Origin of the sequence: Thalassomonas sp. RHCl1 (genome assembly GCF_947387555.1) — a bacterium.
GTDB lineage: Bacteria > Pseudomonadota > Gammaproteobacteria > Enterobacterales > Alteromonadaceae > Thalassomonas.
The window spans coordinates 573,060-629,900 of sequence record NZ_CANDNZ010000001.1; the positions used below are offsets into that span (position 1 = coordinate 573,060).

A 56,841-nucleotide genomic window follows, 5' to 3' on the forward strand; every position below is an offset into this window, starting at 1 on the left:
GGCTTAGTTCATTTAAGTTGGCGATTTTTTGCGCCAAGGCTTTTGGTAAACGCTGCTGTGGCTGCTTAAAGAGTTCGAGCAACTGGCTGTCTAAGTCAAGCAGGGTGACATGTTCGGGGGACCACTTCAGAATATCGCGCAGGGCCAAACCGTCACCACCGCCGATGATCAGGATATTCTCCTGGCGGGCAGAAGCGGCCAATACCGGGGTCACCAGGTAACCGTGGTAAATAAATTCATCTGACGAGGAAAACTGTAAACGGCCGTTGAGGTAAAAATTGATGATATCTCCCTGCTCCAGCCCCATATGGCGTTGGGTAAAAGTCAGCTGCTGGTAGCGGGTTTTTTCACTGTACACCACCTGATCAAGATAAAGCAGGTTATTCATCTGGTTAAGCCAACTGTTTCCGTGCTGGTAAATCACCGCGAGCATCACCGCTAACGCCAGGTGTAAAGCCACCAGGGTTTTACGCCAGTTGAGTTTTTGCCAGTAGCGCAAGATAAAAAAGCTGCCGGCCAGCAGGTTTAACGCGGCGGTTAACGCGGCCGCCTCGCTGATATCTATCGACAGTAAAAAGATGACCCAAATGGCGGCGCCTATGCCGGCACCGATATAATCGGCACCATAGATGGTACCGAGGTTATTTTTCAGGTGTTTCTGGTGGATTTCTTCCCGGATGCGGGCGATTAACGGGATTTCCATGCCGATAAAAAAGCCGAGTAAGACGCCGAAAAAATAGGGGCTGTTAAAGGCGATAAAACTTAAGTCTTTAAAAAAGCCGCCTCGGGGCAGAGCATCCGGGGGCAGGGCAAAGGTATCGCTAAGCAGTTGCGGCAGTATCTGGGTGGCGCCGATAAAAGCGCTGATGATAATAATGGCGGAGCTGCCAAGCAGGGCGATAGTGATCTCAAGCCAGACAAAACCTTTAAAGGCGCAGGCAATTTTACGGGCGGCAAAAGCTCCCAGACCCATAGAAACTATCATCAGGCCTATCATGGTATAGATGGCGCTTTCCATGATGCCCAGCACCCGGCCGGCATAATGGGATAACAGGTACTCGTAGATTAAACCACATCCGGCGAGTACCGCCATGGTGAGGATCAGCAGCACATCATCAAGATAATGGCTGCCGGTTTTGCTGTGGTTTGCTTGTGCTGAACTCAGGCTGTTTACTTCATTCATGCCCGCAGTTAAGCCATCAGGGCGGTCAGGATCAGGGCAATGGAGATACTGATCGCCATTTCTATGCTGGCGACACCGATATTATGCTGCTGGTCGACTTCTTCCACCAGATTGATACCCCAGAGAATAATGCGTTTCGCTAACGAGGTTAAGATTGCCACCAATACCGTCATCACCAAGCCGAAAATTAACCAGCCCAATAAGTTAACCACTAAGGTTTCCGGGCTGTAGCTGAAGAAATAGCTGGCTGCGGTGACCGCCAATGCCGTACTGATCATTTGCCCGGCATAACGTATGGCAATGGCTAACTGCCCCTGGCTTAACGCTTCCTGCAGGCTGTCGTCCTGGTTGTTTTTGGCATATTGGCGTTCTTTTAACCGGGTGACGATCACCAGGATGGCTTGTGAGACAACAAAACCGCTGGTAATGGCGATAAAGGTGCTAAGGTCGAGTCCGTCTACCCATAATAATACCGCGCGGATAATAATGGCGGTGGCAATAGCGCCGGCGGCATCGACCACGCCGATACTGAGGTTTCTCTCTTTGATCAGGGCATTTTTATCCAGCTGGTTCAGGGCCAGCTTGTCGTGGAAGATGCGGCCGATTTTGATCAGGATTAAACCAAAAACGCCGTATGCCAGCATACCCACGGCTTCAACCAAATAGCTGGTGGCGGTTTCCCCGGTTATGGCGCCGGTTAAGACTATACCTAAGGCGGCGACACTGCCGGCGACACTGATGCCAAAGGCAAAGTTATCTTCTTTGGCGAGTTCTTCGGTGGTATTTACCTTGGCGGATAAACCGGAAACAAAACGCATGGTACCGAGCAAGATAATGGCAATCAGGAGATCGATGGCCAAATAAGTCAGTAAATCCTGATTTAGCGCGGTGATTTCAATTAATGTATTCATTATTATTCCTATTTTCTAATTGCTATTTACCGCGGGAAAAACCACGAGAAGTTTTACTGCTGCTGTTTCTGAAACTGGCATTTCTCGAACTGGCTGATTTTCTTGCGTAGCTGCTTTTACTGCTGCTTTGGGAGCGAAAGCGGTTGGCACTGCTTTGTGCGGTTTTGCTCTGGCTCGATAAACTGGAAGCGCCGGTGCGGTTTTTACCATAGGCGCTGGTAAATTTTTGCCCGCGCTTGGCAAAAGATTTCTTGGTGCGGGCATCTAACCGGGTTTGTTTTTTCAGCTGGCTCGGGGAGCTGTAGCGGGTGCGGCCGTAATCGTTATAATAACTGTAATTGCGGTGTCTGCCCCAGTCGCCGTAAGAGACGCGGCGGGAGCCGAAGATATCCCCTATCATGGAATACATGCCGTACCAGGCCCAAAAAGACATGCCGTTGCTGCCCGTGGTCCAGCTGCCGTAGTTGGGGTTGCCGATCAATTGTTCGCCGGTGCCGAAATCCTGGGCATTGTTTGCCTGCTGGCTTTGGGCTTTTGACAATGCGTTGATACGGGGCAACATGCCGTCAGACATGTCTGCCAGGACGTTAAGGGGGTCGCTTAACGCATCGGAATAAAGCACGGGATCGGCGGCCTGATAGATATTGAGCAATTCGTCATAGATTGCCTGATTATCGGCAAACATTTCCGGTTGGTTTTTAACCGTGTTCAGGCGGTCGAGAAGGGCCAGATACATAGGTCCCTGCGTGGTGGCATCTTGTTTAAAGACGTTTACCAGCTCAGCCAATTCCGGTTTGCTTCGGGCGATCTTATCGCCGTACTGGCGGATGAGCTCGGCATTTCTCACCTGGCCGTTTTCCAGGGCATCGGCAAGTTGTTGCACCCTGAGTTCAGTGACCGGCAGTTGCCTGGTGACTTGTTCTTTGATGGGGTCACCACAGGCCGTCAGTAACAGGGTCAGGGCGAAAAAAATGAAGCGAAATTTATGCATTCCTGCCATGTTTTCCTCAAAAATGCTATGGTTATCGGTAATTAGTACCATTTACGACATAATATGTCCACTGTTTAATCGCTATCACCCTAATTTACCAATAATTAATGTTAACCGGAGTTCAGGTGACCACGAGAATTTTACCTTCGCTTTCGTCAGATTTACAGCAATTACAGGAAAAATACTGGCAAACTTGTAGTGAGCAACAGCCGCAGCAACTGGATTTGCTGACAGAGAAGCAGCAGGAGGATTTTAAACTTGCTGTTACCTTAAGTGAATTTATTCAAAGAAGTTTTCTGCAGGCTCCTGAGCTGGTGACGACACTTTTTACCAGCGGCAACATTTATGATGAGCAGACGCCGGATTATCCTGCCCTGATTGACGCGCACTTAAGTGATTGTGACAGTGAAGAGAGCTTACATCGTTTGCTAAGACAAATCCGCCTGCAGCAAATGGTGAAAATTGCCTTTGCCGATCTGGTATTGGATCTCCCGCTTGAATTGTCATTGAAACGTTTATCCGCCCTGGCCGATGCCCTGATATTAGGCGCCCTTAACTGGCTAACCGACTTTTGCCAGAACAAATGGGGCACGCCGCAAAACAGCCGGGGACAGGATTTGCCTTTACTGGTTTTTGGTATGGGCAAGCTCGGCGGCGAGGAGCTGAACTTTTCTTCCGATATCGATTTGATTTTTGCTTATCCCGAGTCGGGACAAACTTCAGGTTCGGGGCGCAGTATCGATAATCAGCAGTTTTTTACCCGCCTCGGGCAGAAACTCATTACCGCTTTGCATCAGCAAACCGCCGATGGTTTTGTCTACCGGGTCGATATGCGCCTGAGGCCATTTGGTGAAAGCGGGCCGCTGGTGATGACGTTTGATGCTATGGAGCATTATTACCAGGAACAGGGACGGGACTGGGAGCGCTATGCCATGCTGAAAGCCCGCTTGATCGGCTGCAGCGATTATCATGATGCCTTGACGGAATTGTTGCGGCCTTTTGTTTATCGCAGATATATAGACTTCAGTGTCTTTGACAGCCTGCGGCGCATGAAAATGATGATAGTACAGGAAGTACGGCGCAAGAACCTGGTAAACAATATCAAGCTTGGCGCCGGCGGTATCCGGGAAATTGAATTTATCGTCCAGGTTTTCCAGTTGATCCGCGGCGGCAGGGAAAAGGAGTTGCAGCAGCGTCGCTTGCTGGTGGTTTTACCCGAGCTTGTTAAAGCGGGGGTATTGAAAGCGACCAGCAAAAAAGTACTCGAAGATGCCTATTTGTTTTTACGGCGCCTGGAGAATATTATCCAGGCGTTAGACGATAAGCAGACCCAAACCTTGCCTGACACATCGCTTGACCAGCAAAGGCTATTAACGGTACTTAAGCTCGGTAGCTGGCAGCAATTGCTGGATACTTTGCAGCGTCATATGGAAGCCGTACATCTGGAGTTTAATGATCTGATAGGTAAAGAAACCCCCAATCATCAAACCATAGACGAGCATTGGGTGACCTTGTGGCACAGCCAGTGGGAAGATGATGAAGCTATTGCCTGGATAAACCAGCTGGTGTCCGACTGGCCGGCAGAAAAGGTCTGGCAGACCTTAGCGCATTTTCGCCGGGATGTTTCCCGCCGCTCTTTGGGCAACCGCGGCCGCCAGGTGCTGGATAAGCTGGTGCCGTTATTATTGTGTCACCTGGAACGTCAGCACTGTGAAGATTATACCTTGGCCAGGGTGTTGCAGGTTTTTGAAAAAATCATGACCCGCACCGCCTACCTGGAATTACTCTATGAAAATGAAGGCGCCTTTAAGCACCTGATCCGTTTGTGCACCGCCAGTTTATGGGTGACGGAATATATTGCCAAATACCCGCTGTTGCTCGATGAATTGATCGATCCCGAGTCTTTGCATAACCCGTTGCCGCTATCGGGTTACGCCCTTGAGCTTAGGGAGGTGATGCTGCGTATCCCTGAAGAAGACCTCGAAGCCCAGATGGAAATGTTGCGCCAGTTTAAACAGGCGCAGCAATTACGCATTGCCGCCGCCGATATTGTCGGTATTTTACCTGTGACTAAGGTCAGCGATCACTTAACGGCACTGGCTGAAGCCATAATCGGCGAAGTGATCAACCTCGCCTGGCAGCAGGTATCTGTGCGTTTTGGTGTACCTGAGTCCTGCCTGGTTACCGGTGAAAAAGGTTTTGCGGTGATAGGTTATGGTAAGGCCGGCGGTATTGAACTTGGTTATGGCTCAGATCTGGATCTGGTGTTTATTCACGACAGTCAGGCGGATGAGCAAACCACCGGCGCGCGCCAGGTACCGGCTAATCAGTTTTATATGAAACTCGCCCAGCGCATTATGCATATTTTTAATTCCAGGATGAGCAGCGGCATTTTATATGAATTGGATATGCGCTTGCGTCCGTCGGGCAATTCCGGGGTCTTGGTGGTGCATATCGATACCTTTGAGCATTACCTTAAAAACGATGCCTGGATCTGGGAGCACCAGGCACTGGTGCGCTCCCGTGCCGTATATGGCCATGATGGTATCCGCCGCCAGTTTGACGATATTAAACGTCAGGTATTGGCGGTTACCCGCTCGGATAAGCAGTTATCCGGTGAAGTCATCAGTATGCGCAATAAGATGCGCAATCATCTGGATAAATCTACCGCGGAGAAAATCGATATTAAGCAGGCCCCAGGCGGTCTGGTGGATATTGAATTTTTGGCCCAGTATCTGGTGCTGCTATTTAGCCATGATTATCCGAAAATTGCCGATTATTCGGATAATATCCGGATTTTCGAACAGTTGCATAAGGCGGGGATTTTGGATCAAAGTCAGTCGCAACTGTTAATTAAAACCTATTGCCGGTTGAGGGACTTAGGACACAGGGCGGTGCTGCAAAACGAAGCTCAGCTGATCGGCAGGCAAGAGTTTGATATTTATGCGCCGGATATTATTAAGCTCTGGCAGCGTTTCTTTGTCGAATAAAGAGTACTGGGATAGGTTATCAAAAACCGGTTAATTGTAGCCGGTTTTTGATTTTAGCAAAGTACACTGCTTCTTAATGTAATCGGTTGGCAGGTCGATGAGCACCAGGGTACGGTGACGGTAACAGAAAAAGGTGGAAACGCCGTTTTCAAAGTGTCCTTCCACGCCTTTGCCCAGTTGGTAGGCGGTATCGATAATGTTTTTATTGATGCGGAAGGGGTCTTTTACCAAGAAGTCGCGGTTAAGCCACCAGATCACTTGCAGGCCGTTATCTTCGGCATATTCGGATAATTTCTGAAACACAGTTTGTCCTACCCGAAACGGGCGGGATTCCTTGTCTCCCTGCCAGTTGGCCCTTAGCGGTCGGGTAACCAGGCGTCTGGCCTCAAGCAGTTTGTCGATATCTCCCTTGGGCTCAGGCAAAAAAACCACGTGATTTTTTATTCTCGGTCCTTTTTTGCCTAAGTCTGAATTGATGCTGGCATAAAAGCGGGACAGGCCCTCGGCGGCGGCATTGGTGGATTCTTTATTCACCGCCCGGGCTGTAGGTTTGATTGTGGTGTCCTTTAGCCCGGTGGTTTTTTTGGGTTGAACCGGCAGTTCTATTTCTGCAACTTCGCCGCCTTTATTTGAGGGGGAGAATACAAGCTCTTGATTTTTAAGCAAAAATGTGGCGAGCGAGATTAATATCAAGCCAAAAATAATTTTAGGAAGCCAGAATTTCATTGCTTAATTGATTCCCACAGATAACAAAATTGTTAACGATACTTATACCATACTTAAAGTTTACTATTTATACAATGATGGATCGTCAGTATTTGGCCGGGTTTTAAAGCGGCGATGCAGCCACATATACTGTTCCGGCTTGCGGGAGATGGCTTTTTCCAGCTCCTGATTGACCCGGATCAGATCCTGCTCGTCATTCTGGCTCGGGAAGTTCTCCAGCGGCGGCATAACTTCTATGGTGTAACCGCTGCCGTCGTCATTTCGGGTCGGGATGATCATCATAGACTTGGTATTTTTCTTTCTGGCAAAAATTAACGTGCCTGTGGTGGTGGCGGCATCTTTAACGCCAAAAAAGGGCACAAACAGGCTGCGGTTGCGGCCGTAGTCCTGATCCGGTAAATATACGCATGCTTCGCCATCGCCAAGGGCTTTAAGCAGGCCTTTGACGTCTTTTTTGCCCAACATATATTTGTTGGAGCGTCCGCGGCCGCGAAATTGGAAGTATTCCATTAGCTGGTTATTGTGGGGACGGTAAAAGACCACCATAGGGTTAGTGTAGCCGATGCCGCGGCAGTTGATTTCGGCGCTCAGGTAATGCATGGCAAGCAGTAATACCCCGTTTCCATTTTCCTGGGCTGTTTTGATGTGCTCCAGGCCTTTGACTTTTACTTTGCGTTTTACCCGCCAATCCGGCCACCACCAGCCCATGCCGGTTTCAAGCAGGGCGATGCCGGTATTTTCAAAGTTTTTCTTGAGCATGGTTAATTGTTCGGCTTCAGGCATCTCGGGAAAACATAACTGGATGTTTCTCAGTGCCACTTTTTTTCGGCTTGAGCCGACTTTATAGAGCAGCCTGCCGATCATTTTGCCCAGCCCTAATTGCCATTTATAGGGCAACCAGGAGATGCTGTATAAAATAAAAACCCCTAACCAGGTGAGCCAGTATTTGGGTAACAGGAAGGATAATTTAAAATTTGGCTGTAAAACTTTATTTTTGCTCACTAGATGGTATCAACTCATTGAATTTCATATGCTACACTAGTCGCCATTATATCTGTTAAGAGACTCAGGATGAAAGTAGATATTCCCGCTTTTAATCAGGCCAGCGTTTTAGTCGTTGGCGATATTATGCTTGATCGTTATTGGTACGGCCCGACACAGCGTATTTCTCCGGAAGCGCCTGTACCTGTGGTTAAGATAAATAACAATGATGAAAGACCCGGCGGCGCCGGTAATGTTGCCCTTAACCTTGCCTCACTCGGCGGCAAAGTCACGCTGGCTGGCATTACCGGAGAAGATGAAGCCGCACAGACATTAAAGACCCATTTGCAGGCCATGGATATTCAGTGCAGTTTTAGCCAGCACCAGCAGGTGCCGACCATTACTAAACTCAGGGTATTGAGCCGGAATCAGCAGCTGATCCGCCTTGATTTTGAAGAGTCCCTGGACAAGATAGATAAAAGCAGTTTGCGGGCGGAAGTGGCTAAGCAGCTGCCTCAGCACGATTTATTATTGTTATCCGACTATAACAAGGGCACCTTGTCCGATGTCCAGGCGCTGATCCGCCAGGCGAAGGAGCATAAGGTGCCGGTACTGGTGGATCCTAAAGGGGAAGATTTTTCCCGTTACCGCGGTGCGACTATGCTGACCCCGAATATGTCGGAGTTTGAAGCCGTTGTCGGCCCCTGTGACAGCGAAGCTGAGCTGGTGGCTAAAGGGCAGAAGTTACTGACCGAACTTGATCTTCAGGCCCTGCTGGTGACCCGCAGTGAGCACGGTATGACCTTGCTAAGAAAAGATCAGCAGGAGTTTCATTTACCGACCCAGGCAAAAGAGGTTTTTGACGTTACCGGTGCCGGGGATACGGTTATTGCCACGCTGGCATTGGCGGTTGCCGCCGGCGCTACCTTTACCCAGGCGAGTGCGCTGGCAAATACCGCCGCCGGTATTGTTGTCGGCAAGCTGGGCACATCGACCGTCAGCGAAGCGGAATTATTAACCGAGCTTGATCATGTTCAGGAAAGCGGTTTTGGCGTGCTGAGCGAAGAACAGCTGAAGATTGCCGTGGAGGCGGCCAACGGACGCGGTGAAAAAATAGTGATGACCAATGGCTGTTTCGATATTTTACATGCCGGTCACGTCTCCTACCTGGAAAATGCCCGAAAACTGGGAGACAGGTTAATTGTCGCCGTTAATGATGATGCTTCGGTCACCCGTTTGAAAGGTCCGGGTCGCCCGGTCAATGTTGCCGACAGGAGAATGGCGGTGCTGGCAGGTTTGGCTGCGGTAGACTGGGTGGTGAGCTTTAGCGAAGATACGCCGCAACGCCTTATCGGCAATATATTACCGGACTTGCTGGTTAAAGGCGGTGATTACCAGGTAGAAGATATTGCCGGTGGCCAGGAAGTCATCGCTGCCGGAGGAGAGGTGAAAGTACTGAACTTTGAGGCGGGTATATCTACCACGGAAATTATCAATACCATACGTTTGGAAGATTAACGTTCCCGGGCTTTTGGCAAGGCAAAAGCTTGCTTTGTCATTAACTTTCGAACATAAAAAAACCGACTGGCGTCGGTTTTTTTATGTTCAGGAATTATGGTATGTCACGCTTACATGGATGTGAAAGAGTGACGATACCCAGGTGTCCGGCGATTATTTAGCCGCCATCAAACCTTTGTTGATATCATTGATATCCTGCTCGGTAATGGTGCCGCCGGCGCGTTTGAGGTTTAATACGCTTTGGATATAGTTGTAACGTGTCGTAGACAGGTTACGCTTGGCATCATAAAGGTTACGGGTACTGTTAAGTACGTCAACTATGGTCCGGGTACCCACTTCAAAACCGGCTTCGGTTGCTTCCAAGGCTTTTTGCGCACTGACAAGAGCCTGTTCAAGCGACTTAATCGCAGAAATCGCCGCGATCACTGTGTTATAGGCATTACGGGTATCCTGTACTACGCCGCGATGAACCGAGGCCAGATCCTGGCTGGCAGCAACGTAGCTGTGTTGCGCCCTGCGGACACTGCTGGAAGTTGCACCACCGGAATAAATAGGTACCGACAGGGTAATGCCGACAGAATGACTGTCGATATACGGTCCGCTGATATCATTGACTTCGGATTTGGCATTTGAATAGTTGCCGTTAAAGTCTAACGTTGGCAAGTGACCGGCATTGGCGATACTGATATCTTCTTTGGCAATATCTACCGCGATTTTCTGGGCGATTAAATCCAGGCTTTTTGCTTCTGCGGTTTGCTGCCATGCATTGGCGCTATCCGGCAGCGGACGGCTGGTGCTGAAACGTTCGGTGTTCAATACGCTGATGTTTTTCGGGTAAACATTAGTGATCACCCTAAGGGCTTCTTCAGCGGTATAGATATTGTTTTCGGCGCGAATTTCACTGGTTACCGCGTTATCATATTGTGCCTGGGCTTCGTGTACATCGGTGATCGCGGTTAAACCCACGGAAAACCTTTGCTTGGTTTGCTCTAACTGGCGCTCAATGGCGATTTTTTCCGCGGTGGCAAATTCCAAATCGTCCTTGGCACTGAGCAGGTTAAAATAGGCCTGGGTAACACGGACAATCAAATCTTGCTTGGCTACCTGATAGTTTAAATCGCTGCGGTGTGCAGATTTTTTCGAGCTGTCTAAACGTAACCAGGAATCGTGGTGATAAAGTTCCATGCTCAGTGTGGCGCCGTAGCTGGTGCTTTCACTTTGGCTGTGGGTGGTTTCGTCATCGGACTCTGTTTGCCCGTCGGTAAAGCTGCCGCTGGCAGATAATTTAGGCAATAAGGTGGCGCGGGCCAGTTCGATATCTTCTTTGGCGATGTTATATTGTGCCGCCGCCTTCAATACTACCGGATCATTCTCCAAAGCTTGCTGATAGACAGTTAACAGGTCATCAGCTAATACATTGGTGCTGCTTGCCGCACAAGCTAAGCCAATAAGTAAGGAGGTAATTGTTTTTTTCATGCGCAAGCAATTCCTTTAGTGAAAATTTTTTCTATTATTTTATGGCGCACTATCCTACTAGGCTTTTCAAATTAGCCAAATAAAATAAGTGTTTACCTGTGTATACTAGTGTAACAAAATATTATCGCGAATTCTTTCCCTTTGTGAGCATGAAAATGAAAACAAATATTAGCCCAGAAAAAAGAGAACAGTTTAGCTCAGAAGACGTTATTGAACATGCAAAAGAAACCAAATACCAGGGTTTTTTCAAGATAAATGAATATCATGTCAGTCACAGGTTGTTCAACGGCGGTTTTAGCAAGACTTTAACCCGGGAGGTTTTTGAACGTGGCGATGCCGTTGTTCTACTGCCCTATGATCCCGTCAATGATAGCGTGGTGTTGCTGGAGCAATTTCGGCCAGGGGTTTTGCGCAGCGGCGAATCCCCCTGGTTGCTGGAATTTGTTGCCGGGATGTTTGGTGAAGGAGAAAGTGCCGCAGAGGTTGCCGTTCGTGAAGCAAAAGAAGAAGCTGATCTGGACATTAAAGCGGCCGAGCTGGTTCCTGTACTGAAATACTTCTCCAGTCCCGGCGGTATGAGTGAGTATATCCACCTTTATGCCGCCAGGGTAAACAGCGCCAATGTCGGCGGTGTATATGGCCTGGAGGAGGAAGGGGAAGATATCCGGGTGCATGTTTTTCCCCGGGCTCAGGCGTTGCAGTTGCTGGAAAACGGCAAAATTAGCAACGCTGCGACTATAATTGGGTTACAATGGCTAGCGCTTAACTACCAAAAACTTCAAACTTCGTGGCAAACCTGATGACAAGAGCATTTGAAAGCAGTAACGACAATCACATCAGCGGCCGGGCCAGGTACCAACCTCGCTTGTCGGTGTTGATGAACTTGTGTGAAACCAACTATATGATGTTGTTGAAACTGCTGGCGGATAAAGAGCAGGCGGGAGAGCAAAGGTGCTTTTTTATCTCAGATTTTATCTCTTATTCGGTGACTGTCGATGAGGTGACCCGTTATACCAGTTTGATCACTATTGCCCAGGATGCCCATATTACCGGCTGTGATCTGGCCAAGTTATTGCGCCCGAGTATGTCGATACGTTTATACCATGATGCCCGCATGGCGGAAGTAATTTCCAGCCAGGATGTTTATCAGGTGAAACCCAGGTATGACTACCCCAATGAAAATATGCACCAGCCGGATGAGAAGCAGCAAATTAATTTGTTTTTAAACGAATGGCTGCAACTGTGCCTGCAATTGGGGCAGGTTAATGTACCGCTGTTTACTTAGCTCTTGCTTGTTGTCAGGTGAGTAAACGTTCACCTTCTGTTTCCTGAATTCTTTCAATTGACCCGGAGTTTAAAGACTTGTCCTCTTCTGTCATCACCTTGGCGCAAATCAGTGATTGCCATTTATTTGCCGATAAAAGCGCCCTGCATTGCGGGGTAAATGTTTATGAGAACCTGCAGCGGGTATTGAGTGAACTCAGTAATAATCACCCCCTGGATTACCTGGTTTTTACCGGGGATTTGAGCCAGGATCACAGTGAACTTTCTTACCGGCATTTTGCCGAACTGGTACGTCAGGCAAATTTAAAAATACCGGTTTATTTTTTGCCGGGTAATCATGATGATGAGGAGCTGTTAAACAGGTTTTTAATCCCTCCTTATTTTCATCCGGCCAAGGTAATTGAACATTCAAACTGGCAGGTATGCTTATTAAGCAGCAAAGGGGATACCCCGGCAGGTTACCTTTCCGAGCAAAGCCTGCAGCAGTTCAAGCAAGCGGTTAACCCGGATAAGTCACAGCTGATTTTTATGCATCATCATCCGGTTGCTGTCGGCTATTTCATTGACCGCCATGGTTTAACCAATGCGGAAGAATTCTGGCAGCTAACGGAAAATTTCCCTTCGATGAAAGCCGTTGCCTGCGGCCATGTGCACAGAGGTTTGACACTTTCACCTGAAAACAGCGGTTATCCGCTTGTTGTCCATACTTGTCCGGCGACCTCAATACAGTTTGATCCCGATTGTGAAACCGTGAGCGCCCTGGCACAAGGTCCGGGCTACAGGCTTTTTACCCTGAACGAAGATACAAGTATAAATACCCAAGTGAATTATCTGGAACTCCCTTGAATAAGCAAAATAACATCCTTTATATCCATGGCTTTAACTCTTCTCCGTTATCGGTTAAAGCGGTGCAGACCCGGGATTATCTGGCGGCTAACCACCCTGAGGTTGGCTTTTATTGTCCGCAATTAAAGACCAACAGCCGGGGGGCGATTGACCAGCTGGAAAACCTGATGGCTGAGCATTGTGGGCGGGAAAACAGCCCTGAGCAGGAAAATAGCCTTGAGCTGGAAAAAAGCCCTGAGCAGGAAAACAGCCCCGAGCCAATTAACAGCCGCTGGTTTTTAATCGGCTCCTCGCTGGGAGGTTATTTTGCCCATTACCTGGCAGAAAAATATGCCTTGCCGGCCGTGCTTATTAATCCGGCGGTAAAACCCTATCAGCTGTTAAGGGATTATCCCAGTGAGCAAACCAACCCTTATACCGGTGAGGTTTACCAGATAGGCACAGGGGAAATTGATGCCCTTAAATCCTTGGAATCTAACATAAGTTTAAAAAATAATTACCTGGTTATGTTACAAACCGGCGATGAAGTGTTAAATTACCGGCAGGCGGCAGCAAAATATCAGGATTGCCACCTCCATATCCACCATGGAGGCGACCATAGTTTTGTTGGCTATCAAGATACCTTGCCTGATATTATGCAGTTTTTTCAGTTGCCCCTGGCTGTCAGATAGCGGCAAGATTAGCTGAAACTGTGAAATGAGCCGGCACAAAGCCGTTAGCTGCGTTAATAATCACCTTAACTACGATTAGAAGTTTACATGAGCGAACAATATAATTCCGAATCCATTGAAGTCCTCAGCGGCTTAGATCCTGTACGCCGTCGCCCGGGCATGTATACCGATACCACCCGGCCAAACCATCTGGCCCAGGAGGTTATTGATAACTCTGTCGATGAAGCGTTGGCGGGACATGCGCAAAATATTAGCGTGATCCTGGATAAAGATCAGTCCATTGAAGTGATCGATGACGGCCGGGGCATGCCGACAGATATCCATCCCGAAGAAGGGGTCTCCGGGGTGGAGCTGATTTTCAGTAAGTTGCATGCCGGCGGTAAATTTTCCAATAAGAACTATCAGTTCTCCGGTGGTTTGCACGGGGTGGGGATTTCCGTGGTTAATGCCTTGTCCACCCGGGTGGATGTCACGGTAAAACGCGATAGCAAAGTCTTTGAAATGGCGTTTGAGAACGGGGAAAAGGTACAGGCTCTTACCGAAACCGGCACCGTCGGTCGCCGTAATACCGGCAGCCGGGTAAAATTCTGGCCGGATGCCAACTATTTTGACTCGCCGAAGTTTTCAGCGTTGCGCCTGACGCATCTGTTAAAAGCGAAAGCCGTGTTATGTCCCGGCTTGACGATAAAGTTTCATGATAAAAATGAAGACAAGAAGTACCAGTGGTGTTACGAAGACGGCTTAAAGGACTATTTAAAAGAGTCGGTTAAAAGTTATGTCAGCCTGCCGGAAGAGCCTTTTATCGGTTCTTTTTCTTCCCAGCATGAAGCGGCGGACTGGGCGGTGACCTGGCTACCGGAAGGGGGCGAGTCTATCGGTGAAAGCTATGTTAACCTGATCCCTACTATTCAGGGGGGCACCCATGTTAACGGTTTACGCCAGGGCCTGTTGGAGTCGATGCGTGAGTTTTGTGAATTTCGTAATCTGATCCCCCGCGGCCTTAAACTGACCCCGGACGATATCTGGGATAAATGTAGCTTTATCCTGTCGATTAAAATGCAGGATCCGCAATTTGCCGGGCAAACCAAAGAGCGGTTATCGTCAAGGCAATGTTCGGCCTTTGTTACCGGTGTGGTAAAAGATGCTTTTAGTTTATGGCTGAACGAACACACCGAAATAGCCGAAGCACTGGCAGAGTTTTGTATCTCCAACGCCCAGCGCCGTTTGCGTGCCAGTAAAAAAGTAGTACGTAAGAAAATTACCCAGGGCCCTGCGTTGCCGGGTAAATTAACCGACTGCGGCAGTCAGGACCTTTCCAGGACCGAACTTTTCCTGGTGGAAGGGGACTCGGCCGGTGGTAGCGCCAAACAGGCCCGCGACAGGGAAACCCAGGCGATCATGCCGCTTAGGGGGAAAATATTAAATACCTGGGAAGTAGAGTCCGGACAAATCCTGGCCTCTCAGGAGGTCCATGATATTTCCGTGGCTTTGGGCATAGATCCCGATAGTGAAAACTTAGATGAACTTAGGTACGGAAAAATCTGTATTCTGGCGGATGCCGACTCCGATGGCTTACACATTGCCACCTTGTTATGTGCGCTCTTTACCCAGCATTTCTTACCTTTGGTACGGGCCGGTCATGTTTATGTGGCTATGCCGCCGCTATACCGCATCGATGTCGGCAAAGAAGTATTTTACGCCCTGGATGAAGCGGAAAAAGACGGCGTGCTCGACCGGATAGAAGCGGAGAAAAAACGCGGCAAGGTTAACGTCCAGCGCTTTAAAGGTCTGGGGGAAATGAACCCGTTACAGCTTAGAGAAACCACCATGGATCCCAATACCCGCCGCCTGGTGCAGTTAACGGTAGATGAACATTCGGAAACCATGGAAGTGATGGATATGTTGTTGTCGAAAAAACGTTCCGGCGACCGTAAGGAATGGCTGCAAACCAAAGGGGATATGGCCCAGGTTTAGTATCGACCTGTTTGTTAAGGGGAAACTTCCCTTAGCTATATTGCTTGTCAGAAATTAACGGGTGAGTATTACTTGCTCGCCCGTTACTTTTAATTTGTTAATTTATCCTTCCTTTACAAAAATCCTGTCTTGACCTTTAAATTCGGGTGTCTGCACCGAAAATACCTTCATTGGCTGCTTTGATGTAACCTCAACGGCATGCACTGTACCTTGGGGGATACGGATATAATCACCTTTTTTCACGCGTTTTTTACTGTCACCCAAGCGCATCAGTCCTTCTCCCTCCAGGATATAAACGATTTCGGTATGCTCGGCATGGTAATGGGCGGCGACTTTCTTTTTTACGAAAATCAGGTATTCGGAAGCATGCTTATCGCTGCCAAGCGCCATCAAGTGAACGTTGTCAAAATCAGCCGGGGGAGCTATCTCCTCCAGACTGGCTATATTGCCCTGGTCTTGAGCAGCATTCCCGGCGCAAGCACTAACAGATAACAATAATACAGGGAAAAACAGGGCTTGAAGCTTAGTGGCTTTTTGTATGACGCTTAACATATGGGGTCCATCATTTGATTGTTATTCATTCCTGAAAAATACTCTAAAGACTAAATTAGCGCTTGTAAATAAAATGAACACATATGATAATCCGTATATATGATTTTCCATATGTGTTTGCTTAGACCTATCTGGAAAAAGTGATATCAGGTAATTGCATGCAAAGTTTACAATTTTTTAAAGCCCTGGCGGATGATACCCGGCTACAGCTGATCTTACTCATTTTTGCCGAGCAGGAATTATGTGTCTGTGAGCTGACCCAGGCGCTGGATTTATCCCAGCCGAAAATTTCCCGTCATATCGCCATTTTACGGGAGCAAGGGTTATTAGCAGACCGGCGGGCGGGTAAATGGGTGTTTTATAGCTTGTCAGCCAAATTGGCAAGCTGGCAGCTAACGGCTATCTCAGATTGCTTTGAAAATTCTCAGCACTATTTAGCGCCAAGCCGGCAACGGCTATTGGAGATGGGCAACCGCCCCGACAGACAAGTGCTGTGCTGTCCTTGAGCTGATGTTGGAAAATGGCTAAGGGCAAGAAAGCAATCGCAAATTAACTAACAAAATTATTCATTTAAAAGGTAACGGTAATGACAGTAAAAGTTGGCATTAATGGTTTCGGCCGCATGGGACGGCTGGTATTAAGGGCGGCCTGGTCTTGGCCTGAAATTGAATTTGTCCATATCAATGATCCGGCAGGTGATGCCGCCACTTTGGCGCATTTGCTCAATTTTGATTCCGTGCACGGCAAGTGGCAATACGCCGCTTCGGGCCAGGAAGAGCAGATCTCAATTGATGACAGGCAGCTCACCACCAGCCGCAATACCAGTATTAATGATACCGACTGGTCCGGGTGTGATATTGTTATTGAAGCCTCGGGGAAAATGAAAACCAAGGCCAAGTTGCAGGCTTATCTTGAGCAGGGCGTGAAAAAGGTACTGGTGACGGCGCCGGTAAAAGAAGAAGGGGTGTTAAACCTGGTAATGGGCGTTAATGATGATTTATATGATGCTAATGTCCATGATCTAGTCACTGCTGCTTCCTGTACCACTAACTGCCTGGCTCCGGTGGTGAAAGTCTTGCAGGATAACATCGGTATTAAACACGGCAGCATGACCACGATTCACGATATTACCAATACCCAAACCATACTGGACGCCCCCCACAAAGATCTGCGCCGGGCCCGTGCCTGCGGCCAGAGTTTAATTCCTACCACCACAGGTTCGGCAACGGCCATTACCCATATTTTCCCCGAGCTTAAGGGCAAGTTAAACGGTCATGCCATCCGGGTACCTTTGGCGAATGCCTCTATTACCGATTGTGTGTTTGAGTTAACGCGTGATGTCACCGAAGATGAAATTAATGCCCTGATGGCTGATGCCGCCAAAGGTGAGCTTAAAGGTATTTTAGGTTATGAAGAACGGCCGCTGGTGAGTGTCGATTATAAGACAGATCCGAGATCTGCTATTGTCGATGCCTTATCTACTATGGTGGTGAATAACAGCCAACTGAAAATGTATCTCTGGTACGACAATGAATGGGGTTATGCCAACCGCAGCGCAGAATTAATGCGCAAGCTGGCATTGTCTCTTTAAAAGCCAAGGGCAGCTTTGCTGCCTTTCCTAAGGGGATCTTGGAGATAAATAATAGATGTGGTCAAAAATTTCTAGCTTGCCACCGGCAGTAAAACAGTACCTGGTTATCACGGGCAACTATTGGGGTTTTACCCTGACCGACGGCGCTTTGCGTATGCTGGTGGTGTTGTATTTCCACCAGCTCGGTTATGCGCCGCTGGCCATCGCCATGCTGTTTTTATTTTATGAGTTTTTTGGCGTGGTTACCAACCTGGTCGGCGGCTGGCTCGGGGCGCGGATTGGTTTGAATAAAACCATGAATATCGGCCTGGTGATGCAGGTCTGTGCTTTGCTGATGTTAACCGTGCCGGTGGAGTATTTATCGGTTTTTTGGGTGATGCTGGCGCAGGCGATATCGGGTATCGCCAAAGATCTCAATAAAATGAGTGCGAAAAGCGGCGTTAAAACCTTGATCCCCGAAGATATGTCTGGGAAATTGTTCCGCTGGGTGGCGCTGTTAACCGGCTCTAAAAATGCCTTAAAAGGCCTGGGATTTTTTCTCGGCGGTTTGCTCCTGGCGCTGCTTGGTTTCCGTGGTGCCTTATTGCTGATGGCACTGATGTTATCCCTGGTGGCCATTTTCAGTATCCGGGTATTAACCGGGGAAATCGGTAAAGCCAAGAATAAACCTAAATTTCGGCAGATTTTTTCCAAGAGTGCTGCGCTTAACTATTTATCGGCCGCTAGGTTGTGCCTGTTTGCCGCCCGGGATGTCTGGTTTGTGGTGGCCTTGCCGGTTTACCTGGTGAGCCAGTTAGGCTGGCAGCATGGATATGTCGGCACTTTTATGGCGGTGTGGGTTATCGCCTATGGCCTGGTACAGGTATATACTCCGAAAATTACCGGTAGCAGTAAGGGGAAGCCGGTGGCGGCGAAGCTGGTTTCTTTCTGGGGCCTGGTATTGGCCGCCGTTACCGCGTTGCTGGTGGTCGCCTTATATTTCCAGCAAGTTCCCCAAGATACCGGTGTGGTGCTGGTAACGGGTTTGATTGTTTTCGGCCTGGTTTTTGCCGTCAATTCCTCCCTGCACAGTTACCTAATCCTGGCATTGTCGAATCAGGATGAAGTCTCTATGGATGTCGGCTTTTATTATATGGCCAATGCCCTGGGGCGTTTGCTGGGCACTGTGCTGTCCGGTTATTTATTTCAGGCTTATGGCCTGGTGGTATGTTTAGTTGCCGCAAGCATTTTAGCCTTGCTGGCGGCATTATTTATTCGCAAAGTTAACCCGCATAAAAGTTAAGCCGGGTAAAAGGAAAGCAAACAATGAAAGCGAACCATGAACGCACGATTTGCCATGCCTCAATAGGTACCAATGATCTTAGCCGGGCAAAAGCCTTTTACTGCCCGGTATTAAAAACCTTGGGCATAGAGCTGGTGTCTGAGTATGAGCATGCACTGGCTTTTGGTAAGGGCTATCCCGAGTTCTGGGTACAGATCCCTTTTGATAAAAAGGCGATGACGGTCGGTAACGGTACCCACTTTGGTTTTATGGCCAAGAGTAAATTACAGGTTGATAACTTTTATCAGCAGGCGCTTTTATCCGGCGCTGTATGTAACGGTAAACCCGGGCCAAGACCCGACTATGGCGAACCTTATTATGGCTGTTTTGTTATCGATCCCGAAGGCCATAAAATCGAAGCCAGTTTTTGGGATTTTGAACTGACACGAAAAAGTCAAGATCAGAAATAAGACATTATTTTTTATTATCGGAAAAATTATCATTGTCGGTGGCTGATTTTCATTTTATAGTGAGCTAGTTTTATTAAGAATTTTCGGTGTTTCTAGCTTAAATGGGATGTTGGCATTTGTTCAAACGGTGTAATACATTAACGTTATGTTTCAAATGCTTATATTTATATCTGTTTTTGTTAATATCTTGTGATGTTGCGGCTTTTCAAAGCGCACTCAGCCTGAATTTTTCCCTGGTGGTGGAGCAGGTTGAAACCCTGGAAAAAGACACCCCTGCCCAGGCGCTGGAAAGGTTAAACAGTGTCGAAGATCAGCTCTCCAAACTCAGCCTCAATGAAAGGGTAAAATTCTATACCTTACAGTCGTCCCTGTATGCCAATTTGGCGGAATTTCAGCTGAGCCTGAATGCCGCCACTAAAGGTTTAAAGCTCTCCTCCCAGCTAAGCAGTCCGAGTATTCATATCGCCGAGTTATCCTACAGCAAAGGTTTTGCCACCGAGAGCCTGGGCAACCTGGAACTTGCCCTGCAGGACTATAAAAATGGCCTGGAAGTAGCGCGCTCCCTCGATGATAAAAACATGATCGCCGAAGGCCTGGCAAACCTGGGGGCCATCTATTATTTAACCGAGCGTTATGATCTCTCTATTGTGGTGTTAAACGATGCCCTGATGATAGCCAATAAGCTTGGCAATGAAGAATTGCAGGGGGGGATTAATTCCGAGCTGGGCAACCTGTATTCCACTATTGGCCAGAATGATAAATCCATGCAGTTTTTACAGCGCTCCTACCAGCATTATAAGAACTCATCGCTCACCTTTTCTGCGGTCTGGGTGTTATCCAATATCGCCACCTCCCATTACAATAATGAAGAATATGCCAGCGCCATTCGTATCTATAACAAGGTGATTGCCGAAGCCGGGGATGTTGTCAATGATCCGTTTTTTTATGGTGTTTATATCGGTTTAGCCTTGTCATACATTTATAAAGAAGAGAAAGAGCCGGAGGTAGCCTACCGCTACTTTAAGATGGCAGAGCAGTATGTCGACTATAACGGCAATAAAGATATGCCGGTGACCTACCTGCTCGATAAGGCGATTATATTTAAAAACCTGCAACGTTATGATGAAGCGCTTGAGTCGATTTTTACCGCCGAGAAACTGATGTCGGAACAGGAGCAGCCCAAGGACAACAACTATTATCTGATGATCCGGTTAAAGGCAGATATTTATTATGTGCTCGGGCAATATGAAAAAGCCTATCGTTTTAAATCCGAATCGGTTGATTACCGGGTTGAAAAGCTTAATGCCGCCGATATTGAAGCGGTTGAAGAATTACGTTTGCGTTATGAAAGCAAACAGGCGGATTTGCATAAAAAAATTCTTGAGCAAAAACGCTCCCTGAATAATGCCGAGTTAGCCGAAGCCAATAAACAGGCAAAAGCACAGCAGTTTTATTTGATGATGAGTGGTGTGGTTGCCCTGATTTTTGTCTGGTTGTTATCAACTTTAGTGCGCGGACAGAAAAAGCTGCGCCGGGTGACCCATCTCGATGACCTGACCGGTTTGGTGAACCGTCACCGGTTATTGAAGCAGGGGCAACGTTATTTTTCCCGGGCAAAACAGCAGCATTCGCCCCTGGTTGCCCTGATGATAGACATAGATAATTTTAAAGAAATCAATGATCAGTTAGGTCACCAGATTGGCGATGAAATTTTAAAGAAAATCGCCATGTTGGGGAAAAAGTTACTGAAACGCATCGATATTTTTGGCCGCTTTAGCGCGGAAGAGTTTATTATTTTCTTACCGGAAAGCGATAAAAAACAAGCCATGGATATTGCGGTGGAATTAAAGGAAAAAATTGAACGTTACCAGTGGCAACTCTCTTCTGAGGATAATGTTTCTATCAGCATAGGTTTTGCCAGCTTTGATGAAAAGCAGCATTTGGATCTGGAATCCTTGATCAAGAATGCGGAGAAAATGCTTTACCGGGCAAAAAACCAGGGGGGTAACTGTATATGTGGCTAATCCCTGGAAAATCTCCCCGCTCGTTTTTCTGTCTGGCGGCACTTTTTATCGGCTTTTTTATCCCTGTGCTTGCCCAGGAAAAGATCAAGGGGGCCGAGCAAAGCCGAAAAGTTTCATCGATTGTCAAAGATAAGCAAAATACCAGCGTTAATGCGAAAATTCTCGCCTTGTTCGAACCGGCGCAAACATCTCCGCAAGCGGTAGAGAAACAGCTGGAAAAACTTAATGAAAATAGTGCCTTGTATAACAGCGCCGAAAGCTATCTGCTGTTACTTGTTAAAGCCAGGGTATTGCTTGAAAGCGGCAAAATAGAACAGGCGTTTTCGGCGCTGGAATCGGCAAAAAAACTGACCACAGATCTGCCCGAGCATGTGTTAAACCAGCCGAATTTTTTACAGTATCATTTATTGATGGCGGATATCTATGCCGTTAAAAAACAGTTTGACTTGGCTTTTGCGGAAAAGAAAGAGTACCTCAAGCGTTATGAGGCTTATTCGGATAAGAAAAATGCCGATACTGTCAGCATGCTCAATAAAAAGTATGAAACCGACCGTAAGCTTAAAGAAAATGAATTAATCAATAACCAAAATATTTTAAAGCAGTTTCAGATCCGTGATGCGGAAAATCAGAAAAATGCCCAGCAGAAGAATTTCATTTTGCTTATTGTGACTACCCTGGTCTTTTTTGTTTTATCTTTGCGGCAATTCAAGGTGCGGCGGGTGCTGCAGAAAATGGCACAAACCGACAGTTTAACTAGGCTGCTTAACCGTAAGGCGTTATTTGCCCAGGGGCAGTTGCAGACCTCAAAAGCGGTGGAGGAGCAAAGTGAGTTTAGCGCTATAGTGCTCGATATCGACTTTTTCAAAAGAATCAATGACGATTACAGTCATGATATTGCCGATAAAGTGCTGCAGCAGGTGGCCAAACTGGGCAATGAAACCATGCGTTCAAGAGATGTCTTTGCCCGCATCGGCGGTGAAGAATTTGCCGCTATTTTACCGGAAGCCAACCTCGATGAAGCCAAGGCGATAGCCGAGCGCTTGCGAGAGAAGATTTTTGAATATAACTTCAGCCATTTGGGGATCGAATGCCCGGTCAGTGCCAGCTTCGGCGTTGCCAGTTTGCACCAGGTGATCCCCCAGTTTGAGCTCTTGTTGCATGCTGCCGACAAAGCCATGTCGGTGGCAAAGAAAAAAGGCTGTAACCAGGTGGTAAGCTTTTCTCCGCATCAGCAAATGTAACTGCTGTTTTTTCTTGAAATATCAGTCGATTTGCTGTTCAAACAGCATTTTTATATGATAGTTGCAAGCCTGGATAGCGAAAAAAAATACTTTCAATTGACTTAGCTGTTTTTTCCAGCGCGATATCCGTATAATAGCGCTATTGCTGCCGGCCCGGGAACCTTTGTTCGGCCTTATCTGTAGGCGCAGGCGAGCAAAATAATAATTAAGTAGTAACAGCAATAAGCTGCATTGCCCATTAGGAAAACCATTTCATGTCTGATGCACTCGAATATAGCCTTGAAGGCGTAGAGCAAGTCCCTTTACGGCGTTTTACCGAAGAAGCTTATCTCAATTATTCCATGTATGTCATCATGGACCGGGCCTTGCCCCATATCGGTGACGGTTTAAAGCCGGTACAAAGGCGTATTGTTTATGCCATGTCTGAGCTTGGACTGTCGGCGGTTGCCAAATATAAAAAATCTGCCCGTACCGTCGGGGATGTTTTGGGTAAATTCCACCCCCATGGCGACTCAGCCTGTTATGAAGCCATGGTATTGATGGCGCAGCCGTTTTCCTATCGCTATCCCCTGGTTGACGGTCAGGGTAACTGGGGGGCACCGGATGATCCCAAATCCTTTGCCGCGATGCGTTATACCGAGGCGAGATTATCCCGCTTCAGTGAATTGTTGTTATCCGAATTAGGGCAGGGCACGGTAGACTGGATCCCTAACTTTGACGGCACCATGAAAGAGCCGAAAACCTTACCCGCCCGTCTGCCCCATATTTTACTGAACGGTATTACCGGTATTGCCGTGGGCATGGCCACAGATATTCCTCCCCATAATGTCCGGGAAGTTGCCAATGCCTGTGTGCATTTAATTGAGCAACCTAAAGCTGAAGTGGCGGATTTATTGGAGCATATCCAGGGGCCGGATTATCCTACCGATGCCGAGATCATTACCCCGAAAGCGGAAATTGAAAAAATCTACCAAACCGGCCGCGGCAGCATCAAGATGCGCGCCGTCTATGAGATTGAGCAGGGTGACATAGTGATCACTGCGCTGCCGCACCAGGCTTCCGGCGGTAAGGTGCTGGAGCAGATAGCGGCCCAGATGCAGGCGAAGAAACTGCCTATGGTAGTGGATTTACGTGATGAGTCGGATCATGAAAATCCGACCCGCTTAGTAATCGTTCCGCGCTCGAACCGGGTGGACACAGAGCAGCTGATGCAGCATTTATTTGCCACCACGGACCTGGAGAAAAACTACCGGGCTAACTTGAATATGATCGGCCTGGATAACCGTCCTGCGGTGAAAAATTTGCGGGATATCCTGGCGGAATGGCTGGAGTTTCGCCGTGAAACCATACGCCGCCGCCTGCAATATCGTTTGGACAAGGTACTGGCGCGGTTACATATCCTTGAAGGTTTGCTGATTGCCTACCTTAATATCGATGAAGTGATCGAAATCATACGTAATTATGATGAACCAAAAGCCGAGTTGATTGCCCGTTTTGGCCTGTCTGAGCGCCAAGCCGAATCTATCCTGGAAATTAAATTACGCCAGCTGGCCAAGCTGGAAGAAATCAAGATCCGCGCCGAGCAGGACGAGCTCAATAAAGAGCGGGATTATCTGGAAAAAGTGCTCAATTCCAAGGCGCGCATGAATACCTTAATGAAAAAGGAATTGATGGAAGCGGCGGAAAAATATGGCGATGAACGCCGCTCACAAATTATTGTCCGGGGTGAAGCCAAGGCATTATCGGAAAAAGATCTGGTGCCGAGCGAACCTGTGACCGTAGTGATTTCTGACAAGGGCTGGGCGCGTTGTGCCAAGGGACATGATATAGATCCTAAAGCGTTAAACTATAAAGCCGGTGACGAATATTTATGCTCTGCCAGGGGGCGAAGTAACTCTCCCGTTGTGGTCATAGATTCCTCCGGCCGGGCTTATGCTACCGATGCTCATACCTTGCCTACCGCCAGGAGTCAGGGGGAGCCCTTGACTGGCCGCTTTAACCTGGCCGCCGGGGAAACCTTTACCCAGGCGGTGATGGCAGAAGATGAGCATCAGTTCCTGCTCAGCACCGATGCCGGTTATGGTTTTATCGGTAGCTTTGCCGATATGGTTAGCCGTAATAAAAACGGCAAAGCCTTATTAAGCCTGCCGGCGGGAGCTAAAGTTATGCCGCCAAGGGCGATTACCAAGATTGACAGCCAGTTGTGTTTATCTGTTACCAACGAAGGGCGTATGCTGGTCTTTCCGTTGAAAGACTTGCCTGTGCTCAGCAAAGGTAAAGGGAATAAGATCATTAATATTCCATCGGCCCGGGTCAAATCCCGTGACGAATATGTCACACTTATTCATGTCATCAGTCCTGAGAGCTCCGTTACCCTGCATGCGGGTAAAAGAAAGCTGACCCTTAAACCCGGTGATATCGAACATTATCGCGGTGAACGCGGACGACGTGGTAATAAGTTGCCCCGTGGTTTGCAGCGGGTAGACAGAGTTGAGGTGGAAATGAGCGAACCGCTAGCAGAAGAGCAGGAAAGTCAGGAATAACACCGGCTTTAATTTTTAAATAAAAACCAGCGCATGTCCGCTGGTTTTTTTATATCCATGGAAGGATGGTATGACGCGTTCACACGGATGTGTCAGAGCGACTATATCCATGGAAGGATGGTATGACGCGTTCACACGGATGCGTCAGAGCGGCTATATCCATGGAAGGATGGTATGACGCGTTCACACGGATGTGTAAGAGCGGCTATATCCAGGGAAGGATGGTCAGCTTATATGTTCCTGACATAAGCTAAGTACCTGCATCCATGCAGGCAATGGCGCGCTTTTCATTAGTAAAGACGGATGTGAAAGAGCGGCGAGTTTGCTTATCTCTAACTGCCGCAGGACTTTCTTACGATTAAACTTGTTGGCATTAAGGTGGTGTCGACGGCTTCCCCGTTGATCAGTTTCAACAGCTTTTCTACCAATAATTCTCCGGCAAGCTTAGTATTTTGCCTTGCCGTGGTCAGCGGCGGAAAGGTAAAGCTGGCAATGGGAATGTCATCAAAACCGACTACGGCAACATCATCGGGGATGTTAACCTTCTGCTCCTGTAAGGCCCGCATTGCACCTATGGCGATCAGATCGCTGGCCCCGAAAATAGCATCGAAGGGCAAACCACTTTCGAGCAGTTTGCGGGCGGCGTCATAACCGGACTCTTCTGTGCTGATGGCGTCAAACTGGTACGCCTGGTCAACATTGAGGTTATTATCCGTCAATGCCTTGCAGTGCCCTAAATAGCGGTCTAAAAACTCGGGGGAGTGGCTGGAAGCGCCGCCTAAAAAGGCAAATTGGCGGCGGCCATTTTTTAATACATGTTCGGTGAGCTGGTAGCCGCCGTGAAAATTATCGCAACCGACCGAGACTATAGGCAAGCCTTTGGCTTCGGCGCCCCAGCGGACAAAGCGGGTATTTTGCTCGATTAACTGCTGCAGCTTTTGTTCATAATCGACAAAGTCGCCATAGCCGAGCAAAATAATACCGTCGGCCTTATTGGTATCTTCAAAGTCGGCATGCCAGTCATTATTCATTTGCTGGAAAGAAACCAGTAAATCATAGCCTTTATCGGAGCAGGCGCGGGTAATGCTGCCTAACATCGACAGGAAAAAGGGGTTGATCATGGAATCGTCGCTGGTGGGATCTTCAAACAGCAGCAGGGCAATGGTGGCGCTTTGCTGGGTGCGCAGGTTGCTGGCGTTTTTATCTACCTTGTAATTTAATTCCCTGGCAATGGCCTGGACTTTTAGCCGGGTTTCTTCATTTACTAAAGGACTGTTCCTCAGGGCTCTTGATACCGTGGACTGGGAAACACCGGCCCTGTAGGCAATGTCAAAGGAGGTCGCTTTTGATTTCACTACTTATATCCGTCACTAAAAGTTAATTTTATCCGAGAGCTTAGCTTAATATCCATTTAACTTAAAGCATTAGCGCCCGGGCAGGCATTTTTGCTGTTAATATTGATCAGACTGGTGTTCGTCCTGATTTACGGCCAAACTGAAAGAAGTGATGCCGCCATATTTTTGATATGAAACCTCTGCTGCTGCTATTTTTGCTTAGTTTGTTTATGTCCGGTTTACGCCCGGTCATGGCTGCGCCTGAAGATAAGGGGGCCCTTCCTGTAGTGATCGCCCTTAATAACTGGACCAGTCAGCGGGTATTGTCACGAGTGATTGGCTCCGTTATTGAAAAACAGGGAATCGATATCGGCTATCAGGAGGTTTCAGTTGCGGATCAGTGGGGAGCATTAAGTCAGAATATCATAGATCTGCAGTTGGAAGTTTGGCAGGAAACCATGTCAGAAGAGTTCGCATCTTTTGTTAACCGGGGGCTAATCCTGGATTTGGGGCCGCATCAGGCACAAGGCAGGGAAGAGTGGTGGTATCCGGATTATGTAGAAAAGCTATGTCCAGGGTTGCCGGCCTGGCAGGCATTGCGGGATTGTTTTCCCCTTTTTAGCCATCAGGGCTCACAAGGTAAAGGGGTGCTGTATGCCGGTCCCTGGGACAGATATATAGGTCCGAGGATCCGGGCGCTTAAGCTTAATTTTATCATCAAGAGGTTTGATGATGACCATGCTATATGGCGTATGTTAAGAGGGGCAATGAAGCAGCAGCATCCTATTGTTATATATAACTGGACACCGAATTGGACCGATAGCCGGTTAAGTGGCAAGTTCATTGATTTTCCCCCTTTTCATCGTGACTGCCACACCGAGGAAAGCTGGGGGAGAAACCCCGGTATGCTGATGGATTGTGGTGCCCCGGCGGCTGGCTGGATCAAAAAGGTGACTTCAAGGCGGTTAAAACAGCTTTATCCTTGTCTTTACCGAGCCTTAGCTGAAGTGAGTTTTACCACTGAAATGATATCGGAAGCCTCGGCTCTGGTTGTTGTTGATAATTTGTCTGAACATGAGGCGGCCAGCCGGTGGAAGGTTTTGTATGCCAGGCAATGGCAAACCTGGTTTGATTTGGCTTGTTTTAAAGGGGAAGCAGGGATTGTAAAAACAACAAAGGGCTGATCATCAGCCCTTTGTTTAGACTGGTATTATTGCTTACTCGGCAATTTCAGCATTGTGATAAACTTCCTGGACGTCTTCACAGTCTTCAAGCATATGCAGGAATTTCTCAAACATTTCAACGTCGTCACCGGAAATTTCTGTGTAGGTTTGCGGTACGAAAGTGATTTCTTCTACCTCAAGCTCATACTCAGGCATATCGTTGGCGAAAGCGGTTTTGATCTTGAAAAACTCGGTATGCGGTGCATAAACGGTAATAATGCCGTCTTCCAACTCAACGTCGGTGACGTCGATGTCTGCCATCATCAGGTTTTCCAGAACCGCTTCATCGTCATCCCCTTTAAAAGAGAATACCGCCTGGTGGTTAAACATATGAGAAACCGTGCCCGAGGAACCGATTTTTGAATGGGTCTTGGTGAAACACTGGCGTACATCTTTGATGGTACGATTGCCGTTGTCGGTTAAGCAATCGATGATCACCATGCAGTTACCCGGGCCAAAACCTTCGTAGCGCGCCGGTACATAATCTTCGCCGCCGGTACCTTTGGCTTTTTCAATCGCCTTTTCGATAACGTGGGCAGGTACTTGAGCTTTTTTCGCTTTTTCAATCGTGCTGCGCAGGGCCAGGTTGCCGTCGGGATCGGTACCGCCATTTTTGGCGATCACATAAATTTCTTTTCCGAATTTGGAATAAACTTTGGTTTTTTGGCCTGCCGTTTTGGCCATGGATAATTTACGGTTTTGGTAAGCTCTGCCCATCTGAATTGCTTCTCATGCTAATGATAACCAGGGATCAATTCGCCATTGGGAATTGTTAATCACTTGGTATGGAAAATTTAATTGCTTTGGATTTTAACAGCCTCCGGCGGTTATTTTCCAGTGCCTGGCGGCAGTTTGCGTGATTTTTCTTTGATATGCCTTAAGCCGGGGGAATTTAGCTTTGGATAATCCGGCGATCCCGGTCGAGGGTGAGCAGGTGATCGACCTTGCCGGGCAGAGTGTTCAGGCTGTGCTGGCTCAAACGTTGAAAATGCTGGACAAAGTTGGCTATCTCGGTATCTGTCATGATGTTATTGCTGCCTGATGCGTCGGCAAGCTTTTGCCTGAGCTTTTGTTCCTGCTCCAGGCGCCAGCGGTAAACACAGTCAAATGACGGCGCTTTTAGCATCAGCCATAAGTCCATGTAGCGGTATAGCGGCTGGTAAAACTGTGCCAGCTGGTGATTGACAAATTTTCGCCATATGCCCTGGCGATCCTGCTCTTGTTCAAGGCGGTTTACCGGAAACCAAAGTTCATTTTCCTGCTGCGGCGGGGTTCCCCAGCACCAGCCTTCAAAAAGCACGATATCTGTTTTTGCACTTACTGTTGGCCAAAGCCTGTGGGGGACAGGGTTATCGCTTGCTTTATCAAATTTCGCCAGGGAAAAGCCGGTATCCGCGTTTGCCAGTTTTTTCAGGGTGTCGCTGAGCAGAAGCATATCATGGGTGCCGGGAACACCGCGGCTGGCTAATAACGGGTGTACCGATTTTGCCAGTTGCTGCCTTTGCAGCTGATCCAGGTAAAAGTCATCGAGGGAGCAGCTGATGGTATTTAGCTGGTGTTCGTTAATCAATACCCGGGTCATATAATCGCACAGGGTAGATTTACCACTGCCCTGACAGCCGTTAATACCGACAAAAACCGCTGGCTTGTTACTGGCTTGACGTGTTTGTACGATTGCCTTTACCAAAGGGGTAAAATGCTGCTTTGCCGTGAGCAGGTAATCTGGGGATAGCTGATTCTTTTGGAGAAAATCTGCAAGATATGTCTGCAACTCAAGTTCCTTTTGCCCGTAAAACAATCACTAAAATAAAAGCTTTCAAAGTGAAATGTTAAAGCCACTTTATTGAGTTATAACCCAAATTTTGTGTCGGTGACAATTTATTCTTTAATTAACTGCGAGGAAGAGTGAATTGACAGGGCTTAGCGGCACAGGGCCTGTATCGGCATTGATATTCAGGCCCTCATTGGATAAGTGTTATCATCAAAAGCATAACCTGCCTTTTAAGTTAATGAATTTGTTGTCGTAACCTGGTCCTGGCTAAGTTGATTTCTTTTGTTTCCACGTCCCACTGGCTGATCGCCAGGTGTTTTAGTTGCCGGTAAAAATCTATCATATCCGAGAGCCTGGTTGTTTTCATGCTGTTAAATACGGTGATTGCTTTAAGGAATGTGAGTTTAAATATCATAATGTTCTCCTTGTGCTGCTAAGGATGAATAAAGTACTGCCGTTACTCTGCGCGGCTTTTGTCATAAGCCGTTGCCGTAAAAGTATCCACAGCTGTTTTGCTGCGAGCTATGGTTAAGCTGTTGGTAAGCTGCGCCAGGTTTTGTTCAACCAGGGAATTTCTGTTGATAGCCATCGCCGCATTAAAGTCGGTTAACGCTCCGGAAAAGTCGGCTGAAATATAGCGTACTATGCCTCTGTTGCTTAAGGCGATTGAGTGCAGGTATCTGCCTTTTCTGCTGCGCTTCATGTGTCTGGGCATAGTTGTGATTGCCCTGCTACAAGCTGTTTCTGCTGCTGATAACCGCTGCATTTTTAAATTGGCCACGCATAAGCCCAGCTCATATTCCCAGGCATAGCTGTTATTGGTATCTTGGTGATAATCTTCGGTGATTTCTTCAAGCCCTTTTTGATAGTCACCGGCTAAAATCTTGGCTGAGCCGCTGCTGCCGTCGATGACGGCTATTTTAAATCCGGCAAGTGCGGTGGCCGCCTGTATATTGGCAAATGCCGATGTTGCCAAAAGCACAGTGAGCAGGGCGGTTGCCGTTGTTACTTTAATGAATCTTGATTTGGTAAAAGCTGCTTTGTTATCTGTTGTCTCTGTTTTCATGGTCTCTTCCTTTTGTGAGCAATATCGCTAAGACAAATCTCTTGTGTTATGTCATTTAACTGCTGACATCTTTACTCTAAGACAAAGGACAAACTCTCGACAAACGATAAAAAAACAGCCGTCAGATGAATTAATTTCAGCTATAGCAATCGCCGGCAATTACTGGGGGAAATACGGCTGGTGCTTATGTACTAAAGGCTGTTTTGATCCAGTCGGTAAAGGAGTCCAGGTCGGGGGCCGGAGCCAGGTTATGCTGGCGGATCAGGTAATAGCGGTCTTTGGTAAGCAGCTCGTGTTCGAATAATTTGACCAGCAGTTGTTCATTAAACCAGGCCTGGCTGATAGGCAAAGGTACCAGGGCGATGCCGACTCCCTGCTGGGCGGCGCGGGCAACGCCGAACATACTGTCAAACTGGATGATTTGCTTAGGGTTAAAGTCATCCAGTTGACAGCGTTCGGCCCATTGGTGCCAGGACCAGGGCCTGGAGCTGTGCAGGATCAGGGGAACCGAGGTTAATGCCTGATATCCTGTTTGTGACAGCTGCCGATATAACTTGGTATTGCATGCCGGTACATAAGAGACGGGGAAAAGATCATCGACCTGGCTGCCTTTGGGTTTGCTGGCGGCTAAAACAATCGACAAATCGCTGGCTTTGAGGGGGTCGCTGGATGATTTTACCGTTTCCAATTGTAAATTTATTTGCGGGTGTTGTTTCGCCCAGTCATTTAATTTAGGCACAAAAAGTTCACTGGCAAAAAACTCCGGCAAGCTGATGGTGATAGTGCTGTTTTGTTTGTTGTTGCTGAACTGGGCTATGGTGGTTTCGAGTTCGGCGATCAAAGGTTCAATGGCCTGATAAAACTGTCTGCCGGCGTTGGTTAATTCTATAGCGCGGGTTTGTCGCTGGAACAACTGAATGCCGACTTGTTGTTCTAACTGTTTTATCTGGTGGCTTACCGCAGAAGGGGTTAAAAAAAGCTGGGCGGCGGCATGTTTAAAGCTGAGGCATTTTGCGGCAATACAAAAAGAGCGTAAACCGCGTATAGGTGTTTGAATGGCCATAAGTTTATGATTATTAGTAAGTTAATTAAGCTAACATCAAAAAGCAAATCAAAGGCCATTTCTTATGTTGTTGTTTTTTAAGTTATTAGTTGTTTTTTGTTTTAATCCGGGTGCTCAGGGAGTACATAAAAAATGATTTTTGCACCATGGTGGTGCATTTTGTTTAGTCTGAGGTTAATGCTGTTTCTCTTGGCTTAGAGATAAGGCAACTGAGAATATGATCTGTAGATAAGAGAAGGCATAAAAAAAGGGCATAGAAACTATGCCCGCAATGAAACAACGATTTTTGAAATCGGGGGAAATCAAAATCAAACTCAGCTTATGACAAGGTGCACTTAAGTACAAACGAGTAAAATTCACCACCGGGATTAATTTTTTTCATCTGTTGCAAGGGGCTTTCAGGGCTTTATGCTTGAGTTATCCTGTTTTGATACGATAGGCAATATAGCTTTCTCGCCGTGTATAGCCAAGCTTTTGCGCTAACCTTAATGAGGCTTCATTACCTGCATCCCAATGAGGAATGACCTTGGCGGTTAAGCATGTTTTTACTAAGGTAGCGCCAAGGGAGGTTGCTATACCTTTACCCCGGTGTTTTTCATCTACCATGATATTGATCTCAATGCCTTTATTACATACTAAAGCGGAAGAGGCGACCGCAACAATTTGCTTGTTTATACAAGCAACAAAACCTATTCCCCGGGCGAGAAAATTTTCTGCAGAGGAAAAGTTTTGTAAGTGGTAGCCGAACTGTTCGCTTTTACTGATCGCTCTGGCATAGCTTTCATCTATGGCGAAAATCGTAGTATTAGCCCCGGACTTGGCAATCCATTGATTTAGCTCCTCGATACAAAGGCTTTGATGAGACATCGAATAACGCGTAAGGCTTTCCAGTTCAATGTGCCGGCTGGCCTGTAGTTTATCAAGCCACTGCTGCGGGCCGGGTAGTAATATTGAATTAGTTGATAACACCTTAATTATGCGCCCGGCATCTTGATGGGCGCTATTGCCGCCTAAAAGACAAAAAATGCCATTTTTAATCACGAAAACATCGGGACTAAGGGCATTGTTTGCATATATCTGGCACATGCCTGAATCAAGAATACTGTCAAAGGTAAGGTCGACACGCTTATATAAGCCGTAGATTTTATCAATTAATGTTTTGCTAGCCTGCTTATTTAATAGTTGCATGGGAATACTTTTAAAAAAGGTGGAATAACCGGATATCAGCTATTCCACCTTGTGGGCCTAGGCTACATCGGATTTTTCATCAAGCAGCACCTCAGCGATATCCTCTATGGTCAGCAAGACCAGCTGATGATTTAAGGCATACTCCACCAGGTCTTGTCCTTTCATCATAGTGCCGTCTTTATGCATTAATTCACATAAAACGGCGCTTGGTGATAACCCGGCAAGTTGGCATAAGTCTACGCCTCCTTCGGTATGGCCCCGACGGGAAAGCACACCTCCGGGCTCAGCCTTAAGGGGAAACACATGGCCGGGATGTGCCAAGTCATCCGGGTGGGCACTTGCCGCTATTGCTGTTTTTATGGTTTGCACACGATCCGCCGCACTAACTCCTGTGGTCACCCCTTGCTTTGCTTCGATGGAAACCGTGAAGGCGGTGTTATTTTTGCTGGAGTTATTGGTTACCATCTGAGGTAACTGCAATTGTTTTAACTTTTCTTCGGTTAACGCCAGGCAAACGATGCCTGAGCAGTCGGTGATTAATTGCGCCATGCTATTTGGGTTAATAAGCTCGGCGGCAACAATCAAGTCACCTTCGTTTTCACGATTCGGATCGTCCATAAGCACTACGGCTTTGCCAAGACCAAGGTCTCGACAGGCATTATTGATGCGTTCTCGTGGGGTTAAGCCAAACTGGCTAAGGTTGATATTCATGTTAATCTCCTGATTTTGATGTTCAAAATTCAGGGGAACGAGGAAAGTTAATGGCAGCACAAAAAGCACCACCCGGTAAACCGGATAGTGGATTTGTGTTGTCATTTTTTCTTCTCCCATCCGGACTTTACGGGACTATCGCTGAGATAACGATTTTACCCTGAACCGTCGGCTCCGGATTTACACCGGATCTGCTGGACCTTTACCACATGTTTGCAACTCACGGTAAAGCGCTCGCGGGCTGATAATTTTTACAAATTAATCACCGCCGGTGGGGAATTCCACCCCGCCCTGAAGAATTATGCCATTTAAGGCACCGGGGATTTTATCGGCAATTAAATAGCTGTTAAAGTTATTTAGTAAAATTTTTCTTTTTTCAAGTAATGGCTGTAGGTATCAAGAAAAAATGAAGTCACTGGCAGAAGTTATAAGGTTAAATAAGCAGTTACGTACCATAGGCTTTGATGATGCTCCCTTTAACCGTCAAGCGGGCAGCAAAGTCAATATTTCCGGGATTGTTTGTACCAATACCCGCTTTGAAGGCATGTTATGGGGAGAGGCCAGTAAAGACGGGGTCGATGCTACAGATGTGCTGATTAATATGCTTAAACCCAGCAAGTTTTATCAGCAGGTGCATGCGGTACTGCTCGACGGTATCGCCATTGGTGGTTTTAACCTGATCAACCTGGAAGAATTAAATGAAGCTCTGCAGTTACCTTGTATTGCGGTTATGCGTAAACAGCCGGATGTTACAGCGGTGAAACAAGTACTGAGTCGTTTTGATGATGCCGAGTTTCGTTTAGCGACTTTGGCTGCTGCCGGCGATATTTTTACTTACACCACAACCGCTGCTGATGAAAAGCAACGCACCTTTGTCTATCAGGTAAAGGGCTGCGGGGCTGAAACGGCGGGTTTATTACTGGAAAAAGTCACCGACAACGGTAATGTGCCGGAAACCTTGCGCCTGGCCCATTTAATCGGTGCCGCGGTTAAAACGGGGCAAAGCAGTAATAGTGCTTAAAATCCAGCTTCATTGATATTTTTAACCCGGGTACTGACTTTATAGCGCAAGCTGATTTTTATTCCAGAATATTTTTCTTTGGTTCGATTCTTGCTGTATTATTGTGCAACTGAAAGGGGCTAAAATCTCTCAGTTGAACGTCAATCTTTCATCTTTTTTCATGAAAAAGTGTAGTAGGAAAAATAAATGAAATTAAAATTTTTAAAATTGCCCTTGGCGGGACTGATTTTGTGTGTCAGTGGCTTGTTTAATGTCGCCAATGCCGGCTTGATCACTATCGGCGCCTTAACCAGTAACGATGACGGCTCAACCAATGTTATCACCGATACCTTAAATGACCGTGAGTGGTTAAGATGGGATCTGTTAGCAGATCTTACCCATGCCCAGACATTAGCTGAGATAGCTTCAGGTGCGTATGCCGGTTGGACTATTGCCGGGGCCGATGATGCTAATTTGTTCCTTGATGCCTTATATGGCGGGGCTGATCACGGCTGTAGCGATAATGTTACTATAATCCTCAATTGTGCCGACACCGGTTCGTATACTAGTCCACAATATAAAGCTCTTTTTGGGGATTCCGGCAGCAGCGGAACAGAAACGGCGTGGTTTTATGATGATACCTTAACGGATAACCAGGCCGGAATGTTATATCTACATAACGGTGAGGATAACCGGAAAATCAACACTTATAGCACCATTGCCGTGAGCGATAATTTTTCCAAGTATGGTTTGTGGTCAAGCTCAGGCACCATAGGTTGGCTAATGTATCGTTCAACCGCTCAGGTACCGGAGCCACCGGCCTTGGCTATTTTTGCATTAGCGCTGGCAGGTTTTGGGCTGCGTCGGTTTACCAAGCAATAATTAAAATTACTTTGATTAATTAAAGCACCGTGTTTTCGGTGCTTTTTTGTGTTTTTCTTTGATGAGCTATCAGATGTGCTTTCCCCTGCTCCAGCTTGAGTTTGCAAGCAAACGTTCACCGGCATCTACCGCGCCTGCTTCCATGGTCGTGCCCATAGAGTCATTCCAGCGGTTTAAATAGCCGAATAATGCAATCACCCCTAAAATTTCAACGACTTCACCGTCATCCCAATATTCATGCATTTTTGCGGTGATCTCATCTGTTACCGCATTAGGCACGCTTGAGGCAGCTAAAGCCAGTTCAAAAGCGGCTTTCTCTGCCTCGCTATAGAGGTCGCTTTCCCGAAATGACCAGATGTTTTCCAGGCGCTCTTCGCTGCCACCATAGCGCTCTGCTGCCAGGATAGTATGGGCTTCACAGTAGCGGCAGCCGGTATTGGCACTGGTGATATAACCGATTAAACGTTTTTGCTCGGCAGTAACCCTGCCTTTATTTTCCATTACCGCCATATTCAGGTTAATAAAGGCTTTGGCAATGGCTGGCCGGCGTTGCATGGTTAATACGCTGTTGGGACAAAAGCCTAAGGTTTCATTAAAAAACTTTGCCAGTTCGGCAACGTCTTCATTTGCGTCAGGCGCTAGCGGGGTTACTAAGGGCATATCTGTTCTCCGTTTATCAAATGATGCTAATTTAAACTACTATATGATCTGTATGTTGCATATGCAACAATAATGTTGTTGCAAGTGCAATATAATGAAGGTTTTTATTTAGATGAGGAAAATGATAGAGTTACAGTAATTTTTGCTCAATAAGGTTAAGCCCATCACTAAGTCAGCTCGCAGTCAGGCATTTACTTTGACAGACAAAGTAGAGAATCCGTTAGATTTAATCTCCCACCTGCCGTTTAGACTGGCAGTGGTCAGTAATCTATTGGCATTGGACAGGGATTGGAAAATCAGGAACCTAACCGAACTGGAGCCAAGAGAAATGCGGGTACTGCTCAACATTGGCTCTTATATGCCGATTAAATCAGCTGATATTGCTTACCAGTCAAGATTAGATTCTTATACTGTCAGCCGGGCGGTTAAAAAGTTGTTGGTGTTAAACTTGATCGAATCCCGTCAAGATGAAAGCAAAAAGAATGTGAAAAACTTATACCTGAATGATGAAGGTAAGGCGCTATATCAAAAACTGACACAAGCCATGGATGAAAGGGCTAACTTGTTGGAAGAAGTATTGACGGATAGCGAAAAATCACTATTTTTTAATATGCTTGAACGTATTGAAAACAAAGCGGAAGCTATTTTAGCAACTCAGGCAGCAGAGTTAATTGAAAATGGTTTAGAAGCACCAGCGGATCAGAAAGAGCTTATTCGCTGGCATAAAAAAACCAACAGCCAATAGGCACTTATCTAATATGTGCTCCTCCCCCCGCTAGAGTATAAGGGGGCACCTTCTAACTTAACCAAGTCCTTAACTATGCGGCGTCCGGAACGGCAAGCCTGGTATCTGGCTAACGGGCTGCCTCCAGCTTGTTGGCATCATAATATTGAACCTCTTCACTTATCTCAGATCGGCAGGTTATTCGCCGTGCGCTTAATCATGCTTGTTATCCTGCCCGACGTTTTTTAAAAATTATTTGCTAAAAATGAACCTGCTTGCCTTTTGCTGCGTATTAACCCAATAAACCTGGAACAATTGCCATTATGCTGATTAATGCGCTTATTTTTAACCTGATGTGGTTTGGCTGTATCTATTGGGGTAATAGCTTTGCTTTGCTGGTGCCTGTGTGGGCGGTTTTGCATTTGCATTTTAGCCGTAATAGCAAAAGGGAGGCCTGCTATGTGCTGTTGGTGACCTTGCTCGGTACTGTTACCGATAGTTTACTGATGCATGCCGGGGTCTTTGAGTTTGTGCAAAGTGATTTCATTGTGCCGTTTTGGCTGATCATGATATGGCTGAGTTTTTCCTTAACCTTAAATGCCAGCCTGAAATTCTTGCAAGGTCGTACCGCCCTGCAATTTTTGGCCGGCGCTGTTTTCCCGCCACTGAGTTATTTGGCGGGAAAAACCCTGGCAGCTGTCAGCTTTGGTTACTCTACGCTGTTGACCTTAGTCTTGCTCAGCCTTATCTGGAGCCAGTTAATGATGCTCTTTTTTCGTTTAAGTATCTGGACAGGAGTGAACCAGGCCCATGAAGATAATATTCATTACGCTTAGTCTTTTTGCTTGTTCATTTTCAGTTTTGCCGGCGAGAATTTTGTCTCACGGCAATGGCCCTGATGCTGTGGTTTTAGATAGGAGCCGGTTGCAACTGGTGGGGCAGGCGCAACTTTCGGTATTGTTCTGGGATATTTATCAAAGCCGTTTATATACGTCTTCAGGACGGTTTAGCCGGGATGAACAGCAGCTGTTATTTGAAATCAACTATCAAAGAGATATTTCTCGCAAGGAACTAGTCTCGGCAACCCTGGAGCAATGGCAGCACCTGGATATAGCGGAAAGTGATTATCAGCAATATTTACCCTACCTCAAAGCCCTGTGGCCGGATGTCAGTGCCGGGGATACCTTAACTTTGTTTTCAGATGGCAGCGGCAGTGCTTTTTATTTTAATGGCCGCTATCTGGGCAAGATAAGGGATGAAAAGTTCGCCGGGATGTTTTTGGATATCTGGTTATCCCCGAGAACGAGCCGGCCAGGGATCAGAAAAGCGCTGTTGGGGATATCACCATGAAGCCTTTATTGTTGTTACTCAAGACAAAGTTTTTGCTGGTTTTGCTTTTAGGGCTTTTCAGTTGCTCCAATGATATTAACCACTATCAGGACAGTACACCTGTGCTGGATATTCAAAGCTACTTTACCGGGCCGGTGATCGCCTGGGGTATAGTGCAGGATTATAACCTCAAGGTGACGCGGCGTTTTTGTGTTGAACTTGAAGGAAGCTGGCAGCAGGAGCAAGGCTTGCTAAAAGAAGTGTTTTATTTTAAAGACGGCGAAGTCTCCCGCAGAAACTGGCGTTTAACCCGTCAGGGGGGCGGTAAATACCTGGGGCAGGCTGAGGATGTTATAGGTATTGCCGGCGGGCAGCAACTGGGTTATGCCTTCAGGTGGCAATACCGCCTGGCACTTGATATAGACGGTGAGTCTTATCAGTTTGATCTCGATGACTGGATGTACCGCATTGATGATTACCGGGTGTTTAACAAAACACAAATGAAAAAGTTCGGTATTACCCTGGCGGAAATCACGCTGTTTTTCGATAAAGAGCAGCCCTTACGTCACTGTTGATTTAACCGTTATTGTTATCTCGCTATGGTTCAATCCCGGATTTGGCCGGGGTTGATGGACATGTGTTTGCAGGGGGCTGGCATGAAGCTACCAATTTTTCCATTACCTGTGTTTATGTTGCCCCAGGGCATGACCCGGTTAAAAATCTTTGAACCGCGCTATCTGAAAATGGTAAAAATCGCCTCAAAAGAAAATGGTTTTGCTATTTTACTCGACCCCTGGCATGGCGACAGTATGCCGGTGGCCAGTTGGGTCGAGATCACCAACTTTGGCACCGGTGATGACGGCTTCTTGCTGCTTGATGTCAGATGCAAAGGGCTTGTTGCCATCAGCGCAGCCTACCGGGACCAGGATAACCTGATGTGGGGAAGTATCGCTCCTCTTGAGCATTGGCCCGAGCACCGGCATGACCAACTGACCAGGGTCTTTAGTCGGTTACTGCAAGCCTTTTTCATGCAAAGTGAAGGCTTATCAGGCCTTTATAGCGGCGATTTTATCGATCAGCCGAATTGGGTGCTGGCCCGCTGGCTCGAGTTATTGCCCATTGCCAACCAGCATAAAGTACATTTTCTTAAGGCGTCATCCTATGACAGCGCTTTGCTGCTGCTTTCGATGATCTTGTCGGAAAATAATCTCAGGTTAAGTGATCTAAAGTGACTCCTGCACCGTATTAGGTTAACAAAGGGGTTAGCGGCTATTGAGTTATGCAAGTTATCAGCGGCGCGTTGCAAAAAAATCAGGAAGGTATTAAACCTATAGCTATGCCTGCCGACTTTGATAATAAAACGCTAACCCGGTTCGTTATTGCCATAGCCTTAAAAAGGGACAAGCAAGCTTTCACCAGCTTGTTTAAATTTTTTGCCCCTAAGATAAAGCGTGTAGCCGCCACCCGGTTTAATAATAGCGAGCAGGTCAATGAAGTGCTTCAGGAAACCATGGCCATTGTCTGGCGCAAAGCGCATTTGTTTAATATCGATAAGGGGGCCGTGACCACTTGGGTGTACACCATCATGCGTAATGTCAGTTTTGACATGCTCAGAAAAGTACAGGCCAACAAAGAAGATAATCTCAGTGATGATATCTGGCCTCTGGCAGAGCGCAATATCGGAGAAGGGGAAATTTTTGCCGACCACCTGGCGAAAAAACATATGTTAACCTGTTTGGAGCAATTGCCGCAAAACCAGCAAATGGTGGTAAAAGGCTTCTATTTCCTGGAAATGTCGCAAGAGCAGCTTGCCCGGCAGTTGGACTTGCCGCTTGGCACCATTAAATCAAGGTTACGTTTGGCGCTGTCGAAATTAAAGCTGCAATTAGGAGACGATAATGATCAGGCATCATCCTAAAGAGACCTTACTTAAGGCTTTTGCCGGCGGCGAGCTGGCCGCATCCCTGTCTGCTGCAATTGCCATACATGTTGATATGTGCCCCCTTTGCCAGGAAAAAACGGCTGCTATCACCAGGGAGCAGGCGATGAAAAGCTTTGGCCGAGAGGCATTATCGGCTGATATAAACAGCAGTGGCGTTGATAGCTGTCAGCAGGCCGAGACGGATTATGATGATATGATCCAGGTGATTGTTGCCGATGAGCAAATTGCGCCTGTTCCGCTACGCATACCGAAAAAAATTACTCTTCACGGACAGGAGTTTACCCTGCCACAGGCGATAGCAAACCTGCAGCTGGGCAAGTTTCGCCATTTGGGCAAGCTCTCCCGTGCACGTTTGTTGCTCGGGGAAGGGCCGATACATACCAGTTTGTTGCACTTGCAGCCCGGGGGCTCGGTGCCAGAGCATACCCATAAAGGATATGAATTAACCCTGCTGTTGGCGGGAGAGTTTCACGATGAGCAGGGCAGTTATGTTCCCGGGGATTTTATGATGCTTGATGGCCGCCATACCCATACCCCAGTGTCCGAGCAAGGTTGCTTATGTTATACCGTGGTAAGTGATGCCCTGCACTTCACCCAGGGAATAAACAAATTACTCAATCCTATTGCCGCCTTGATCTATTAGCGCTTTCGCGCCGCTAAACACAGTGAGTAGCATCAGAGCCTGATAAAGCGGGTAAATTTCAATTGCAGATCCCGAACAGGTGATCCAAAACCTGCTTTCATTCGTAAGTATTTACCGGACAAAGGTAAAACGTCAGCAAAATAAATAGTAAAAATATTAATTATCAACTATTTATTTGTTAGCGAAGCAAGATAAGGAAGCTCATTGTGTTAAGCAGCTACAAAGCAGTGTCTGTGGAAATTATTGAAGAGGATAAGTTAATGCCGGTCTGGCTGGATAAGTTTATCACCATCTATCAGTCCCTGTGTGCGGATAACCTGGAAATCCTGGCTGAGCTGTACCATCAGGATATTATTTTCCAGGATCCGGTACATGCCATCAAGGGAATACAGGAGTTATCCGCCTACTTTGACCGCCTCTATCAAAATATTTTTTACTGCCGCTTTCGTATCACCCAAATTGTGCAAGACGGCAATCAGGCGGCCGTTTATTGGCAGATGGAATTTGCCCACAAGCGTTTAAATCAAGGCAGACAAATTCAGGTTGAAGGCCACACCCTGCTGATGGGTAAGGAAGATAAGGTGATTTATCACCGGGATTACCTCGACCTCGGGCAAATGATTTACGAGCATATTCCGTTGTTGGGACGCCTTATTCTTTGGTTGAAAGCGCGGGCAGGGCAATGAAAACCGTACTGATTACCGGGGCGACTTCAGGGATAGGAGAAGCTTTGCTGGCCAAATACCACCAGCAAGGCTTTTATGTCATTGCCTGCGGCCGTAATCGTGAAAGACTTGCCGGTTATCTTAAGCTTTATAAGAACATCCGGGTGTTGGCCTTTGATGTTACCAGAGACACTGAAATACAGGAGGCCGCCAAAGAGGTAGAGCAATTGGACATCCTGATCTTAAATGCCGGGGACTGTGCCTATATCGACCAGGTTAAAACCTTTGATGGCGAGTGCTTTGCCAGTATTATCACCACTAACCTGATTTCCCAGGGGTTTTTATTGCAATATCTGTTGCCCAAGTTAAGTAGCGGCGGTCAGCTTGTTTTTATCAGCTCCAGCGCCACGCTGGTGCCTTTTCCAAGAGCCGAAGCCTATGGCGCTTCAAAAGCCGGGGTGGATTATCTCGCCAACAGTTTGCGTATCGACCTTGTCCCGGAAAATATCGCCGTCACCCTGGTGCATCCCGGTTTTATTAAAACACCGCTTACCGATAAAAATACCTTTGCCATGCCCTTTATACAAAGCAGTGAACAGGCGGCGAGGCAGATATTTACCGCCGTGAGCAAGCGTAAGCAATATTTGCATTTTCCCTGGCGCTTAACCCTGGTATTGAAATTACTGGCGCTGTTGCCGGATAAGCTCTGGCAAAAGCTCATCACAAGGAAGGGGGCGTCATGAAAGATATTGCCATTATCGGCAGCGGTATTTCAGGCTTGACCTGTGCCTACCTGTTATCGAAAAAGCATCAGGTCAGTGTTTTTGAAAAAGCGGCAGTTATCGGCGGACACACGGCAACGGTGGATATTTCCCTGGCCGGCAGGGATTATGCCATAGACACAGGTTTTATTGTTTTTAACAACAAAACCTACCCTAATTTTCTGGCATTACTGGATGAAATCGGGGTGGAAAAACAGGAAACTGAGATGAGCTTTTCGGTGAAAAATCCCGAGTCCGGGCTGGAATATAACGGCCACAACCTCGATACCCTGTTCGCACAACGACGTAACCTTGTCAGGCCGGTTTTCTGGCAGCTGATACGGGAAATTTTACGTTTTAATAAACTTTGCAAAGCGCATTATCAGGCACAAAACTTTAACCAGAAGGATACCCTGGGACTGTTTTTAAAAGCCTATGGTTTTAGCCGCTTTTTTACCGAACATTATATTTTACCTATGGGAGCGGCGATATGGTCAAGTTCGCTGGAAAAGATGGAAGAATTCCCGTTGTTGTTTTTTGTGCGCTTTTTTTACCACCATGGCTTGCTTAACATCAGCGACCGGCCGCAATGGTATGTGATCCCCAAAGGTTCACGCAGTTATCTGGCGCCTTTATGTCGGCCGTTTGCCGATAACATATATGTCAATGCCGGGATCTGCGGCATTACCCGGCAGCATGGGCGGGTACAAGTAAATTTTGCCGACGGCCGCCAGCAGGAGTTTGATGATGTGGTGCTTGCCTGTCACTCAGATCAGGCGATGGCCTTGTTAAGCGATGCCAGCGACGCAGAAAAAGCCGTGCTTGGCGCCATTGCTTATAGCGCCAATCAGGTGGTATTGCACACGGATATTTCCCTGCTGCCTAAAAGGAAAAAAGCCTGGGCCAGCTGGAATTACCAATTAACCGGGGATCTCAGTCAACCGGCCTGTGTTACATATAATATGAATATCCTGCAGGGCATAACGAGTGAGCAAACTTTTTGCGTGACCTTAAATCAAAGCCAGCTGATTGATAAGTCTAAAATTTTAAAAGAGTTTGTTTACCATCATCCCGTTTTTACTTTAGCTGCCCTTAAGGCGCAGCAGCAAAGGTTGTCTATCTGCGGCAAGGGTCAAAGCCATTTCGCCGGCGCCTATTGGTACAATGGCTTCCATGAAGATGGCGTAAGGAGTGCGCTGGATGTGGCCGCACGCTTTGGCTGTTTTCTTAACGGACGGCAAGCGTGATGGCAGACAATAACTTAAACAGTTGCATTTATCGCGGCCAGGTCAGGCATCGCCGCTTTAAACCGGCTAAAAACCAGTTCAGCTATGCTCTCTACATGCTGGCTGTTGATGTCGATGAGCTCAATGGCCGGCTTAAACCACAGGGGCCTTTTGGTTACTCCTGGTTTTATCCGATGCGATTTTGTCAAAAAGATTATTTAAGGGGTGATCCCGGATCGTTAAAAGCACGTATTAAAAATAAAGTCAGGGAGTTAGGGGCAAGCCAGGCAATAGACAGAGTGATGATGCTGGTTCAGCTAAGGTGTTTCGGCATTTATTTTAGCCCGGCAAATTTTTACTTTTGTTATGACCACAAAGGCAAATGCCAATATGTGTTGGTAGAAGTGAGTAATACGCCCTGGAACCAGCGACATTATTATCTAGTGGCTATGGCGGCGCAGGATAGCAAGGTGACGAAAAAGAACTTTCATGTTTCACCTTTTATGGATTTGGCCATGGCATATCACTGGCGAATCAGGCCGCCGGGGAAAAGCAGCTCCGGGCTGGCGATCCATATTGAGAATAAAGTCGAGCAAAGCAGGGAAGCGAGTAACGAAAAGTTATTTGATGTCAGTTTAGCCCTTAAAAAGCAGTCATTGAGCTCGAACAGTTTATTCCGGTTATGGCTGAGTATGCCGGCCATGACCTTTAAGATCCTTGTCGGTATTTATTGGCAGGCACTTAAGTTATTTATCAAACGGGTGCCGTTTATTTCGTATCAGGCATCAAAGGAAACATCATAATGTTTTGGCGTAGGGGTTGATTGTGGAAAATCTTGTAGAAATTGCCATCAAGGGTAAATCCGGCTGGTTCGAGCAGCGCTGCAGAAATTTAGTGTTTAAGGTGCTAAAGCAAATCAATGACGGCTCACTGGAAGTTATCGAAGGCCATAATAAAACACAGTTTGGTCAGTCAGCCGGGCAAATAGCGCCAGGTGACAATGGCCAGGAGCTTAGCGCTAAACTTGTGGTGCATGATCCCAGTACCTACCGTGATTTGGTGCTAAAAGGCAGTATCGGCGCCGGTGAAGCCTATATAGCGGGCAAGTGGTCTTCGCCGGATCTTACCGCCGTGATCCGTATTTTTGCCCGGGCGCAGCAAATGACAGATCAGCTGGAAAGTGGTAAAAACTGGTTTAAAGGTATTCAGCAGGCCTTATTGCACTGGGCCAACCGCAATAGCAAAGCCGGCGCTCAAAAAAACATCGCTGCCCATTATGATCTCGGCAATGAACTCTACAGCCGCTTTTTAGATCCGCAAATGATTTATTCCTCGGCCATATATCCCAAGCCACAGGCAAGTCTGTCCCAGGCCCAGTACCATAAACTTGAAACCATTTGTCAGCGGCTCGAACTTAAAGAAGACGATCATTTATTGGAAATCGGTAGCGGCTGGGGAGGGCTGGCTATATATGCGGCGCTCTATTACGGCTGTAAGGTAACCACCACCACGATTTCCCGGGAGCAATATCAATATGCCCGTAAGCAGATCGACAAGTTAGGCTTAGGCGGGCAAATTACCTTGCTGCAAAAAGACTACCGGGAGTTGAGCGGGCAATATGACAAGCTGGTGTCGATAGAAATGATCGAAGCGGTTGGTTATGACTATCTGGAAAGTTTTTTCCGCCAGTGCAACCTAAGGTTAAAAAGCGGCGGTAAAATGCTGTTGCAGTCGATCACCATAGCGGATCAGCGTTTTGATTATTACCGCAATAATGTCGATTTTATTCAGTGTTATATTTTTCCCGGCGGCTTTTTACCTTCTATTACCGAAATCGCCCGCCGCACCCAAATACACACCGATATGGTCATCGAGAAAATAGATGATATCGGCCTGCATTATGCGAAAACACTGGCTCATTGGCGCGAACAATTTCTCGACTCCTGGCGGGAATTAACCGAGCTTGGTTATGATGAAAGCTTTAAACGCCTGTGGCTGTATTATTTCGGCTATTGCGAAGGGGCCTTTTTAGAGCGTGCCATCAGTACGGTACAGGTGGTTTTTCGAAAATAATTGTTGCTCTTTTCAATAGCGAAAACATACAGTGCTGCCTAAGAGGTAAACTGCAGTCAAAAAAAAACCTTAACATTGCTGTTAAGGTTTTCTCTTCTTAAGAAGATGGTGCCTTGACCCGGAATCGAACCAGGGACACGAGGATTTTCAATCCTCTGCTCTACCGACTGAGCTATCAAGGCGTTGCTCTTTATCAGAGCGAAAAAATGGTGCCGACTGCCGGAGTCGAACTGGCGACCTACTGATTACAAGTCAGTTGCTCTACCAACTGAGCTAAGTCGGCACACAAAACTGTGTGCGATATTTACTTTCTTAAAAGCTAAATATCTTGGCACCGAATCAATAACATCAATGATGTCACTAATTCTTGGAAGAAAAAAAGCTCTAACCTCAGGCTAGAGCTTACTCTTTATCAGAGATAAAAATGGTGCCGACTGCCGGAGTCGAACTGGCGACCTACTGATTACAAGTCAGTTGCTCTACCAACTGAGCTAAGTCGGCACACAAAACTGTGTGCAAATATCAAGTTTTTTATTTAAAAATAAGCTACCTGATATTTTGGCACCGAGTTAACGATTCTTTTTATTACTTGTCCAAGTAAAATCATCACCTCAAAATATGGTGCCCAGACCCGGAATCGAACCAGGGACACGAGGATTTTCAATCCTCTGCTCTACCGACTGAGCTATCTGGGCATTGTCTTTTTGGCTTTGCCTTGAAGACGGGCGCTATTAAACTGTTTTTCCTTTTTTCCGTCAACTGTTTTTTTTCAAAAAATGTTTGTTCGCTGTTTTTTTCAGCGCTTCGCTGCTTTTAAAGGCAGAAACACGGACACAAGGAGATCAGGCGCTATATATGGTATAGAGGCCAATCACAATAAAACTGGCTCCTGCGATATAGGCGAGTATTTTTTCATTGATATAACCGGATAAAAAAGTCCCTGCCAAGACGCCAAAGGCACTTGCCACCACTAAAGCGCAGGAGGCGGAGGCAAATACCATCCATTTGCTGACATCTTTATCGGTGGCAAACAGCATAGTCGCCAGCTGGGTTTTATCCCCCAATTCGGCAATAAACACCGAGGCGAAAATGGTCAGGAAGACTTTCCAGTCGAATGCAAGTACGTATGCCATTTATTTTACAGCCTATTTTTCGGGTGGGGTATAGCCTTCAATTTCCGGCTCTTTACCTTCAAATAAATATTCAACCATGGCTTTTTCTAAAAAGGCGCGATCATCCGGGTTCATCATGTTCATTTTCTTTTCATTGATCAGCATGGTTTGCTTTTTCTGCCAGTTTCCCCAGGCTTCTTTACCTATGTTGTCAAAAATACGTTTGCCGATCTCACCCGGGTAAAGTTGAAAGTCCAGGCCCTGATCTTCTTTTTGGAGGTTTTGGCAAAAAACTGTGCGGCTCATAATAATGTCTCTTCTGTTTGTACTAAATGTCGTTTTGTTATTGTGCTGCTTTTTGAGCGCAGCCTTTTAAGGCTCCAGCAGGGTAATTAACTTTTGCGTTGAGGCGGCAAAACCAACCGACGCCTGAGCGTGTAGATCATACCATTGTTGCTGGCTATTTTCGTTGATTTCTTGTGTCAAAAGCTGATGGCAATCCACCACCAGCGGCTGAATATCTAAATGAAAATGGCTGAAGGTATGGCGAAACGGGGTTAATTCCTGGCTGGTTGTAATTTCCAGGTTTAACGATTGCATTAATTGCGGCAACTCATCCTTATGGGAAATCTCAAGAAAACACCAGAGTCCGCCCCAGATCCCCGCCGGGGGGCGTTTTTCCATTAACACCCTGTGCTCTATCCTGGGGATCACCATAATGGTGGACTTTTCCGGGATTTTTTTCTTGGGTTTCTTTTGTGGGTAGTTGGCCTGCTCATTGCCGGCATAGGCCAGACAGCCGGATACCAGCGGGCAATTTTCACAATCTGGTTTGGAGCGGGTGCAAATAAGCGAGCCGATATCCATCATCGCCTGGTTAAATTGCGCTACCCCCTCTTTTGGCGTTAGCGCTTCGCTGATTGGCCAGAGTTTTTTCTCATAACTTGCCTGGCCATTGTAGCCGTCTAAGGTATAACAGCGGGCTAAAACCCGTTTTACATTGCCGTCTAATATCGCATGGTGCTTGTTCAGCGCCAGTGAGAGAATGGCGCCGGCGGTGGAAAGGCCGATGCCGGGCAGGGCGACGACTTCTTCTATGGTTTCGGGAAACTTTCCCTGGTATTGCTCGGCAATTATTTTGGCGGCTTTATGCAGGTTACGGGCGCGGGCGTAATAGCCCAGGCCGGTCCAGTGGTGTAATACCGTATCTTCATCGGCCTGGGCCAATGCTGTGATGGTCGGAAAACTCTCCATAAACCTCTGGTAGTAAGGGATAACCGTGGTTACCTGGGTTTGCTGCAGCATAACCTCAGATATCCATACGCGGTACGGGGTTTTATTTTGTTGCCAGGGCAGGTGTTTTCTGCCCCGGCGCTGGTACCAGTCAAGTACTTGCCGGCTAAATAACTGGGCCGATTTGGCCGATAGGGTAATTTCATTTGTCATAACGGGGGCAGTGTAACCAAATTAAAACCCGCTCACAATCTTAGTCGCCGCTATTGCCTGATTTTCCTTGGCAAAGTGGTATTTTCCCTCTATGCTCTCGTTTTGAAAAAATGAATACCCTTTGGAGAAACAGCATGAAGGTCAATGCAAAGAACCGTAACCGCCGCCTGCGTAAAAAGTTACATGTCGATGAATTTCAGGAATTAGGTTTTGATGTTGCCTGGAAATTAAAAGAAGGCACGGATGGCGAAGCCATCGACAGTTTTATTGATAAATTCTTTGCCGAGGTTATCGAGCCTAATGGTTTAGGTTATGGCGGTGAGGGAGACTTGATCTGGCATGGGCTAATTTGCACGCAAAAATTAGGCAAGTGTACCGAAGAACACAGAGTAGCTGTTGAAAACTGGTTAAATAACAATGGTGTTGAATCAGTTTCCGTCAGTGAGCTTTATGATGTTTGGTGGGCCGAGTAACCCTATAGCATTTTTTATGTCCGGATCATTTGAGTTTCGCCCAAGAAACCCGGATAATACCGCCCCCAAAATTTATCATTCATGAAGCGTTATGACGGAAAAAGCACAACAACCTGAAAGCAAAAACAGGCATAAAACAGTAGAACAGGCCGAGCAGGAAGGTAAGTATATTCGTAAGGTTCGCAGCTTTGTTAAGCGCGAAGGCCGGTTAACAAATGCTCAGGGCAGGGCATTGGAATTACACTGGGACACTATGGGACTTAATCATAGCGATGGCATGATAGATCCCAAGGCTTTGTTTGCGAATGATAACCCTGTTGTGCTGGAAATCGGTTTCGGCATGGGTAAGTCTTTGGTGGAAATGGCCAAAAATGCCCCTGAATTAAATTTTATCGGTATAGAAGTGCATCGCCCTGGGGTTGGCGCTTGTATTGCGCTGGCACAGGAGCAAGAAGTAACCAACCTGAAAGTTTATGAGCACGATGCCATTGAAATCCTTGCCGATTGTATTCCCAATAATGTGTTAACCACAGTACAGTTGTTTTTCCCGGATCCCTGGCATAAGAAAAAACACCATAAGCGCCGTATCGTTCAGCCTGAATTTGTTGAAACCATACGCCAGAAGTTAAAAATTGGTGGTGTTTTCCATATGGCGACCGATTGGGAAAATTATGCCGAGTGTATGCTTGAAGACATGAGCAGCGCCCCGGGTTATGAGAACCTTTCTGAAACGAAAGATTATGTGCCCCGTCCGGATTCAAGGCCTTTAACCAAGTTTGAGAACCGCGGTCAGCGCTTAGGACATGGTGTCTGGGACCTTCAGTTTAAAAAAATTGATTAATAGCTTTTCAGGCAGACAAAAAAACGCATGCTTTGGCATGCGTTTTTTGATCCGCCATTTTTTGGAATAATCGTGAGTTCTGGTGCAGAACGGCCGGAGAGAGCGTAAAGGTTATGTACTGTGATATGAGTTATTTGTTGCTAGAGTCTTGCATCTCTTGGTAGCGTTTGAGGGGGCTTGGGCAGGTGTTTTCTGCTCCTGGCCGTATTATTCCTTTATTGGGGCGTTTTTCCCGTAAATAACACATGGGCTTCTACATGAAACAAATGTTGGCTGTTACGCCAGTTGCCGGTTTGTTTTAACCAGTTTTCATCAATAATTTCACGGTTAAGGGCCGCCTGTAAAATTCTGCTTTTATACTGGCACCAGTAATAGATAGTTGCCTGCTGGTGGGCTTCATTATTGGGAAAAAGCTCGCTTCTGGTTTCATTTAATTCATTTATGATGTGCCGGACCACCTTAGGCTTGATTTCCTGTTCTAAGGTTTGCTTAAACCGGGTGAATTTTTTCGCTCTCAACAGTTGATATATAAGCCAGGCCAATGCCCCAAGGGCAATAACTGCCAATATTAGGATAACTTCCACAGTAAAACTTCCAAATTGATATGCTTTGCTATACCCATGCATAATAACAGCAGGCGGCTGATTGCGCTAACACAGAGTAAATGAGAAAGAGCATTAACTTGTCCAATAAAGGTTAATTGTGCAATGTCTGGCTGCATTTTGCACTTGCTTGGGTATATAATGCCCTCAGCAATTTTAGGAAAGTAATTATGACCATAGTATATAAAACAAGAACACAGCTGGTGGTTGAAACCCTCAGAGAAAAAATACTCAGTGGTGAAATTAAAGCCGGGCAGCCATTACGTCAGGCGGCCTTAGCTGAGGAATTAAATGTTAGCCGTATTCCTGTGCGCGAAGCATTATTGCAATTGGAAGGGGAAGGCTTAGTTGTTTTTGAGCCCCATAAGGGCGCCACGGCTACCGAGCTTAATGTCGAGCAGGTAGATGAGCTGTTTGAGCTCAGGGCAATGTTAGAGTCTGATTTACTGGCGGCTTCTATTCCTAATTTAACTGAAGAAACACTGGAGCAGGCCGGGGTCTTATTGCAACAGCTGGGACAGGCGTTGGGTAAGGAAAATGCGGTTAATACCTGGAGCGAGCTGAATTCCAATTATCATAATTGCTTGTATTCCGGTGCTAAACGCCCGCAAACTCAAGATCTGGTTAATACCTTAAATAAAAATGCCGACCGCTATATCCGCATGCACTTGTTATGGGCCGGTGGTATTTCAAAGGCAGAATCAGAACACAATGAGCTTTATATGCTTTGTAAAGAAAAACAAACGGAAAAAGCCATTGCCGTACTGAAACAGCATATTTTAGGCTCCCGTGACGAAATCAAAGAGTTTTTATTAAGTAGAGAGACTGCAAACTCTTAAGTATCAATATCTTATGTGATTTTTGCTGTTGTTGTATTATTAAGCTGTTATTGACTTTACTCATGACAGCCTATAGTATTCCCGCCCTCTAAAAACCCGAAAACAAGCCTTTAATACCTCTATTTACTTTACTAGCCTATTCTTAAGGTTATTAAAAAATAGAGGCGAGGCTGTCTGTTATCCTGTTGCCAGGTTTAATCGCTGCTCAGCCGGATAATCAGTCGTTTTTCACCTATAGTACCTTGTACTTTTAAATTACATGAGATAGTGATGTTTGAATTACATGCAAGTAAAGTATCTAACCTGAAGAACGATGTTCTCTCGGGCCTTACCGTTGCCCTTGCTTTGGTTCCCGAAGCGGTAGCCTTTGCCTTTGTTGCCGGTGTTGAGCCCCTGGTGGGTTTATATGCCGCCTTTATGGTGGGTCTGATCACCGCCGCTATCGGTGGTCGCCCGGGAATGATCTCCGGTGCTACCGGTGCCATGGCGGTTGTGATGGTGAGCCTGGTTGCGATACACGGGGTTGAATATCTGTTTGCCACTGTGGTGCTGACCGGGGTAATTCAAATATTGGCGGGGGTCTTTAAACTCGGTAAGTTTATTCGCCTGGTACCGCATCCGGTGATGCTCGGCTTTGTTAATGGCCTGGCAATTGTTATTTTCCTGGCTCAGCTGGGACAGTTTAAAGTCACCAATGATGCCGGTGAGCTGGTATGGATGCAAGGCAACCAGTTATTTACCATGGCCGGTTTGATTGTCTTGACCATGGCAATTATTCACTTTTTGCCGAAATTAACCAAGGCTGTGCCTTCCTCGCTGGTGGCCATTGTTGTGGTAACGGTATTGGTACAAAGTTTAGGTTTAGATGCTCGCACTGTCGTTGATTTTGTCCGTGATATGACTAATGATCCGGCAGCTTCAATAGCCGGCGGCTTCCCTGAGTTTGCTATTCCCCAGGTGCCGTTTAATCTGGAAACTTTTAAAATTATCTTACCTTTTGCTTTGGTACTTGCCGCTATCGGTTTGATTGAATCGTTATTAACCCTGACCCTGATTGATGAATTAACCGGAACCCGCGGACGTGGTAACAAAGAATGTATTGCCCAGGGTGTTGCCAATACCACTACCGGATTTTTTGGCGGTATGGGCGGTTGTGCCATGATCGGCCAGTCGATGATCAATGTTAATTCCGGTGGTCGTGGCCGGGCATCCGGTATCACAGCGGCATTGGCTTTACTTTGCTTTATTTTGTTTGCTTCCGGCTTGATTGAACAAATACCGCTGGCAGCCCTTGTTGGTGTTATGTTTATTGTCGTGATCGGTACCTTTGAATGGTCAAGCTTCCGTATCCTTAACAAGGTGCCAAAAGCCGATGCTTTCGTGATCATCCTGGTATCAGGTGTTACCGTGGCTACCGACTTGGCCATAGCCGTTGTGGTCGGGGTTATCGTTTCCGCGCTGGTATTTGCCTGGGAGCATGCCAAACATATTGTTGTTAACCGCACGGTTGATGACAAAGGTTCAACGGTATACGAGGTTAACGGTCCGTTATTTTTCGGCTCTATCAGCAACTTTTTAGAGCAGTTTGAAATGGATCAGGACAGCGATGATGTGATTGTCGAATTTAAAAATGCCCGTGTTGCCGATCATTCTGCGATTGAAGCCATAGATACTTTGGCGGAAAGATATTTGTCACGGAATAAAACTATGCATTTAAGACACTTAAGCCCTGAGTGTCGCCAGCTGCTGAAAAAAGCAGGCAACCTGGTGGAAGTGAATGTTATTGAAGATCCTGATTATCACATTGCCACTGATAAGTTAGCTTAATAGCCAAAGCTTTATTCCGGGGGAATAAATCCCCGGATGGGCTGAGGTTAAGCATCTTTAAATAAAACGTCGATAAGGTATACTTTTCTTATCGGCGTTTTTTTATTCTTGAACAGCACTATAAATATGCAACTCGAGTTTTTTGATGTTCCCAGCCCCTGTATCGGCGTTTGTCAGACAGATGATAAAGGTTATTGTCTGGGCTGTATGCGCACCCGTGAAGAGCGTCTGAGCTGGTTAAATTTAAGTTGCGGTGACCGGCAAAAGGTGATCAAAAGGTGCCGGCAAAGAAAAAGGCGCCGGGATAATGCCAATAAACCTAAAGTGCCTGCTGAAGAAGTGGTTATCGTACAGCATTCCTTACTCGATCCCCCGGATAACGCTGGTTTTGAGAGTTCAGGCCTTAATTGCAATAAGCCTGAGCAAGAGATGGATAACAGCGAAAATAAAGCTGATGAGAAAAGCGGGGAAAAGCAAACGGCTCAGGACAATCAACTGGCAATTGAAAATGATATGGACTTTAGTGATTTCGAGTTGTAATTTATCGGCTCTGTGTCCTTCAACCATCCTTTACTAAGTTACCTCTTTATTCAAGCTTATCTGCCTGAACAGGCTTTTCCTGAGGCATAAAAAAAACCAGCTAGGTCAAATCGACGTAGCTGGCGGAAAAAGAGATGAATAGCGAGCGAGTTTTACTGGCGAATGCCTTCAACGTGAAGGTCTAATAAAACATCACCGAAGTCCATTTTAAAGCCAAAATCTTTCATGGCGATTTTAGTTGTACCGCTGAAACCTGCGCGGTAGCCGCCCCAAGGATCATCACCGGCGCCGATTTTTTCAGCATCGATCACGATTGATTTAGTCACACCGTGCATGGTGAAGTCACCGGTAATAGCCAGTTTGCCATTGCCTTTATCGACAATTTTGGTGCTTTCAAATTTTGCCGTTTTGAACTTGCTGACATCTAAGAAGTCACCTGAGCGCAGGTGCTTGTCACGCTCTGCGTGGTTTGAATCGATGCTGTTAGGATCGATGTTGATAGAAATTTTTGATGCTTCGATATTTTTTTCATCGTATGAAAACTTGCCGTCGAAAACATTGAAACGGCCGGTTAACCAGCTGTAGCCTAAGTGTTTTACTTTGAAGTTGATTGCCGCATGTGCGCCTTTATCGTCAACAACATAATCAGCAGCGTTGGCTGAAGTTACCAGGCTGGCAGCTAAAATAGCAGCCGAGATTAAACGTTTTTTCATTGAATATTCTCCAAAAAGTAAAATTATTTAAACATGCGCGTTAACGTCGCATCTTTGTCAATTACATGATGTTTAATTGCTGCAAGTGCATGTAATACAGCTGTTGATATTAAGATGTAAGCCACATATTCATGGACAAGACCTGAAATATCTTCCTGATTACTAAACAATTCTCCTAAAGCAGGCACATCAATCCAGTTAAATACGCTAATGGCTCTGCCATCGGCGGTAGAAATTAGATAACCGCTGCACATCAACACCAGGAGCAAACCATAAAGCATAAAATGGGCAATATGGGCGCTTTTACGTACTACAGCCGAATGGGTGTCTATGGCATCGGGTTTTACATTGAATTTCCGCCATACCAGTCGTAAAACGGTGGCGACAAACAATAAAATCCCAACACTTTTATGCCAGTGGGGGGCAGTTCTGTACCACTCACTGTAATAAGTTAAGTCAACCATCCAGAAACCCAGGCCAAATAATGCAAAAATCACGATAGCCGAGAGCCAGTGAAAAAGTTTTGTTATTCGGCCGTAACCTTGAGTTGTATTCTTGTACATGACTTTTCATTCGTCTTGAAATATCTGCTGGTTATAATACTGATAACAAAATCGAATAAAAGCATAATAATTCATACAAAACGTTCTAAATAATTGAATGATTGTTTGGGCTGGTTATTAATTTATCTCGCTTTGTTTAAAAGTTAAACGTCTTTTGTCAGGGAAAAATAGTAAAAATCAAATCGTAAAAAAATAATAAAAATGGCTTGCGGGAGGAAAAGAATACCTATATCATACGCGCACTTTCAACGACTTAAGGCTTAGGCCTCAAGTATTAAAGTTGTTGGATTTGTGCCCAGATAGCTCAGTCGGTAGAGCAGAGGATTGAAAATCCTCGTGTCCCTGGTTCGATTCCGGGTCTGGGCACCATATTTAAGAAAACAAAAAAGCCTGCAAGAAATTGCAGGCTTTTTTGTTTCTATTCTTTGAAAGTTTGGGACTTATAGTCAGGTAATAATCACTGATTTTTACTTAACAATTGAGAAGCGGTTTTTTTTACTTGGGTTGAATAAGCCTCTGAATCGATAACAGGCGCTCATTCATTATGCTTAAATGATTCATGTTTTTTATAATGCCGTAGGCATAAAAGCCATTAAACCTAAGGCAAACATCCCCAGCGTAGCTGGTGTTGGTACTTGGCTCATCTCCCTGACATACCAGGCGCCGATATAAGAATAACTCCCCGGGGGACCCCATGCGTCGCTGCTGCTGTTGATCAGTGTTTGTTGTTTATCCGCACTTAATGATGCTAAATTCATTTTTCCATCGTTATCATCATAGGCTAGTACGCCATTGATAAAAGTGTCGCCGTTGCCTCCAAAGTTCTCCGGCCCGCCGCTTAATTTCTCATAAAGATCTCTAAGGGCTACTCTACTTTCATAAACTTCGCCATCAGCTGTTTCTCCATGATCCAGGTTACCAGTGCGGTCAAAAATATAGCCGATGCCGGCATTGAGAAATAATTCAAATACTTCATCATAGGTTGCCAAGTGAAAGCCATCCCGGGTATAAATGTTGGAAGAAGTGACAGAGCTTAAATTCCAATTTGTGAATACGGAAACGTCTAACCATTCCATACCGCTAATGGTATCTTGGGTTAATAAAGTGTCCCCGGCATTAATGTAATCCTGGCTGATGATTGCTGCTGAACATACTACAGGCGGATATCGCTGTTGTTGTGAGGGCGGCTTTTGCCAGCCCTAAAACAGACCTGTTAATGTTCTTCATAAATAACTCCTTTAAAGGAGATTTAAAATAATTGATGATAACTAAATATTGGAGAGAACGAAGACCAAAGCAGTAAAGGAACCACTGCTTTGATTCTTAGTTTTGATAAAAGAAAGGTTATTGGCGGGTTAGTTTTTCTTAAATCGACGTAAGCCTAATCCCATAACTCCCAGCGCGAAAATTGCAAGGGTTGAAGGTTCCGGTACTTCTGATGCCCCACGAACCAGCATAGTGCTAAGATCGTTACCACCTAAGGTTCTATGCTTGTCTGTGCTGGTTCCCCATCCCCATGAAAGAGTCGCGTAGTCGACATTTTCTGTTGTTTTATAATCTAAAAACTGAAAATAACCGAGGTTGCCGGAAATATCTTCGTACAGGGCTTGGGTTACATTTTTTTCAGTACCTTCATTAATTTCCGATAGCCCCATAGCGGCAAATACTTGCTGGAAATTGGATTCGGCTAACAAGCCGTCAATATTTTGATTGTTTATTGCCTTTCCCTGTATGCTGGACACTGTACTGCTTGGTCTTTCTTTCCAGCTATCGGCAATATCCAAAAAAGCATTATGAAATAAGCTGGTGACCTCTTCGGTAGTGGGCAATCGCCAGCCTTCATAAATGCCACCACTGTTTAGGTTTTCAAGCACCTCGTTGTATGATTGGCTGGTCGTTATATTAAAATCCAGCCATTCTAAATTTGTGCTTTCATCAATGAAGCTATCGTTGTTGGTATTGATGATACCTGCCTGTGCCAGGTTAACCATACTACACATGGATAAAACTGTTGCTGCTACTGCTGTTTTTGCCGCTGTGGCAAAAGGTAAACATTTTATTTTCATGAATTGGTCCTTACTTTTACAATTGATAAACAGTTAGCTTGTTAAGCAATACTCATACCGACAAGTCGAATTTGCTCTAGGCTTCGGTCTTAAAGCTTATATAGAGAATAAGTTGGAGGGTTACCGCTAATGAAGAAATTAGATGTTAATGGTAAGTCAAATTTTTGTCGGTTGATTTCTGCTCTGATTTCGGTGGTTATTCTACCACTTTGAGAGTTAGATTATCTGTTTTCGATCAAAAAAACTTCAGTTTTACCGGTGTGTTTAGCAGAGTCTTTTTAAAAACAATGGCTACCGTTGCTAATGATACGGCTGGTTTCACCTG

Annotated in this window: 58 protein-coding genes, 5 tRNA genes, 1 pseudogene and 1 riboswitch (2 of these 65 running past the window's edge); of the genes and pseudogenes, 35 read left to right on the forward strand and 29 right to left on the reverse strand. The window is 46.4% G+C overall.

Annotation, left to right across the window (positions count from 1 at the left end):
* The 3 genes in view from QL234_RS02605 to QL234_RS02615 are tightly spaced (at most 22 nt apart) and all read right to left on the reverse strand, a layout consistent with a single transcriptional unit that may run on beyond the window.
* On the reverse strand, nt 1-1,183 hold the 5' portion of the coding sequence (locus tag QL234_RS02605) for a polyamine aminopropyltransferase (protein WP_281556297.1). The gene continues 566 nt to the left of window position 1, outside the view; the window shows 1,183 of its 1,749 coding nt (coding positions 1-1,183); its start codon is at nt 1,181-1,183; its stop codon lies beyond the left edge, outside the window.
* A gap of 8 nt (nt 1,184-1,191) precedes the next feature.
* The gene (locus tag QL234_RS02610) at nt 1,192-2,094 is read right to left on the reverse strand and encodes a DUF350 domain-containing protein (RefSeq protein ID WP_281556298.1); all 903 of its coding nucleotides are present in this window, start codon (nt 2,092-2,094) and stop codon (nt 1,192-1,194) included.
* 22 nt (nt 2,095-2,116) lie between these two features.
* Nucleotides 2,117-3,085: a hypothetical protein gene (locus tag QL234_RS02615; RefSeq protein ID WP_348650697.1), complete on the reverse strand. Its 969-nt coding sequence runs from the start codon at nt 3,083-3,085 to the stop codon at nt 2,117-2,119.
* Between the two features lie 125 nt (nt 3,086-3,210).
* On the opposite strand from QL234_RS02615, the gene glnE reads away from it, so the two are divergent.
* Nucleotides 3,211-6,075 (forward strand): bifunctional [glutamate--ammonia ligase]-adenylyl-L-tyrosine phosphorylase/[glutamate--ammonia-ligase] adenylyltransferase, encoded by a 2,865-nt coding sequence (gene glnE, locus QL234_RS02620; protein ID WP_281556300.1) that lies wholly within the window; start codon nt 3,211-3,213, stop codon nt 6,073-6,075.
* Nucleotides 6,076-6,105: 30 nt separating this feature from the next.
* Here glnE and QL234_RS02625 read toward each other — a convergent pair whose 3' ends face one another.
* Both QL234_RS02625 and lpxL read right to left on the reverse strand, forming a co-directional pair.
* Nucleotides 6,106-6,801, reverse strand: a complete 696-nt coding sequence (locus tag QL234_RS02625; protein WP_281556301.1) for a TcpQ domain-containing protein — start codon at nt 6,799-6,801, stop codon at nt 6,106-6,108.
* Nucleotides 6,802-6,864: 63 nt separating this feature from the next.
* The gene (gene lpxL / locus QL234_RS02630; protein WP_281556302.1) at nt 6,865-7,803 is read right to left on the reverse strand and encodes an LpxL/LpxP family Kdo(2)-lipid IV(A) lauroyl/palmitoleoyl acyltransferase; all 939 of its coding nucleotides are present in this window, start codon (nt 7,801-7,803) and stop codon (nt 6,865-6,867) included.
* A 69-nt stretch (nt 7,804-7,872) separates the two neighbouring features.
* Between lpxL and hldE the strand changes: the two genes are divergently transcribed.
* Nucleotides 7,873-9,300, forward strand: a complete 1,428-nt coding sequence (gene hldE / locus QL234_RS02635) for a bifunctional D-glycero-beta-D-manno-heptose-7-phosphate kinase/D-glycero-beta-D-manno-heptose 1-phosphate adenylyltransferase HldE (protein WP_281556303.1) — start codon at nt 7,873-7,875, stop codon at nt 9,298-9,300.
* A gap of 153 nt (nt 9,301-9,453) precedes the next feature.
* Here the strand turns inward: hldE and tolC are convergent, their stop codons facing one another.
* Complete coding sequence (tolC, locus tag QL234_RS02640) at nt 9,454-10,776, reverse strand: outer membrane channel protein TolC (protein ID WP_281556304.1); 1,323 nt, start codon at nt 10,774-10,776, stop codon at nt 9,454-9,456.
* 155 nt (nt 10,777-10,931) lie between these two features.
* On the opposite strand from tolC, the gene QL234_RS02645 reads away from it, so the two are divergent.
* The 5 genes from QL234_RS02645 (at nt 10,932) to parE (ending at nt 15,551) form a co-directional block, all read left to right on the forward strand.
* Nucleotides 10,932-11,576, forward strand: coding sequence for an NUDIX domain-containing protein (locus QL234_RS02645; protein ID WP_281556305.1), 645 nt, complete (start codon nt 10,932-10,934; stop codon nt 11,574-11,576).
* The gene (locus QL234_RS02650; protein ID WP_281556306.1) at nt 11,576-12,061 is read left to right on the forward strand and encodes a DUF1249 domain-containing protein; all 486 of its coding nucleotides are present in this window, start codon (nt 11,576-11,578) and stop codon (nt 12,059-12,061) included. Before QL234_RS02645 ends, QL234_RS02650 begins: the two co-directional genes overlap by 1 nt.
* A 77-nt stretch (nt 12,062-12,138) precedes the next feature.
* Complete coding sequence (locus tag QL234_RS02655) at nt 12,139-12,906, forward strand: metallophosphoesterase (RefSeq protein ID WP_281556307.1); 768 nt, start codon at nt 12,139-12,141, stop codon at nt 12,904-12,906.
* Nucleotides 12,903-13,577 carry a YqiA/YcfP family alpha/beta fold hydrolase gene (locus QL234_RS02660; RefSeq protein WP_281556308.1) on the forward strand — a complete coding sequence of 225 codons (675 nt, stop codon included), beginning with the start codon at nt 12,903-12,905 and terminating at the stop codon, nt 13,575-13,577. The genes QL234_RS02655 and QL234_RS02660 overlap by 4 nt, the downstream gene beginning before the upstream one ends.
* Before the next feature lie 87 nt (nt 13,578-13,664).
* Nucleotides 13,665-15,551, forward strand: coding sequence for a DNA topoisomerase IV subunit B (gene parE / locus QL234_RS02665; RefSeq protein WP_281556309.1), 1,887 nt, complete (start codon nt 13,665-13,667; stop codon nt 15,549-15,551).
* A 102-nt stretch (nt 15,552-15,653) separates the two neighbouring features.
* On the opposite strand, the gene QL234_RS02670 is transcribed toward parE, so the two are convergent.
* Nucleotides 15,654-16,103, reverse strand: a complete 450-nt coding sequence (locus tag QL234_RS02670; protein WP_281556310.1) for a cupin domain-containing protein — start codon at nt 16,101-16,103, stop codon at nt 15,654-15,656.
* Nucleotides 16,104-16,261: 158 nt separating this feature from the next.
* Here QL234_RS02670 and QL234_RS02675 point away from each other — a divergent pair, with 158 nt between their 5' ends.
* The 7 genes from QL234_RS02675 (at nt 16,262) to parC (ending at nt 25,233) form a co-directional block, all read left to right on the forward strand.
* On the forward strand, nt 16,262-16,609 hold the full coding sequence (locus QL234_RS02675) for a metalloregulator ArsR/SmtB family transcription factor (RefSeq protein ID WP_281556311.1): 348 nt from the start codon (nt 16,262-16,264) through the stop codon (nt 16,607-16,609).
* 80 nt (nt 16,610-16,689) lie between these two features.
* The gene (locus QL234_RS02680) at nt 16,690-17,694 is read left to right on the forward strand and encodes an ArsJ-associated glyceraldehyde-3-phosphate dehydrogenase (RefSeq protein WP_281556312.1); all 1,005 of its coding nucleotides are present in this window, start codon (nt 16,690-16,692) and stop codon (nt 17,692-17,694) included.
* Nucleotides 17,695-17,749: 55 nt separating this feature from the next.
* Entirely contained in the window at nt 17,750-18,976 is a 1,227-nt protein-coding gene (arsJ, locus tag QL234_RS02685) for an organoarsenical effux MFS transporter ArsJ (RefSeq protein WP_281556313.1), read from the forward strand.
* 23 nt (nt 18,977-18,999) lie between these two features.
* The gene (locus QL234_RS02690; protein ID WP_281556314.1) at nt 19,000-19,425 is read left to right on the forward strand and encodes a VOC family protein; all 426 of its coding nucleotides are present in this window, start codon (nt 19,000-19,002) and stop codon (nt 19,423-19,425) included.
* Nucleotides 19,426-19,601: 176 nt separating this feature from the next.
* Nucleotides 19,602-21,449 (forward strand): tetratricopeptide repeat-containing diguanylate cyclase, encoded by a 1,848-nt coding sequence (locus QL234_RS02695; protein ID WP_281556315.1) that lies wholly within the window; start codon nt 19,602-19,604, stop codon nt 21,447-21,449.
* The gene (locus QL234_RS02700) at nt 21,440-22,690 is read left to right on the forward strand and encodes a GGDEF domain-containing protein (protein ID WP_281556316.1); all 1,251 of its coding nucleotides are present in this window, start codon (nt 21,440-21,442) and stop codon (nt 22,688-22,690) included. The genes QL234_RS02695 and QL234_RS02700 overlap by 10 nt, the downstream gene beginning before the upstream one ends.
* Before the next feature lie 254 nt (nt 22,691-22,944).
* Nucleotides 22,945-25,233, forward strand: a complete 2,289-nt coding sequence (gene parC / locus QL234_RS02705; protein ID WP_281556317.1) for a DNA topoisomerase IV subunit A — start codon at nt 22,945-22,947, stop codon at nt 25,231-25,233.
* Nucleotides 25,234-25,565: 332 nt separating this feature from the next.
* Here parC and QL234_RS02710 read toward each other — a convergent pair whose 3' ends face one another.
* A complete protein-coding gene (locus QL234_RS02710) occupies nt 25,566-26,588 on the reverse strand; it encodes a LacI family DNA-binding transcriptional regulator (protein ID WP_281556318.1) in 1,023 nt (340 codons plus the stop codon).
* A gap of 209 nt (nt 26,589-26,797) precedes the next feature.
* On the opposite strand from QL234_RS02710, the gene QL234_RS02715 reads away from it, so the two are divergent.
* Nucleotides 26,798-27,751 carry an ABC transporter substrate-binding protein gene (locus QL234_RS02715; RefSeq protein ID WP_281556319.1) on the forward strand — a complete coding sequence of 318 codons (954 nt, stop codon included), beginning with the start codon at nt 26,798-26,800 and terminating at the stop codon, nt 27,749-27,751.
* 33 nt (nt 27,752-27,784) lie between these two features.
* Here QL234_RS02715 and QL234_RS02720 read toward each other — a convergent pair whose 3' ends face one another.
* The 7 genes from QL234_RS02720 to ribB all read right to left on the reverse strand — a co-directional run bounded on the left by QL234_RS02720 (nt 27,785) and on the right by ribB (nt 33,595).
* Complete coding sequence (locus tag QL234_RS02720; RefSeq protein WP_281556320.1) at nt 27,785-28,507, reverse strand: YebC/PmpR family DNA-binding transcriptional regulator; 723 nt, start codon at nt 28,505-28,507, stop codon at nt 27,785-27,787.
* Between the two features lie 175 nt (nt 28,508-28,682).
* Nucleotides 28,683-29,561: a kinase gene (locus tag QL234_RS02725; RefSeq protein WP_281556321.1), complete on the reverse strand. Its 879-nt coding sequence runs from the start codon at nt 29,559-29,561 to the stop codon at nt 28,683-28,685.
* Between the two features lie 235 nt (nt 29,562-29,796).
* Nucleotides 29,797-29,976, reverse strand: a complete 180-nt coding sequence (locus tag QL234_RS02730; protein ID WP_281556322.1) for a hypothetical protein — start codon at nt 29,974-29,976, stop codon at nt 29,797-29,799.
* Between the two features lie 42 nt (nt 29,977-30,018).
* Nucleotides 30,019-30,627: a hypothetical protein gene (locus tag QL234_RS02735; protein WP_281556323.1), complete on the reverse strand. Its 609-nt coding sequence runs from the start codon at nt 30,625-30,627 to the stop codon at nt 30,019-30,021.
* Nucleotides 30,628-30,811: 184 nt separating this feature from the next.
* Entirely contained in the window at nt 30,812-31,684 is an 873-nt protein-coding gene (locus tag QL234_RS02740; protein ID WP_281556945.1) for a LysR substrate-binding domain-containing protein, read from the reverse strand.
* A 423-nt stretch (nt 31,685-32,107) separates the two neighbouring features.
* Entirely contained in the window at nt 32,108-32,878 is a 771-nt protein-coding gene (locus QL234_RS02745) for a GNAT family N-acetyltransferase (RefSeq protein ID WP_281556324.1), read from the reverse strand.
* 57 nt (nt 32,879-32,935) lie between these two features.
* Nucleotides 32,936-33,595: a 3,4-dihydroxy-2-butanone-4-phosphate synthase gene (gene ribB, locus QL234_RS02750; protein ID WP_281556946.1), complete on the reverse strand. Its 660-nt coding sequence runs from the start codon at nt 33,593-33,595 to the stop codon at nt 32,936-32,938.
* A 98-nt stretch (nt 33,596-33,693) separates the two neighbouring features.
* A riboswitch (FMN riboswitch) is annotated at nt 33,694-33,892 on the reverse strand.
* 103 nt (nt 33,893-33,995) lie between these two features.
* Between ribB and QL234_RS02755 the strand changes: the two genes are divergently transcribed.
* Both QL234_RS02755 and QL234_RS02760 read left to right on the forward strand, forming a co-directional pair.
* On the forward strand, nt 33,996-34,610 hold the full coding sequence (locus QL234_RS02755) for a DUF99 family protein (RefSeq protein ID WP_281556325.1): 615 nt from the start codon (nt 33,996-33,998) through the stop codon (nt 34,608-34,610).
* 186 nt (nt 34,611-34,796) lie between these two features.
* Nucleotides 34,797-35,471 (forward strand): PEP-CTERM sorting domain-containing protein, encoded by a 675-nt coding sequence (locus tag QL234_RS02760; RefSeq protein ID WP_281556326.1) that lies wholly within the window; start codon nt 34,797-34,799, stop codon nt 35,469-35,471.
* 69 nt (nt 35,472-35,540) lie between these two features.
* On the opposite strand, the gene QL234_RS02765 is transcribed toward QL234_RS02760, so the two are convergent.
* A complete protein-coding gene (locus tag QL234_RS02765; protein WP_281556327.1) occupies nt 35,541-36,131 on the reverse strand; it encodes a carboxymuconolactone decarboxylase family protein in 591 nt (196 codons plus the stop codon).
* A 142-nt stretch (nt 36,132-36,273) separates the two neighbouring features.
* On the opposite strand from QL234_RS02765, the gene QL234_RS02770 reads away from it, so the two are divergent.
* From QL234_RS02770 to QL234_RS02825, 12 genes are all read left to right on the forward strand, one after another.
* Complete coding sequence (locus QL234_RS02770; RefSeq protein WP_281556328.1) at nt 36,274-36,876, forward strand: MarR family transcriptional regulator; 603 nt, start codon at nt 36,274-36,276, stop codon at nt 36,874-36,876.
* Between the two features lie 302 nt (nt 36,877-37,178).
* Nucleotides 37,179-37,691: a DUF2878 domain-containing protein gene (locus QL234_RS02775; RefSeq protein ID WP_281556329.1), complete on the forward strand. Its 513-nt coding sequence runs from the start codon at nt 37,179-37,181 to the stop codon at nt 37,689-37,691.
* Nucleotides 37,666-38,205, forward strand: a complete 540-nt coding sequence (locus QL234_RS02780) for a chalcone isomerase family protein (RefSeq protein ID WP_281556330.1) — start codon at nt 37,666-37,668, stop codon at nt 38,203-38,205. Before QL234_RS02775 ends, QL234_RS02780 begins: the two co-directional genes overlap by 26 nt.
* Nucleotides 38,202-38,759: a DUF3833 domain-containing protein gene (locus QL234_RS02785; protein ID WP_281556331.1), complete on the forward strand. Its 558-nt coding sequence runs from the start codon at nt 38,202-38,204 to the stop codon at nt 38,757-38,759. The genes QL234_RS02780 and QL234_RS02785 overlap by 4 nt, the downstream gene beginning before the upstream one ends.
* 81 nt (nt 38,760-38,840) lie before the next feature.
* Nucleotides 38,841-39,416 carry an LON peptidase substrate-binding domain-containing protein gene (locus QL234_RS02790; RefSeq protein WP_281556332.1) on the forward strand — a complete coding sequence of 192 codons (576 nt, stop codon included), beginning with the start codon at nt 38,841-38,843 and terminating at the stop codon, nt 39,414-39,416.
* Between the two features lie 47 nt (nt 39,417-39,463).
* Entirely contained in the window at nt 39,464-40,102 is a 639-nt protein-coding gene (locus QL234_RS02795) for a sigma-70 family RNA polymerase sigma factor (RefSeq protein ID WP_281556333.1), read from the forward strand.
* Nucleotides 40,083-40,769 (forward strand): ChrR family anti-sigma-E factor, encoded by a 687-nt coding sequence (locus QL234_RS02800; protein ID WP_281556334.1) that lies wholly within the window; start codon nt 40,083-40,085, stop codon nt 40,767-40,769. Before QL234_RS02795 ends, QL234_RS02800 begins: the two co-directional genes overlap by 20 nt.
* Nucleotides 40,770-40,975: 206 nt before the next feature.
* Nucleotides 40,976-41,455, forward strand: a complete 480-nt coding sequence (locus QL234_RS02805) for a nuclear transport factor 2 family protein (protein ID WP_281556335.1) — start codon at nt 40,976-40,978, stop codon at nt 41,453-41,455.
* The gene (locus QL234_RS02810) at nt 41,452-42,177 is read left to right on the forward strand and encodes an SDR family NAD(P)-dependent oxidoreductase (RefSeq protein ID WP_281556336.1); all 726 of its coding nucleotides are present in this window, start codon (nt 41,452-41,454) and stop codon (nt 42,175-42,177) included. Before QL234_RS02805 ends, QL234_RS02810 begins: the two co-directional genes overlap by 4 nt.
* A complete protein-coding gene (locus QL234_RS02815) occupies nt 42,174-43,442 on the forward strand; it encodes an FAD-dependent oxidoreductase (RefSeq protein ID WP_281556337.1) in 1,269 nt (422 codons plus the stop codon). Before QL234_RS02810 ends, QL234_RS02815 begins: the two co-directional genes overlap by 4 nt.
* Complete coding sequence (locus QL234_RS02820) at nt 43,442-44,224, forward strand: DUF1365 domain-containing protein (protein WP_281556338.1); 783 nt, start codon at nt 43,442-43,444, stop codon at nt 44,222-44,224. The genes QL234_RS02815 and QL234_RS02820 overlap by 1 nt, the downstream gene beginning before the upstream one ends.
* A 22-nt stretch (nt 44,225-44,246) precedes the next feature.
* On the forward strand, nt 44,247-45,494 hold the full coding sequence (locus QL234_RS02825; RefSeq protein WP_281556339.1) for a cyclopropane-fatty-acyl-phospholipid synthase family protein: 1,248 nt from the start codon (nt 44,247-44,249) through the stop codon (nt 45,492-45,494).
* A gap of 106 nt (nt 45,495-45,600) precedes the next feature.
* Here QL234_RS02825 and QL234_RS02830 read toward each other — a convergent pair.
* The 7 genes from QL234_RS02830 to mutY all read right to left on the reverse strand — a co-directional run bounded on the left by QL234_RS02830 (nt 45,601) and on the right by mutY (nt 48,052).
* Nucleotides 45,601-45,676 (reverse strand) — tRNA-Phe (locus tag QL234_RS02830).
* 25 nt (nt 45,677-45,701) lie between these two features.
* Nucleotides 45,702-45,777, reverse strand: a tRNA-Thr gene (locus QL234_RS02835).
* A gap of 142 nt (nt 45,778-45,919) precedes the next feature.
* Nucleotides 45,920-45,995: transfer RNA gene (locus QL234_RS02840), tRNA-Thr, on the reverse strand.
* 118 nt (nt 45,996-46,113) lie between these two features.
* Nucleotides 46,114-46,189, reverse strand: a tRNA-Phe gene (locus QL234_RS02845).
* Between the two features lie 147 nt (nt 46,190-46,336).
* Entirely contained in the window at nt 46,337-46,627 is a 291-nt protein-coding gene (locus QL234_RS02850; RefSeq protein WP_281556340.1) for a TMEM165/GDT1 family protein, read from the reverse strand.
* 12 nt (nt 46,628-46,639) lie between these two features.
* Nucleotides 46,640-46,912 (reverse strand): oxidative damage protection protein, encoded by a 273-nt coding sequence (locus QL234_RS02855; protein WP_044835353.1) that lies wholly within the window; start codon nt 46,910-46,912, stop codon nt 46,640-46,642.
* Between the two features lie 66 nt (nt 46,913-46,978).
* On the reverse strand, nt 46,979-48,052 hold the full coding sequence (gene mutY / locus QL234_RS02860; protein ID WP_281556341.1) for an A/G-specific adenine glycosylase: 1,074 nt from the start codon (nt 48,050-48,052) through the stop codon (nt 46,979-46,981).
* Nucleotides 48,053-48,186: 134 nt separating this feature from the next.
* Here mutY and QL234_RS02865 point away from each other — a divergent pair, with 134 nt between their 5' ends.
* Together QL234_RS02865 and trmB are read left to right on the forward strand one after the other, a co-directional pair.
* Entirely contained in the window at nt 48,187-48,525 is a 339-nt protein-coding gene (locus QL234_RS02865) for a YggL family protein (RefSeq protein ID WP_281556342.1), read from the forward strand.
* A 91-nt stretch (nt 48,526-48,616) separates the two neighbouring features.
* Nucleotides 48,617-49,366, forward strand: a complete 750-nt coding sequence (gene trmB / locus QL234_RS02870) for a tRNA (guanosine(46)-N7)-methyltransferase TrmB (RefSeq protein WP_281556343.1) — start codon at nt 48,617-48,619, stop codon at nt 49,364-49,366.
* Between the two features lie 215 nt (nt 49,367-49,581).
* Here trmB and QL234_RS02875 read toward each other — a convergent pair whose 3' ends face one another.
* Nucleotides 49,582-49,950, reverse strand: a complete 369-nt coding sequence (locus QL234_RS02875; protein ID WP_281556344.1) for a hypothetical protein — start codon at nt 49,948-49,950, stop codon at nt 49,582-49,584.
* 188 nt (nt 49,951-50,138) lie between these two features.
* On the opposite strand from QL234_RS02875, the gene QL234_RS02880 reads away from it, so the two are divergent.
* From QL234_RS02880 to QL234_RS02890, 3 genes and pseudogenes are all read left to right on the forward strand, one after another.
* The gene (locus QL234_RS02880) at nt 50,139-50,807 is read left to right on the forward strand and encodes a GntR family transcriptional regulator (protein WP_281556345.1); all 669 of its coding nucleotides are present in this window, start codon (nt 50,139-50,141) and stop codon (nt 50,805-50,807) included.
* Nucleotides 50,808-51,077: 270 nt separating this feature from the next.
* Nucleotides 51,078-52,634, forward strand: coding sequence for a SulP family inorganic anion transporter (locus QL234_RS02885; protein WP_281556346.1), 1,557 nt, complete (start codon nt 51,078-51,080; stop codon nt 52,632-52,634).
* 126 nt (nt 52,635-52,760) lie between these two features.
* Nucleotides 52,761-52,937: pseudogene (locus tag QL234_RS02890) on the forward strand (DUF1289 domain-containing protein); the annotation flags it as partial.
* A 389-nt stretch (nt 52,938-53,326) separates the two neighbouring features.
* Here the strand turns inward: QL234_RS02890 and QL234_RS02895 are convergent.
* Nucleotides 53,327-53,887 (reverse strand): YceI family protein, encoded by a 561-nt coding sequence (locus QL234_RS02895; RefSeq protein WP_281556347.1) that lies wholly within the window; start codon nt 53,885-53,887, stop codon nt 53,327-53,329.
* A gap of 23 nt (nt 53,888-53,910) precedes the next feature.
* A complete protein-coding gene (locus tag QL234_RS02900) occupies nt 53,911-54,450 on the reverse strand; it encodes a cytochrome b (RefSeq protein WP_281556348.1) in 540 nt (179 codons plus the stop codon).
* Nucleotides 54,451-54,743: 293 nt separating this feature from the next.
* Between QL234_RS02900 and QL234_RS02905 the strand changes: the two genes are divergently transcribed.
* Nucleotides 54,744-54,819 (forward strand) — tRNA-Phe (locus tag QL234_RS02905).
* Nucleotides 54,820-55,016: 197 nt separating this feature from the next.
* On the opposite strand, the gene QL234_RS02910 is transcribed toward QL234_RS02905, so the two are convergent.
* From QL234_RS02910 to QL234_RS02920, 3 genes are all read right to left on the reverse strand, one after another.
* Entirely contained in the window at nt 55,017-55,526 is a 510-nt protein-coding gene (locus tag QL234_RS02910) for a PEP-CTERM sorting domain-containing protein (RefSeq protein WP_281556349.1), read from the reverse strand.
* A 279-nt stretch (nt 55,527-55,805) separates the two neighbouring features.
* Nucleotides 55,806-56,516, reverse strand: a complete 711-nt coding sequence (locus QL234_RS02915; RefSeq protein ID WP_281556350.1) for a PEP-CTERM sorting domain-containing protein — start codon at nt 56,514-56,516, stop codon at nt 55,806-55,808.
* A 278-nt stretch (nt 56,517-56,794) separates the two neighbouring features.
* Nucleotides 56,795-56,841, reverse strand: the 3' portion of a protein-coding gene (locus QL234_RS02920) for a transporter substrate-binding domain-containing protein (protein WP_281556351.1). The gene runs 871 nt beyond the window's last position; only the last 47 of its 918 coding nucleotides appear in the window; its start codon lies off the right edge, out of view; it ends in the stop codon at nt 56,795-56,797.

Coding starts and splice junctions, on each gene's coding strand:
- QL234_RS02610 (WP_281556298.1), bottom strand. CDS start 2,094: ATGAATACATTAATTGAAATCACCGCGCTAAATCAGGATTTACTGACT.
- QL234_RS02615 (WP_348650697.1), bottom strand. CDS start 3,085: ATGCATAAATTTCGCTTCATTTTTTTCGCCCTGACCCTGTTACTGACG.
- QL234_RS02625 (WP_281556301.1), bottom strand. CDS start 6,801: ATGAAATTCTGGCTTCCTAAAATTATTTTTGGCTTGATATTAATCTCG.
- hldE (WP_281556303.1), top strand. CDS start 7,873: ATGAAAGTAGATATTCCCGCTTTTAATCAGGCCAGCGTTTTAGTCGTT.
- tolC (WP_281556304.1), bottom strand. CDS start 10,776: ATGAAAAAAACAATTACCTCCTTACTTATTGGCTTAGCTTGTGCGGCA.
- QL234_RS02645 (WP_281556305.1), top strand. CDS start 10,932: ATGAAAACAAATATTAGCCCAGAAAAAAGAGAACAGTTTAGCTCAGAA.
- QL234_RS02650 (WP_281556306.1), top strand. CDS start 11,576: ATGACAAGAGCATTTGAAAGCAGTAACGACAATCACATCAGCGGCCGG.
- parE (WP_281556309.1), top strand. CDS start 13,665: ATGAGCGAACAATATAATTCCGAATCCATTGAAGTCCTCAGCGGCTTA.
- QL234_RS02670 (WP_281556310.1), bottom strand. CDS start 16,103: ATGTTAAGCGTCATACAAAAAGCCACTAAGCTTCAAGCCCTGTTTTTC.
- QL234_RS02675 (WP_281556311.1), top strand. CDS start 16,262: ATGCAAAGTTTACAATTTTTTAAAGCCCTGGCGGATGATACCCGGCTA.
- QL234_RS02680 (WP_281556312.1), top strand. CDS start 16,690: ATGACAGTAAAAGTTGGCATTAATGGTTTCGGCCGCATGGGACGGCTG.
- arsJ (WP_281556313.1), top strand. CDS start 17,750: ATGTGGTCAAAAATTTCTAGCTTGCCACCGGCAGTAAAACAGTACCTG.
- QL234_RS02690 (WP_281556314.1), top strand. CDS start 19,000: ATGAAAGCGAACCATGAACGCACGATTTGCCATGCCTCAATAGGTACC.
- QL234_RS02700 (WP_281556316.1), top strand. CDS start 21,440: ATGTGGCTAATCCCTGGAAAATCTCCCCGCTCGTTTTTCTGTCTGGCG.
- parC (WP_281556317.1), top strand. CDS start 22,945: ATGTCTGATGCACTCGAATATAGCCTTGAAGGCGTAGAGCAAGTCCCT.
- QL234_RS02715 (WP_281556319.1), top strand. CDS start 26,798: ATGTCCGGTTTACGCCCGGTCATGGCTGCGCCTGAAGATAAGGGGGCC.
- QL234_RS02720 (WP_281556320.1), bottom strand. CDS start 28,507: ATGGGCAGAGCTTACCAAAACCGTAAATTATCCATGGCCAAAACGGCA.
- QL234_RS02730 (WP_281556322.1), bottom strand. CDS start 29,976: ATGATATTTAAACTCACATTCCTTAAAGCAATCACCGTATTTAACAGC.
- QL234_RS02735 (WP_281556323.1), bottom strand. CDS start 30,627: ATGAAAACAGAGACAACAGATAACAAAGCAGCTTTTACCAAATCAAGA.
- QL234_RS02745 (WP_281556324.1), bottom strand. CDS start 32,878: ATGCAACTATTAAATAAGCAGGCTAGCAAAACATTAATTGATAAAATC.
- QL234_RS02755 (WP_281556325.1), top strand. CDS start 33,996: ATGAAGTCACTGGCAGAAGTTATAAGGTTAAATAAGCAGTTACGTACC.
- QL234_RS02760 (WP_281556326.1), top strand. CDS start 34,797: ATGAAATTAAAATTTTTAAAATTGCCCTTGGCGGGACTGATTTTGTGT.
- QL234_RS02765 (WP_281556327.1), bottom strand. CDS start 36,131: ATGCCCTTAGTAACCCCGCTAGCGCCTGACGCAAATGAAGACGTTGCC.
- QL234_RS02775 (WP_281556329.1), top strand. CDS start 37,179: ATGCTGATTAATGCGCTTATTTTTAACCTGATGTGGTTTGGCTGTATC.
- QL234_RS02780 (WP_281556330.1), top strand. CDS start 37,666: ATGAAGATAATATTCATTACGCTTAGTCTTTTTGCTTGTTCATTTTCA.
- QL234_RS02785 (WP_281556331.1), top strand. CDS start 38,202: ATGAAGCCTTTATTGTTGTTACTCAAGACAAAGTTTTTGCTGGTTTTG.
- QL234_RS02790 (WP_281556332.1), top strand. CDS start 38,841: ATGAAGCTACCAATTTTTCCATTACCTGTGTTTATGTTGCCCCAGGGC.
- QL234_RS02795 (WP_281556333.1), top strand. CDS start 39,464: ATGCAAGTTATCAGCGGCGCGTTGCAAAAAAATCAGGAAGGTATTAAA.
- QL234_RS02800 (WP_281556334.1), top strand. CDS start 40,083: ATGATCAGGCATCATCCTAAAGAGACCTTACTTAAGGCTTTTGCCGGC.
- QL234_RS02810 (WP_281556336.1), top strand. CDS start 41,452: ATGAAAACCGTACTGATTACCGGGGCGACTTCAGGGATAGGAGAAGCT.
- QL234_RS02815 (WP_281556337.1), top strand. CDS start 42,174: ATGAAAGATATTGCCATTATCGGCAGCGGTATTTCAGGCTTGACCTGT.
- QL234_RS02820 (WP_281556338.1), top strand. CDS start 43,442: ATGGCAGACAATAACTTAAACAGTTGCATTTATCGCGGCCAGGTCAGG.
- QL234_RS02850 (WP_281556340.1), bottom strand. CDS start 46,627: ATGGCATACGTACTTGCATTCGACTGGAAAGTCTTCCTGACCATTTTC.
- QL234_RS02855 (WP_044835353.1), bottom strand. CDS start 46,912: ATGAGCCGCACAGTTTTTTGCCAAAACCTCCAAAAAGAAGATCAGGGC.
- mutY (WP_281556341.1), bottom strand. CDS start 48,052: ATGACAAATGAAATTACCCTATCGGCCAAATCGGCCCAGTTATTTAGC.
- QL234_RS02865 (WP_281556342.1), top strand. CDS start 48,187: ATGAAGGTCAATGCAAAGAACCGTAACCGCCGCCTGCGTAAAAAGTTA.
- trmB (WP_281556343.1), top strand. CDS start 48,617: ATGACGGAAAAAGCACAACAACCTGAAAGCAAAAACAGGCATAAAACA.
- QL234_RS02880 (WP_281556345.1), top strand. CDS start 50,139: ATGACCATAGTATATAAAACAAGAACACAGCTGGTGGTTGAAACCCTC.
- QL234_RS02885 (WP_281556346.1), top strand. CDS start 51,078: ATGTTTGAATTACATGCAAGTAAAGTATCTAACCTGAAGAACGATGTT.
- QL234_RS02895 (WP_281556347.1), bottom strand. CDS start 53,887: ATGAAAAAACGTTTAATCTCGGCTGCTATTTTAGCTGCCAGCCTGGTA.
- QL234_RS02900 (WP_281556348.1), bottom strand. CDS start 54,450: ATGTACAAGAATACAACTCAAGGTTACGGCCGAATAACAAAACTTTTT.
- QL234_RS02910 (WP_281556349.1), bottom strand. CDS start 55,526: ATGGAATGGTTAGACGTTTCCGTATTCACAAATTGGAATTTAAGCTCT.
- QL234_RS02915 (WP_281556350.1), bottom strand. CDS start 56,516: ATGAAAATAAAATGTTTACCTTTTGCCACAGCGGCAAAAACAGCAGTA.